Origin of the sequence: Brasilonema octagenarum UFV-OR1, assembly GCF_963888615.1 — a bacterium.
In the GTDB taxonomy this organism is placed as follows: Bacteria; Cyanobacteriota; Cyanobacteriia; order Cyanobacteriales; family Nostocaceae; genus Brasilonema; species Brasilonema sennae.
This window is the reverse complement of the sequence record NZ_CAWPKW010000183.1, coordinates 1-57,671: the sequence shown is the minus strand read 5'-3', so window position 1 is coordinate 57,671 and position 57,671 is coordinate 1. Positions and strand designations below refer to the sequence as shown.

Here is a 57,671-nt window from a genome sequence, read left to right as displayed (position 1 = left end):
TTACAGACGACTTTTGAGTTGTCGAGGGTTTTGTAGACAAAACTGGTTTTGCGTTTGATGACGCTTTTGGCTGTGAAGAAATCTCTACAAATTCTACTGGGATAGGATTTGACGAATTTCGTTGCGATAAGAGATTATACGAATACGAGCGCAGTAGCCAAAACAGCAACAAGTGGAGGGTAAAAGAAATAGTGGCTACAGCAATCCACAAACCAGGTGGATCGCTGTGTCGCCTCCATGATTTTTCTGGAATAGGAGTTTTGTCAGTAACCGATTGTGTCATATCAACTTATGTGTTCTTAATCCTGAGCCAGTCTAACACTGCGTTATTACTTGTTGCGATTTGTTCAATAAGAGTTTGTTTACTCTCACTCAGCATGTTAAGTTTTTTTGCGTTTGCCTAAAGGACGGCTCCCGAAGCGAGCATCGCACTCGCTTTAAGATTAGCAACTAAGTTGTTTTTGGTGGCAATCATGGTAAAGTTTGCGATATGGCAACAATTAAGATTAAATAGCAAAGTATACTATTCAACAAATACATACCTCCAATTTAGGAATCGGGATCATCACAAAGCTATGCTGAATTACTTGCTCACAGTAAACGGCTTATCGTGTTGAGGGTTCACAAAGTTTTCCTATAAGTTTGATGATGTTTTACGAGATTTGAGAATATTTATATTGGATAAAATCAAAATTGAACTAGCTTTGAAACCCTTGTTTTTTCACTCATTTCCTCAAGAACCAGTCTTAGCCGCAGCGTTTCCAGCTTCTTGCCAATTTAAAATGCGTGCGGCTACACCTGCTGATTTGATTGGTGTTGCCCAAATAATTGCCGAAAGCTTTCATAGCCAAAGTGGTGTATTAAAGTGGGTTTTTCCATTATTGCGTTTGGGTATATACGAAGACTTAAGGCATCGTTTCGCATCTCCTGCACCTCATCATCTGTGTTTGGTTGCTATTGACATGACTGCCGATACTGCAAGCAACATCGTTGGGACTGTAGAATTGGGTGTGCGTTTTAGCGATTCTTGGATGCAAGCAGGTAAGAGTTTTCCGTACTTGTCTAATTTAGCTATAGATCCAAAATACCGTAGGCAAGGTGCTGCTTCTGGGTTACTGACAGCTTGTGAAAAGGTTTGCCTCTCTTGGGGGTTTCAAGATTTATACCTCCATGTTTTGGAAAATAACTATCAGGCACGGCAGCTCTATTTCAAGTTGGGATATCAGGAGCAAAAAGTTGAATCCCATTTGAATATATTCTTTTTGAGACGCTCACGCCAGATTCTCTTGCGTAAGCGCCTAAATGCGACTTAATTGTCTGAATTCTCTGCTCAATGAGTTTTCTGGCGTATGGTATATCGCAACACCACTTGTAGGATTAACAGATCAAAACAGTCGTGCTATTCGCCTCCGGTGCACCACTAGACAGCCTCTGTCTCTCCCGTAAATACCTAATACAGACATTTCAAGTTAATACTACTTGATATGATACTCGGACATTGTGTCTGCTTGAGAGTTGATTTCGATGATCTGGAAATCTGTGTTCTGTTTGTGATTTGATATTGAGTTTCTACTAATCATAAGATGCGGATTTTTCCTAATTAACGTTATCCTAAATTTACATAAGCAAATTCAAGATATTTAACAAACGAGAGCATGACGGCTTCTTGACTGACTTTTTACTAGAAGAGAAAAGTTATCATTAAAAAGATTTTTTGAAAATGTTAGAGAATCCTAACTAAATAGACTTGACTAGTTACAATAAATAAATGTAGCAGTCCTAAATCATTTGTGAAAAACAAGATCCCCGACTTCGTGAAAGTTGTCAGGGATCTGTGTCTCTCAATTTATGCGCTACGCGCAGGCACTTTCACAGGAATCAAATAGGATTGCAACACTATCATCATTTTGATTACAGTATTTATTTACAAAAATTTATGAAAAGACAAAAGAAAAGATTTCTGTTTGTAAATCTTACTTAATTTGAAATAACTTCAAGTGTTGAGCCAAAATATATGCGAACAATTTTATTAGCATACGAACAAAGAAAAGTTTAAAAAAATTTCTGTATTAAATTGGCAGATTTGTTAAGAAACAATTGACGATTGAAACAAGAGCGTAAATATTTAATGCTTACTCTTTCAAATAGATTCTTCTTATGACATTAGAGAAATAACGCTAAAAACAATTTAATTCATCACGATAACTTTGTATTCTAGATATCTTTCTTTATATAAACTTTAATAAAAGGCTTCTTTTGTAGAAGACAACTTCCGTTAAATTTCGTAAAATGTGAATACCCAATTACTGATACGCTCTCTTTATTCTTTAAGATAAATAAAGAAGCCAACTGTTAATAGTAAAGAAAGTTTGAAGCTGTGATTGTACTATAAATATATTCATCTACTGATAGTGCAAAAAACAACCAAGTTCATTCAAATTTCGAGAAAAGATGGATAGCGAAAACTACCAGCGCTATCAGACTACTATGGTATCTACTTATTACCCTGACACCAGTTTCCTCGACTATCTTGTCATGCCAGATGGAACTGAGCAATCTTATAGCTCGGACCTCCTAACGATGCTGCTGAGTGGAAAAGTTTTCATCGTCAACAGTCGTAGACGAAATGGTTTAATACTGTTTAAACGTTACCATGCTGAGTTTGCGGGTCCAGGAGCAGCCGTGGGTGGTGATTATGATCGTGATTGTCGAGGTGCATTGCCTATAGGTAACCTGTCGTTGTTAAATACGGAATCTCATGAAGAACGCCAAAAAGCCTACTTAATTAGGCGACAGTGGATTCGGTTAATCAAACAAATTACAGAAAACCAAGTACCAGGACAGCGAATTCAGAAGATACTAGACCAATTTGAACAATACTTTCCAGCAGAAATGGTTGCTCAATTGCCAGATGAGGCTTTTGCCCTTTTAGTGGGTGTAATACCACAAACTGTGGCAATATTACGCCGCATGAGTAGCGAAGAAGAAAGCAATTTTGATGACTGAGTTTTAGCTGTTTTGCTTTTATCAGACACAATTTGAGTAGAAGTGAGTCTTACATCCTATTTCAACAATTATGAATTGAAAGAATGTGCTTTTGTGTTAATGTCACCTCAAAATGAAATTCATTTATTTAAACAAAGTAAAGCAGCTTGTAGTCGATTTCGTGTCCTTTGCATTTTCTTCTGGAGTTCCTACAGTAATTCGCAATCCTCCGTTGATTTCTCGCACAAGGCGCGAATATTTTTGACAGCAGTGTCTTGTGAGTGAGAATTATTTGGTTTTAGGCGTAAATAAATAATGTCTGTCGGGCTTTGCCAAACTTGTAATGCCGAATGTTGAGAGAAAGCTTGAATCTGTTCATCTGAACCTTACCCAACCGAAATGTGGGAAGGTGTGAAGATAGATAGCCGAAAGTGAGCAGATTCATTGACATACTCGGCATCGCGTCCCTTGCGCGTGTCCGGAGGACTCAGCTTGGTTGCCCCAAATCTCCGATTTGGGGAGAGGGGTTTGCTTCAAGAAACCCCTCTGGGCAAAGAAGGGCGATAGCTTCGCTTGCCTCGCGCGCAAAGCGCACGCATTCGCGTTCGGCAGATCGCACCATGAAGTGTTTCATGTCCGCCATCAGCGTAACGGTTCGTCTCAATGAGTTGCTGATATGTCCAAGCTAGTTTTTCTTTTAAGTCTGGTGGCAGATCGTAGGGACTTTCATTCGTGTCTAGGGGGTCAAGGCTTCGACTTCGCTCAGCCTTGACCCCTCGCGGAGCCGAGGGGTCAATTTGGATAGATGCTTGGACGTTTTGAGCAGTATCGCTACTGGGGCGAGGTTTGTAAGCGGTAAATTGCACTAAGTCTAACCTGATGAATGGGAACATAACTAGTTATGGGTCTTAGTCATTAGCAAAAAATAATTAATGACTAAGGATCGTTGATTATACAACTTTATGGAAACTGACAAAAGAGCCGGATTGTCTGCCAAATTTCTGCCATGACATTACCTAAACCGTGATCGCTGTCAAGTTCTATCAACTCCACCCAAGGACGTTTTTGGGCAAAATCATGACTGGCTTGAATAGGAATCACTTCATCATCTCGTCCGTGCAGGATAAGGGTGGGGATAGGACGTTGTAACGTTTCCTCTTTGTATTGACTAGCGTCTGTCACGAAATCGTAACTTAGAGGAAGTTGCTTCTGTTCGCCATAGTGGTAAACCATCAGATATCTTTCTTTTTGCCAGCGCTGTATCGCCTCATCTCCTAACTTGGGTAACCAATGGCATAAAAACCCAAAAGCAGGCGCTAAAAGGACGAGGCGTTGCACTTGTGGATATTGCTGTCCCAGATGGGCGGCGCTCAAACCACCCAAACTGGAACCAATAAGCGTGACTGGTGTAGAATCATGATTGAATTCGGACGCAATTTGAGAAAGCTGGCGAGTTATTGTCAGGTGAGAAAAATCGCCAGTATTCAAATCAGGGATTTTTAACTTGATATTGGCTTGTGCAAAGCAAGTACGTATGTACTTTGCTTTTGCAGAATCAGGACTGGATGCAAAGCCGTGAAGATAAATAAATTCACCAGACATGAAGTTTGACCAAGCCCCAAAGGGGCGGGTGTAGCTGACTTGTTCAGCGCATGGTGACGAATTCTTCTGCTGATGTGGGATGGATACCAACAGTAGCATCAAAGTCTTTTTTGGTTGCGCCCATTTTCACGGCGATCGCCACACCTTGAATAATTTCACCTGCGCTTTCACCCACCATATGAGCGCCTAACACTTTATCTGTGTTAGCATCCACTATCAACTTCATCATTGTCTTTTCTGATGAGCCTGTCAAACTGTGGAATAACGGACGGAAGCGAGTGCGATAAATTTTCACTCCGTCGTCACCGAATTTAGAACGTGCATCAGCTTCGGTCATACCAACTGTAGCAGCTTCTGGTGTGGTAAATACGGCTGTGGCGACATCTTCGTGACTGAACACGCGGCGGTTACCACCGTATTCACTGTCTGCAAAAGCACGACCTTCGCCTATCGCTACAGGAGTGAGATTGATTCTGTCGGTAACATCACCTACAGCAAATATATTCGGTTGAGAAGTTTGACTGTATTCGTTGACAGCGATCGCGTTCATGGTGTTATATGCTGGTCCTTCGTCAGAAGTTGCAACAATATCAACTCCAACATTTTCTAAACCTAATCCTTCTACATTAGGTGAGCGACCTGTTGCTACTAAAAACACATCAGCAGTCAGTGGTTCAGTATGTTCTCCTGATAACGTCAGTTTTAAACCTTCTGGGACTTGTTCTACAGCTTTTACTACAGTATTCTTGATGATTTTTATTCCGTGATTGATCATTCCTTCTTGTATTTCAAGCTGGATGTCTTGATCAAAACCTCTCAAAATCAAATCTTTGCGGATAATTTGCGTTACCTGGGAGCCTAATCCGCGCATGATAGAGGCGAATTCTGAGCCGATATAGCCTGAACCAATAATGACGATATGTTTTGGTTGTTCTTTGAGGTGAAAGATTTCGTTGGAAGTTATGGCATGTTCCATTCCTGATACATCAGGTTTGATCGGACGTCCTCCCACAGCAATCAAAATTTTGTCTGCTGTAACTTTACGTCCGTCCACTTCTACTGTGTGCGGGTCTATCAGGCTAGCACGACCTTGTAAAAGTTGGACTCCTGCTTTGTCTAAAAAGTTAATGTGCAGTTGTGAGAGTCGGCGAACTTCCTTATCTATTGTTGTGATAAAACGTTCCCAGTCTAGTTGTGCTTCACCCACCTTCCAGCCATAACCAGCCGCATCATGAAACAAAGCGGGAAAGTGGGATGCGTACACCATCAGTTTTTTGGGAACACAGCCACGAATCACACAGGTTCCACCCACTAAGTCATTTTCGGCAATGGCTACTTTTGCCCCGTAGCTTGCGGCGCGTTTGGAAGCAGCCAAACCCCCAGAACCAGCGCCAATGACAAATAGGTCGTAATCATATGTCATAGTTTTTAGCTTCCGTTAATTAAGTCCTTAAGAATCATTAAAAAAACTTGATACCACTCCACCAATGAAAGTTAATATCCTGTAGGTGAGATGGTATCTTTTTAAGAAAAGTTTTGAGGCACAACGAAATGATTTCCTAATGGCACTCAGATAACCCTCACTCAATTCGTTGTGCCATAAATTCCCATTCTTTGCTGTACAATTTTATTCTGGCAAAGTTCAGGTATGTTTTGTTGACACCATTGAGTGATTTCCTTACAGGGAATGAAAAAGAAACTCCTCACCTGTTGTGGGATGAATGCCAATTGTCTCATCTATGTCTTGCTTGGTAATACCCTTGCGAATAGCAACAGCAAGACTTTGAATGATCTCTGCGGCATGTTCACCAACCATGTGAGCGCCCAAAACGCGTTCAGATTCACCATTCACTACTATTTTTATCGTAGCTTGTTCGTCCTTTTCTGTCATTTGAAATAGCATTGGTTGAAAGTGAACGCTGTAACATTTTACAACTTCACCAAATTTTTCCCGTGCTTTTGCTTCGGTCATACCAATAGCTGCGGGTTCTGGACGGGCAAAAACAGCAGAGGGGGCTTGTTCATAATCAACTTTTTGGGGTTTTTTGCCAAAAACTGTATTGGCAAAAGCACGACCTTCTGCTTTGGCAACTGGGCTTAATTGCAGGCGATTAGTGCAATCACCCACGGCAAAAATGTTTTCTACAGTTGTGCGGTTGTAGTCATCGACTTTGATTGCGCCTTTTTCCTCAAGTTCTACTCCAGCGTTTTCCAAACCGAGATTTTTGGTATTTGGAGTACGACCTGTGGCAATCAATATAGTATCCGCCGCAATTGTTTTTCGGGAGTCGCCAGTTATGGTTAACACCAATTTTTCTTCTGAGTATTTGATTTGTTTGACGCTGCTGTTGCCAATAAAGCGAATTCCCCTTTTGTTCAAACCTTCTTGAACACCCAAGCGAATGTCCTCATCAAATCCTGATAAAATCATCTCATCATGCTCAATCAGCGTGACATCGCACCCAAAAGCGTTCATCATGCTGGAAAATTCCACACCAATATAGCCGCCGCCAATAATTGCTAAGCGTTTGGGTAAGTAGGGTAAATCAAATATCTGGCGGGAAGTAATAGCGTATTCAATGCCTGGAATGTTTGGCTTATTAGCGCCCCCACCTACAGCAATTAAAATCTTATCAGCCGTATATTTGCGTTCGTTAATTTCGACAGTGTGAGAATCGACGAAAGTCGCATGACCTCGAATCAATTCAATGCCAGCTTGTTGCAACTGTTCAAAATACGAATGGTGAATGCTTTCGATCTGCTGGTATACAGACTTGATGAATTGTGTCCAGTCAAAGCGGCTTTGGCTGTCACTCCAACCGTAGCTATGTGCTATCTGGTTTTGCAAGGCGAAATCAGCAGCGTAGACAATCAATTTTTTCGGTACGCAGCCGCGATTAACACAAGTACCACCGACGGCTCCTTGTTCGGCAATAGCGGCACGGATGCCATAGCTTGCTGCTGCCTTAGCTGCTGCCAGTCCTCCTGGACCAGCACCAATCACAAACAGGTCGTAATCGAATGTCATGACTTTCGGGAGAATCAAAAGCAAAGTACTGATTTTTGCTTCTATTTTCAACTAATTTTAGTTACAGCTGCATCTATCTTGACTTTGATTTTGGATTCTGCTGTCTGCAATTAAAATAATTAAATCTCTTGTTTTGTCAAGTTTTCTGGGGATGATTTTTTGACAACCTCTCTAGCTTTACTTAAATTGTCTTGATAACCTTGTGGTTCACCTAGTAGTACAACAGAACACTGAATCTGCCGTACGATTTCAGTCGTCACATCACTGAGAGCAACTTCACCAATGTTGAGCCGGCGACGGCGCGATCGCAGTACCACCAAATCACAGGATTTCGACGCCTTGAGAATAGCATTGACTAAATTATCAGACGCAAGAACTTTGATATTCGTATGGCTTTGGGGGAAGTATTTGGAAACCAGGAGATTCAATTGCGACTCCATCCAGGCAACGCGGGCGGGGGAAGTACGGCGAGCGCACACATGCAACAGCGTGACTTCTGCCTGATTCGCTTGTGCAAAAATCTCCACAAATCGCACAACTCGCACTGCTTCTTGGGTCAGATTTTCAATAGGTACCAAAATGCTGCGGATATTGCTCGGTGAATCTAGCAGGCGAGTAACAGCCACGGGACAGTGAGATGCCCAAAGCACACTATCAATTACATTACCAAACAGGCGGGCACGTATTCCAGTCGTACTACCCCAGCCCATGACAATCAAGTTAGCATCTTGCTCGCGGCTGGCATGGTTAATGCCATGAACTATTCCCTGGTCAATACGTACCAGTGGTTCCACTTCTACCCCAAATTCCCGACCAAGTTCTACTGCTTTAGACAGAAGAATCTTACTTTGCTGTATGTCGTTCTCCAACTCTGGTGAGTCCATGTGAATGTGAGCAGGTGTAACCGCTAGGGGGACGACTCTACCAGATTCCCGACGGATTAATAGTGCCGCCATTTCAATCAAATTTCTCTCTGTTTCCGGGTTGCGAACAGGTACAACCACTGTCAACGCTTGAGATGGGTCATTTTTCCAGACAAGTGTTGATTCAGAAGCTTCGGAAGTTGTATCCGTTGTAATTAACCCAGGAGCACTTCGGGCAGTAATAAGTGGTCCTAATGTAGCCGTCACCATCATCAGAACAATCACACCATTGAGTATACCTTCCGTTAATAAGCCTGCCCGATAACCCACCAAAGTTGCCGCTAGTGTAGCTGCTACTTGAGGCAGAGACAAGGACCACATCGTAATCATTTCTTGCCAGTTGTAGCGGTAAACAACTTTTGCCAGGAGTGCTGCTGCTCCCTTACTGCCAATTAAACCCACTAAAATTGCCAGAGTCAGCCATACAGAACTAATGCTTTTTATAAATCCCGGAATATCAATCAACAAGCCTAGGTCAACAAAGAAAATTGGGATGAACAGGACATTACCAACAAAGACTACCTTTTCTTTTACAGGTCCAGAACCGATAACCTCATTGACTGCTAACCCTGCCAGAAATGCCCCAACAATTTTTTCTACCCCAATCACTTCTGCTCCCAGCGCCGAGATAAAAACAACCATGAGGATAAATAAAAATTGGTTTCCTTGTTCGTCTCTGGTTCGTCGAAAAAACTCATGTCCCAACCACTTGAAGCCAAATAAGATAACAGCAGAGTAGATAACCAGCCCGAGCAGTAGCTTCATTAAGCTAAATGTAGAGAATGCTCCTTGATGGATAGCGACACACACCGCTAAGACCAGCAGTGAGCCGATATCTGTAAAGATGGTAGCGCCTATGGTAACAGTTACAGCTTCATTTTTGATGACTCCCAATCGACTGATAATTGGGTATGCCAGCAGAGTGTGGGAAGCAAACAAAGAGCCAATCAAAACGGAAGCATTCCAACCAAAACCAAACATCCGCCCCACAATGGTTCCTGTAATTAAGGGCAGTAGGAAAGTGAATGTACCAAAGCCAATGGAACGATGCTTGGTTTGCTCAAACTGTTCCATATCAATTCCCAGCCCAGCCACAAACATCAGGTACACCAGCCCAATGTCAGAAAGTAGCTTGAGGGTTTCCGACTCGGTATTGAGGAGATGCAATCCATGCGGTCCCAAAGCTACGCCTGCGATGAGTAAACCTATCAATCCTGGCAGCTTGAATCGTTCAAACAATAAAGGGACTATTAAGATAACCGTCAGCAGAATAGCGAAAGAAACAATTGGTTCTAGATGCATTAATAACTCCTCAAATGAGCTGCGGTTGATTGCTCAGTTAAGTAATTATTATCATCAAAGTTAAAAATTTTTATCTTCTGTCCTGGGACTGTATTAAAACGTTTACAAAAGTAGATATTTTCCTTGTTTCTCTGTAAAGTTTTAAGTATGAAAAGCATCGAAGTTACAAGAACTCACCTCCAAATGCGATCGCCCGATGAGCATAACCCAGTAAAGATCGTAGGCGACGATAGCGAAGCGCTGCTGCTTTCAGCAGATCGCGCACACGTTACTCAGGTTTTTGATTGTCCTGCATCCTTTTACCGTTACCTATATTGTGAAGTTGGACATGAGTATCATTGGGTGTATCGTCGCAATTGGACAGATGAGCAGATTCAAACACACCTGAGTCAACCAAGCATTTCATTGTGGGTGCTTTATTACACAGGAGCACCTAGCGGTTACTTTGAGTTAGAGCAATACGAAGATGGCTCAGTTGAAATTGCCTACTTTGGACTACTCAAGGAGTATACAGGACGTGGATTAGGTAAGTATCTGTTGACAATAGCAATTGAGCAGGCCTGGAAAAAGGCAACTCATCGCATTTGGGTACACACCTGCACGTTAGACCATCCAGCGGCACTTAGCAATTATCTTAAGCGGGGATTTAAACCCTTTGAGCAGGAAACTTATATCGAAACAATTTATACTTAAAAGAATATAAATGCATAACCAGAAAATAATTGCTCTCTTTAATTCTTCTTACTTGAGATAAAAATTAAAGACATGTTTTTCTGATTCATCTGCCACATTTCTATATTGTGAAGTTGATAGAGGAGGAAAAAAGTAGGATTGAAAAGGATTTAAGCTTTCACAAGTTTCTAAGGGAAAAGGTTTCTTTTCTGGAACGTCATCCCACCCTACAACAAGGACACCACCCTGACGTAAAGATTGGTAGCATCCCAAAAATGCATCTTCCACGTCTTTCCTCTCATTCAATCCCCAGCCGAAAACACCATTACAAAGAATTAAATCTAAAGAGTTATCTTTAAAATAAAGATTTAAATCACTCATAGAGCCAGTAATATGCTTATTGGCACCATAAATCTTTTTCATTGGGTTAATATCAATTGTCCAGTATTCTTTTTTTTCAAACCATTTTTCGTAGTGCTTTGTATAAGAGCCACATCCGACAAATAAGACTTTAGCAAATTCCTTTTTATCAATAAAAAAAGGAATTATTGTTTGTTCAAGTATATAGCGATCATGATATTGAAGCGACATTTCCCACCCCATCATTGTATAAGTAACTACTTTGAAACCTCTCAAAATCATTTTCGGGTTACTCACGTTACTTAATATATTCATATGTACTCTCCAAACTTCGTGATTCTTGTAATTTTTAACGACTACAGCGTTGCGGAAATAAAGCTCGCAGAAAACAAACCACAAGTTTTGTGGTATAAATCTTTGAATTTTAGACTTCTGCGCAGCCGTACTACAAATGTATTAAATAGGACGATCTTAAAGATGGTGTAAAAATCAAGTTAATATTGGGTTAATTAAAATAAATACTTTTGGGGAGGGAGTGAAGTGTTTCTTTCATTAGTGACGGGTTGCAATGGCTATTACCCAACAGCAAAATCCGTAAACTGTCGCATATGAGGCGTGTGGAAGCCCAAGACAATATCCTGCTTTGGCACACCCATCTCCACTAATTCAGCAGCAATGTCATCTTCTGTACCATTCCACTGAATCCAAATCTTGCCATCCTTGATATCCAAATGCATCACAGGTCCATAAATCCGCCGCCGATTGTGCCAACCTACATATATCAGCTGATAATGATCGTGCTTTGTGTCAAAAATTATCTGTGCTTCTACACCATCTTCACCAGAATCACGCTCTGCATATTTTCTGAGTAATTGCTGAATATACTCTTGGTATTTTTCTAGCTTTGCCATTGCACAACCTCCTCTTTTTCGTCATCGTAAACGAGTAAATTTACTTGACTACGTTGAATCACTGACTGAACAAATGGCTGTGTAAAAAAATCATTATAGGTAATTAAGGGTATTGCTAAATATAGAGTGTGCTTATAACCAAAATCCACTAAAGCGTAGCGGTAGTTGATATATTGTCCAATTGCTGTATGGAATTCTGCCATTGTAGAAGCAGCCAAAAAACTTTTGATTTCAACGGCAATTTTTTGTCCATCGCGGTCAGCTGCAATAATTTTCTCTGCGCCCAAGTCGATGTACAGTTTTGTTGTAGAACTGATACGAATACGTAGTGGATCATCTGTAATCAACCACCCATCTTTCTGAAGCGCTATTTTTACTGTATCGTGAAATCTATCCTTGGCTGACATATCTTGCCACTTGCAGGTTCTGTGGATATTTTAACAATGGTGTGTAGACTCATAGTAGCTTGTCTTCAGATATCGCACTTTACCCCAAAAAAACAAAAGCCCCCATGTTGTGGAGGCAATAAATGGACAGATATCTCTATCACAATTCACCCGTAGCCAGCATCTGAATAATACGAGGCGTTCCTGGATCGAAGCCGCCCAAATCCCAAGACAGGGGATCATTCGGATCTACCAAAGTAATCTGGTAAGGTGCAAGTGTGATGTACACTGCTTTGATATTGGGATTTACCTTGTTGCGGTACTCAGCCAATGCTTGACTTGGATGCTTGTCACCTGCCCACGATTCATTATCTGTCCAAAAGCAGATGACATCTGCCTTATACTTTTTCCTAATCATCCATTCGTAAGCAACAGATGCATCTGTTCCACCAAAGTTTTTGTCACTCGCTTTGTCCACCGCTGAACGAAAAGTATCTTTGGCGGTGATACCCAAGCCGTAAAATTGACTAGAAAAACCACGAATCATATAGCTTTTCTCTGCTTTTGCTGTGACTAGTGCCATTGTTGCGGCGACTTCACAACAAGTTAGTCCCATATCCGCAATTGGAAAACCCATAGAACCAGACACGTCAACAGCGTGCATGAACACTTTGCCTGTGGGTTGCACGACATCAAAAGATAGTTCCACTGCTTTTTCTAAAATGTCCACAATTTTGTGAACTGGGTTCCAAGTCTTTTTGCTGCGTCCCAATTTCCCACCAGACTCATATGTTTTGAGTGCTTTTAAAACATCAATTGGATGAATGCGACCTTTACGTAAATGTTCTTTGTTGTTGAGAACCGCTTCAACTCGCTGCAAGTTGACAGATTCATCAGATGTTAAAACTCCTATTTCAGTGAGTGAACCTAAGTTACGCAACAATGCACCAATTGGCATTTCGTTAAACAGCAACTGCCAAGCAGATTTATCCATCTTGCCCACGGGTGCAGCCATTTCATGGGTTAGGTGTCCTTGGACAATAGCTTCGTGAGTCTGATCTGGATTGCGCTTGAGCCACTCATACCACCAAATCTGTGCTAACGCCCCAGATGGGATTTCTGTTGGCAAAACTTCCCATCCTTTGACTACCCACTCAAATAGTTGTTGATGGTCTTGTGTAGGTGGTTTGACATGGAACAGCCGCAAAGCATCTCGGTTGGAGAAGTCATAACGTTGCTGGTACTTCAGCAACTGGTAAGCCAAACCCTTAACATCTTCCCGTAAGAACCAATTTTTTCCAGCTTCGCGTACAACCTTACCAAATCCCCGCAAAGACTTAGTGTAGTTCAGCCATTCATAAAAATGACTCCCCGTGCGGACAACTTGCGGGAAGATTTCACCAAATGCTTTTTTGGCTTCTGGCGACTCACCCATCGACAGTAAAACCAGCGCAAGAATAGGCGCACTGTTGTTAATGGCGCGTCCATCGCTGGCGTAAAGGATTTCTTGTGCGACTCGCTGAGGATCTTTGGCGATCGCCTGTCTCGTCACCTCAACAAAATCTTCTGTCAATTCATTTTTGCCCGCATAATAAGTGCTTTCTGCCGTGCCAATCAGCAAACAACGCTGCAGCATCTTCCAAAGACCTGCATCGAACATCCAACCACCAGAACGTCCTTGGATCATCTGGGCTTCTTGTCCAGGAATAGGCTGAGTCTGCGGTGTTCCTGTCTTTTTTTGAGTAAAGAATTTGTAATTCACGGCTTTCTCTCCCAGCCAATGCATGCAAAAATGGAAGGTGGCGGGGCAGGACTTGAACCTGCGACCTCCCGTTCCTCAAACGATAACCCTCATTCTTCGTCCTTTTCAGGCAAGAGTTGAATAAGGATATTGGCGCTCTACCAACTGAGCTACCCGCCACAAGTAAAATTCAAAATTCAAAATTCAAAATTCAAAGTTCAAAGTTCAAAGTATGCCCTGCGGGCACACTACGCGTATCTCCTGCCCAGACGCTGCGCGTTCGCTCTTAGCGTGCGCTTTGCGCATACAAAGTTCAAAATAAGAAGAAACGTTTTTAATTTTTTGTAACGCATTCTCCAGGGCTGAAAATTGAATTTTTTCAAAGCATGTGCTTGTCCTTTGAATGTAGTATATGTAATATACTATGTCAAGGGCTGGGGTAAAAAATTTTCTCATAACTTTTATCTCTCCACACATCAAACAAAGCGCTTGGCGAGGAGGACTTTATAGCTCAATACGCTTGGGTTAAGGATTCATCCTCCCTAGCCCACGCCAGTCGCTACAACGGAGGGAACTGAGCAAACTTTTTAACGGGCGTTGGGGGATCTTAATAAAACTAAACACCATTAACTAAACCGTATTGCTTTATAGCTTCTATTCGGTTTTGCCGAAATCTTTTTTGGCAAACTGACGAATAACACAAATAATGTTCCCAATTTTTGCCAAGATATATTATTATTTCCACACACAGTCACTTGGCAGTTATCGGCATGAGTGAAAAAACTATAGAAAGTGACGGCAAGGGTTTTCTAGTTCTACTTTTGCCCATCTCGTTTTTAATTATTTTCGTAGTTGCTACTTGGCGAATTTGGCTGGCACTAATCCTACTTGTGTTGGCTTTTAATGTCTGGCAACTTTACACATGGCAAAAGTGGTGCCAGAAGGTAAATCCGATTTTCCATCAACTGATTCGGGAAAACCAAGGCAAGATTACGCCAATGGATTTGGCAATCAAGGGCAATTTTCCTGGGGAAAGAGCAAAACGCTACCTAGATACGAAAGCATCGGAATTTGCTGCTAGCACGGTTAACTCCGAAGATGGAAGCAAAGTCTATCAATTTATCACCGCGAGTACTCTAGGCAGCATACTTGACAGTAGCGAACCACCCAAACAACTTGAAAGTCAACCAGTTGTTACCCAGCAAGCGCTACCGTTTCTAGTACCACCAACGCCCCAGCCAGTTTTACAAGAACTAGAAACCGAACCACTACCTCAACCAATCCAAGAGGAAGCAAAAAAACCGCTGGAAAAACAATTGATGTTTGGTTCTTTGATTCAATCTGAACTTGCCAAGCGTCTCAATGTTTATTCCAGCACAGTTTATAAGCGGCGGGACGATCCCGATTTTCCAGAGTGGAGTCGCACCAAGGATCCAGATGGAGTTGCTTGGAAATACTCCCGAAAAACGAAAGAGTTTTTCCCGGCTGACGAAGGCAAAAGTTAAAAAAGTTATTCTGTTACCAGTTACCAGTTACCAGTTATTCACTGTACTAGTACAAGGACTCGTGACGTCAGTCGTCAGAAGTCAGGAGAAAAAATACATACATAAACTAGGTTTTACCCTGTTTATAACTGTCTGGTTATTTCTGTCGCGCTGTACTAGTAACTATTCACTGATAGAAGAAACTTCTTTTTACTTTTCCATTTTTCCTTGTAAACCGACAGCTTCGCAGATGCTATTCAATCCGCTTTGTTCTAGCTTATATAGCAACCCTTGGAGAACGTGGCGTATCATGGCTGGTCCTTCGTAAATCCAGCCTGTGTAAACCTGAATAAGGCAAGCACCAGCTGTGATTTTCTCCCAAGCATCTTCTGGAGTAAATATACCGCCAACACCAATAATCGGTAATTGACCTGCTGTTTGCTGCCAAATAAAACGAATAACTTCGGTGGAACGTTCTTTTACTGGAGCACCGCTGATACCACCAGCTTCTTCTTGAGGTGATTTGCCAGTTTGGTCAATCACCTTTGTTTTTAGTCCATCCCTACGGATAGTGGTGTTGGTGGCAATAATTCCAGCTAATTGATAGGTTTTTGCTAGGGAAATAATATCGGCGATCGCCTCCCATTCCAAATCCGGAGCTATCTTGACAAAAATCGGCTTATATGCATTATTTTCATGTTGTAAAGCATCCAAGATAGAACTAAGCATCGGGGCATCTTGGAGCGATCGCAACCCCGGCGTATTGGGTGAAGAGACATTGACGACAAAATAGTCTCCAAAATTCTTCAGTAAGCGAAAACTATCGAGATAATCCTTCGCGGCTTCTTCTAGAGGAGTTATCTTAGATTTTCCCAGATTAATACCTATAGGTACAGATAGATTTAACTCTTGCTTACGTTGTGCTAACCGCGCCAGCATTGCTGCAGCACCTTGATTGTTAAAGCCCATACGGTTGAGGGCGGCTTTGTCTAAGGGTAAGCGAAACAAGCGAGGACGGGGATTTCCTGGCTGTGCATGAAAAGTCACAGTTCCCACTTCTGCAAAGCCAAAACCAAGTTTTGACCATATAGGAACTGCAACGCCATCCTTATCAAATCCAGCTGCTAAACCTAAAGGGTTAGGAAAGTGCAGCCCAAAGAGATTTTGTTCTAGGCGTGCATCTGACAAACAAAACGACTGTACCAGACGTTGGTTGATCCAACTCGCAGGTGCTTGGTGGTCAGTTTTTCCCAACCAGCTTAAACTGCGAATCGTTGAGGAGTGCATCCACTCTGGATCTGCTTTGAGCAGAGTGAACAAGAGGGGACGAAGTGCATTTTTATAAATATCCACAATCTAAAATTCAAATCGCTGCGTCTGGGTACTGTTGTTAGCGTCTCATATAGTAGCAATTTACGTTGAGTGATCATCAGGAGTGGAAAAAGCTCTTCACTCTTGCGACAGTCCTTGATTTCTCTCTGAAGATGCATGACAATCAATACCCGACAATAAGTCACAAAATTTACTATTGTGTTGTACGAAAGTAGCTATAATTAATTTCCAAATCTCAGAAATCTAGCTCTAAGCTGCTGATTAATAATATGGGACGTGCTCGTTCTAAATCTGACTTGCCCACAAAAATTTGTCCGGTATGTCAGCGCCCTTTTACTTGGCGCAAAAAATGGGCAGATTGCTGGGATGACGTAAAATATTGCTCCGAACGTTGCCGTCGTCACCGTTCTCAAGCTACAAATGAAGCAAATCAATGACCGTAAAGGTACGGGTAAATAAACAAACAGATGGAGATCAAGGTACAACCTAAGTTAATTATTCATGGAGGCGCTGGTACTTCTCTAAAGGCAAAAGGAGGAATTGAGGCGGTACGCCGTTCTCTCTACCAAATTATAGAGGAAGTCTATTCTCTTCTAGAGTCGGGAGCATCTGCAAATGAGGCTGTTGTGCGCGGTTGTCAAATGTTGGAAGACGACCCCCGTTTTAATGCTGGTACAGGTTCTGTGCTGCAATCGGATGGTCAAATCCGCATGAGTGCTTCTTTGATGGATGGAACATCCCAAAGCTTTAGTGGGGTGATTAATGTCTCGCGAGTCAAAAATCCTATTGACTTGGCGATCGCTTTACAAACCTCTCCTGACCGCGTACTCTCAGATTACGGTGCAGCAGAACTGGCGAGGGAGTTGCAAATACCCAGCTACAATGGCTTAACCGAGTTACGCTTGCAAGAGTGGATACGGGAGCGTCAGGACAATTTTCAAAGAACGATGGCTGGGGTCGTAGCAGACGCAGAACTGGTGGAAGCCAGCAATGCCCGACGCGGTACGATTGGCGTTGTTGCATTAGATACTCAAGGAAAGATATCTGTAGGCACTTCTACTGGTGGTAAGGGATTTGAGCGAATTGGACGCGTGAGCGATTCTGCAATGCCAGCAGGGAATTATGCGACAAAATATGCAGCAGTTAGTTGTACTGGTATTGGGGAAGACATAATGGATGAGTGTTTAGCAGCACGAGTAGTGGTACGTGTCACTGATGGTCTGTCCCTCAAAGAAGCAATGCAGCGCTCATTTGCAGAAGCACAAGAACACAAAAGAAATTTTGGAGCGATCGCCCTAGATGCTAATGGGGCGATCGCTTGGGGTAAAACTAGCGATGCTCTCCTTGCGGCTTACCACAACGGAGAGAAAATTGGCGATACCTTAGAACTACCCGTTGGGACAGAAGTTGGCTGTATATTCAGTTCTGACGGCTAAGTGACAAGTTTTGAGTATTTTCACTCAGGACTCTTAAGAGGCTCTGTACTCTTGTTGCGCCACCCTGGTTTGACAACTTGACGGGCACGAGCAATTACCAAAGAATCATCAGGGACATCTTCTGTAACAGTGGAACCAGCAGCTATGTAGACGTCATTTCCTAGCGTCACAGGAGCAACTAAAACGCTGTTGGCACCAGTTTTGGTGCGATCGCCTATATTGGTAGGATGTTTTTTCACACCGTCATAATTGGCGGTAATTGTTCCTGCGCCAATATTGACCTTGGTACCGGCGGTGGTGTCACCCAAATACGACAAGTGGGCAACGTTAGTGCGATCGCCCAACTTGGTATTTTTCAATTCCACGAAATTTCCTACCCGACAACCAGCGCCCACTTGTACTTGACCACGAAAATGGGTATACGGTCCTACACAGGTTTTTGTTTGTATAATACTATTTATCACCACTGAATACAGCACCGTGACATTTTCGCCTATCTGGCTATTTTCAATTAAGCTTCCGGGTCCAATGCGACTTCCTGTCTGAATAACTGTATAACCTCGCAGATGAGTTTGGGGTTCGATAATCACATCTGGCTCTATTTCTACGGTGTCGTCAATTGTAATACTGGCAGGGTCAATAAGGGTAACACCTGCGCTCATCCATTTTTCCTTGACTCGCTTTTGCAAAATCTCGTATGCTGTTGCCAGTTGTAAGCGGTCGTTAATGCCCAGAATTTCCTGCTCATCTTCCAAATCTACTGCCATAACTGGTTTGAGCAAGCTGACAGCATCCGTCAGATAGTATTCTTTTTGAGAATTGTTCGTTTGTAAATGAGGCAGAACTTTTGCTAAATCCTGCCAACGGAAGCAGTAAATACCAGCATTAATACGGTTATTTTGTTTTTGATTCGGTGTGCAATCTCGGTCTTCAACGATTTGTTGGACAATATTTTCACCATTACAAAAAACGCGTCCGTAGCCTTTGGGATTATCCAAGTATGCTGTGAGGATGGTGGCAGCGTTTTGGTTTTCTTGGTGAGTTTGCAACAGATTTTTGAGAGTTTCTGTGCGAAGCAAAGGGACATCACCAGACAACACGAGCAAATCGCCTCTGTAGCCTTCCAGATGGGGAAGTAATTGCTGGATGGCATGACCTGTTCCCAGTTGCACACTCTGTTCAACAAACTCCAGATCTGGTGTTGACTGGATAGCTGCTTTGACTTCAGCCGCTTGATACCCAACAATCACCATCTGCTGACTGGGCGAAAGCGGTTTGACACTGTCGATAACTCGTTCGATGAGCGATCGCCCACCCAAAGAATGTAAAACTTTGGGCAGGTTTGATTTCATGCGTGTTCCACGTCCCGCCGCCAGAATTGCTACAACTACCATAATTTAGCTATCAGTGAATTGCTTTGAATGCGTGTGTTAATTTGAGTTTAGGCTCAATTTACAAGAAAACCGCAAGGTCGTCTAAGTTAACTAGACTCCTACTAGAGCCAAGAATATCTTGACTAGAAGTCAAGATAGTGTCAAACTAACCAATCATTCCACTGATGTACTGTAATAGTTTAAAACCTAGCTAGCACATAACTGCCAATCTTTGAAAGAACAAATAAACTCTGTAAACTGCTGTATGAGTTTTGGATTACGCCATCCCTTTGCTGTTTCCTCCGCCATAATAGCAAGGGCTTCTTCTAATGTGAAAGCTTTTTTATATGGTCTTTCACTAGTCAGAGCATCAAAAATATCTATTACCTGAAATACTTGGGCGAGATTTGGAATGTCATCTGCTACAAGTCCATCAGGATAGCCTGAGCCATCCCAACGTTCGTGGTGACTGCGGATAATGGGAATTACACCCCCCATACTGCGTAATGGCTGGCAAATTTTTTCCCCAATTAAAACGTGTTGCTTCATAATATCCCACTCTTCGGCAGTCAATTTGCCTTTTTTGAGCAGCACTGCGTCGGGAATGCCCACTTTACCGATGTCATGAAGATATCCTCCCCACATTAAATCCCGAATTTGGTTGCGTGTGAGATTGAGATGTTCTCCAAAATTTTTTCCCATATGCGTCAGACGTTCACAGTGATCACCAGTATTAGGATCACGACTTTCAACTGCCCTTGCAATGGAAAACAGCACCTGTTCGGCGTGTTCTAAGTCTTCATTCAAACGCTTTTGTCTGATCAGCGATTTTACTCGCGCCACTAACTCTACATGATCAAAGGGTTTGGTGATGAAATCATCTCCCCCAGTTTCAATTCCTCGAATGCGCGCTCGCCTGTCATTCAAAGCAGTAATGAAAATGATTGGAATGAGTCTGGTATGTTCATTTTGCTTAAGCAACTCGCACACCTGAAATCCATCCATTTCTGGCATCATCACATCCAACAGAATCAAGTCTGGTTGTTTCTGCATTACCAGTTTGAGCGCCGTAAAACCACTGTCTGCTTCTATAACTTCATAACCTTCTATTCCCAATAGGGCAGCAGCAGTCATCCGATTCATAGGATGATCATCTACTACTAAAATTCTCGGCGCATCTGAATCAAAGGTATTCACTGTTGATTTTTGAGTTTGTATCGTCTGGGAGACGAATAAATCATGAGTATCAGTAACAAGAATGTTCATTAATCAAGGCTTTTTTTATTTTTTTTACATCATTTACCTTGACTCAAGCAAAGCTTTTTTTCTGCTTTCTTGCATCCAAAGGTATTTTATAATCATTTTTTTTATTATCCTGTCTTTTCTAGTTTTTTTTTCAACTATAAGGTAACTCCAGCTTATAAAAAATTAACACTCATTTTTATAGATTTTTTGGTGTTTTATTTTGCAAAAAAACTTAATATAAGAAGCTTTCAGCAAATATAAACTTTGATTTTTTATTCGACAGTAGAAGATTATTATCTACTTGTATAATTGAGATTTTGACTTGATTCTTTTTATTTCTATTTTTTCAGTATAAGCAATTTAGAAAAATATATAAATTCGGGTTTTCACTGATTTTTCTTCATCTAATCTTCAAATAAGATGATTAACGGATGCAACCTCTATCAAAACAAGGTCTATTGGGTTTAAAGTTGTGGTTTTAAGATACTGGCTTGCGTATTATTGCTGTTTTTTCAATGTCAATTATATAATTATAATTACATCTGCGTGTCAGTGATGCCTTACTTTTTACATTGGTGATTTTGATCACAAAAATGCCTGTATAAGATTGTCAGAGCAGTAAAGCTATAAATATTACATATCATTAAGTAGATTTTTTGAGAACCATCTTTTACGCCAACCAGAGGTAGACTCTAGAGAGGAAGTTTGTTGTTCTTGTTGCCGTCGTCTCAAAATCACATCAGCAGCATCGCACAGCTGTGGATCGCGATAAGGAATAGCAGCACGAGTGAGTAAATGTTCTTGTTCTGCTAGAGAAAGTGGGAGAAAGAAGGATGAGGACGATAGAACGGTGGTGGTTTGTAGTTCATGATGGCTAGTTACTTGTTGATGTCCGGCTACTGTACCAGGTGTCTTTCTTCCCACTGGTGAGGTAGAACTTATTTGTAGTCCAGCTGCCAAAAGTGCCGTTCGTACAGCAGCCGCGCAGGAATAAGTCGCGAGTAAGCCATCTATGTCTAAACAAACAGATAGTTGTTTGATAAATTCAACAGTCCATAACTGAGGACAATGAGGTGGTGAAAACGGATCGAGAAAAATTGCATCAGCTTGAAAACCCGACTGGTTGACAAGTTTGATTGAATTTCTGGCATCACCAATGAGTAAAGTCGCTTTGAGACGATTTTGCAGTACTTGATGCTCAAAGGCTAACTGAGTCAAAATTTGGGTATATTTATATTCCCAGTTATCGAATAAGTGATGGGCGATCGCAGCTTGTGGTACAGCGCTATTGAGTTCTAAAGCAATGACTTCTATATAACAGTTGGGATTGACTGCCCAAATCGTTTCTATAGCAGCTGCACTGTTGTATCCTAGACCATAACAAACATCAAGCAACCGCACTGTTGGTTTGTGTGCTTTCAGTGATAGTTGAGTTGGGGCGACAAACTTAAAAAAACTCTCCTGACGCGCTCCGTAATGGCTGTGAAACGACTCGCTAAACTCATCAGAAAAAAAAGTGAACGAGCCATCTGCTGTGAGTTTGGGTGTAAAATTGTCTGAGTCTGACATAGTCATAAGTAGTGGTTAGTTGTTAGTAATCAGTGGTTCGTAAAGAACAGCACAACTAACAATTAATAATAAACAATTGACCGACAAACCTGAATTTATGATCGATAACCCTTGCGTTGTTTCTTGTGAATGGCTACTTCAACATCTTGATGATTCCCAAGTTGTTATCGTGGATTGTCGCTTTTCTCTGGCCCAGCCACAACTGGGAAGACAGCAATACCAAGAAAGTCACATCCCTGGAGCATATTACCTCGACTTGAATCAGGATCTTTCCAGTCCAGTGGGAGAACACGGAGGAAGACATCCTTTACCTAACTCTATTGAATTAGCTCAAAAATTATCAGCTATAGGAATCAATTCTCAAAAAACTTTTGTAGTCGCGTATGATGACTCTCGCCTTGCCTTTGCATCTCGTTTGTGGTGGCTGTTGCGCTATTTTGGACATGAGCGAGTGGCAGTACTGAATGGAGGGTTTTCTGCTTGGGAAAAAGCTGGATATCCTGTTACAGATGTGATTCCTGAACCTCGAATAGCGACTTTTGTCCCTAATCTACAGCCACAGATGGTTGTGGATTTTTTGGGAGTGAAAAACCGCAAAGATTCACAAGAGGTGGTGTTAGTTGATTCACGAGAACAAGATCGTTTTCTCGGTATTAGAGAACCAACTGATAAAATTGCGGGTCATATTTCTGGTGCGGTTAACTATTTTTGGCAGGAAGTAACTGACTCTGCAGGTTTTTTACTTCCGCAACAAGAGCAACGTCAACGCTGGTTAGAATTGGAAGATGCAAAGGACATTTTTGTCTATTGCTGTTCTGGCGTTACTGCTTGTGTGAATTTACTCTCCCTGGAACTGGCTGGAATTCCTACAGCTAAACTTTATCCCGGCAGCTGGAGTGATTGGATTAGTTATTAGGAATCAGGTTTGATTTATGAATTTACTCGTGAAGACTCTTAACAAGGAACACTTAATATCAAATGTATCTAGCTGAGCAAAAATCGAAAATGAGTCCTACAGATATTTCTCACTTATGACAAGTCAAGATAAAAGACAACACTCAAAAACGACCTAATTCCAGATTGTAATTAATACTGAAAAACCAGCCATCAACATTTATATATCTATCAGTTGAACCACCTAGGGTCAAACCTCCTTGTAAACTTAGATTTGTGTAGTTGGATATTCCGTAAGTTAAATGACCGTATAACCGATGGTATACGTCCTCTCTATCGCGTTGGGTAAAATCTGACAAACCAAATTGGTAATCAAGACCAATTTGGAGAGATCGTTCTAAGTAGTAGTTCAAAGAAACCCACACGGTATGAATGATTCGATCGCGGTTGTCTTGTTTACTGGGAGGATCAGTCAAGCTGAAACGCAATTCGTAAAAGCTATCTAACATCAATTTAGATGTGAGGGAGTCTCGCCGTCCTAAAGACAGGTGGAAAGAATCTTCATTCAAAAAGAGATCGCCAGCCGCAAAATTAGTACCATTTCTTGCATAAAACAACTTTTGATTGTTCCACCCAATTTCCCCATACATTTGGGGCGATAACTGCTGGAAAATACTAACGTTGAATCTCACCTGGTTGTAATTGTATTTTGATTGATCAATGTAACGCATTAAACTGCCATCAATTGATCCATTCAAAAAGGTTTTGTTTCCTAAGGGTATAGGCATAGAAGCTAGTGTTAATCCAGAGTAAATCAAGCCATCTTCTATGGGATTTACTTTTGAGGAAAAAATGTTATCTGTTTGGAAATAGCCAACGTGAGCCTGTAAATAGCCTATAGATCTCGGCTGAGCCTGAGGACGCTTTGGGGGTTGTTGCGGTTGTGATGGTTTTATTATTGGTTGTACCTTTAATATTCCTAGTTCAGGATCGCGAACTTGGGTAGACGCTTGCTTTTTCTCCTGTAACAATTGCCTTAGCTTCTGCAATCTTTGTGCGTAATCAATTTCAGGTGATTGCAACCGTTGTTCTATAGCTGGTGAGGAAGGTTGAGGAAGATCAGCGGGTTGACTTTCTAGCTGTGGAGGCTTCTCCGGTGTAGAGGATGCAGGACGTGGTGGTGGAGTGGGTGCTGGAGTGGGTGCTGCTGGTGGTGCTGGAGTGGGTGCTGGAGTGGGTGCTGGAGTGGGTGCTGCTGGTGGTGCTGCTGGTGGTGCTGCTGGTGGTGGTGTTTGATTTCCTTGAGATGCTGGTGGGGGTGGGGGTGTCTGATCTGGTGGTGTCTGGGAATAGAAATTTGAGACTCCATCATAAGTATTTGCTGTAGGTTGGCTTGTAAAGTCAAAAGAATTGAAAGACATGCCAACTTTATCCTGACATCCCGTTTCATCTGAACCCGACAAGAGTGGACAACCCTTTTGGTTAGTCGTGTTCGCGTCACGATTATTCGTGAAGTGGCAAAAACGAACGGGGTTTATTCTCAATAATTCGTTGTCAGTCTCAGTGATCCCGCTCGTTTTTGCACGGGTTGTCCACTTTTGTTCACGTTTTAACCCACACCCAACTTTTTTACCAAAATTTATTTTTTTTACTTCTTTACAAGATATTTGCCTACACTCTTGGCTCAATTGAGCGGGTATCCATGCGACCCCTAAAGATGTTATTCTTTGTATTAGATCATCTTCAGTCATTGATAGGTCTATATTGGCAGCGTGCGCCGCATCTACCTTCTTGATGTAAAACAAGATTGCACTACTATAAGCTAATACAATCCAAAAGAACAAATTTATCCAGCCCTTGGGTTGCATATTTAATTTTTCATTTTGGCAACAGTAGACTTACTCACTGTGCTAAAGGTTCCATGAGAAAAAATTACTATTTCAAGGGACTTTAGCGACAGTATTTGGTAAATGTACCCATTTTTATATCAAAAACGCAAATAAACTGTTACTGACTCCGCCTTGAAGGGTCGGGACTTGAAAACAGAGGTAATGTCTACTTCTTAATTCAAGTTAAACCAGTGTTTAGCTGTTTAAATGGTTACGAGGTCTGTATGAAGCTTACACCATAGTTTTTCAAAAAAAGAAACTCCAATAACCAGTTAACAGTATAATCCTGCATTAAATAAAATAAAATCATCAATAAAAAACAAGCAATTTTACGTAAGTAATGCCAGAACAAATAAGTAGGCTTAAACTGTGAACATCAGAACCTGTCTTCAACTGATTTGGTATCAATAAAATTATTTGAGGCTCCAAACTATGTTTCGTAAGTTTTTTTTACTCATAATAATTAGTTTCTGGGGAGTTGTTGTCCTCCCTGTAACAAAACAAGCAGATGCTACAACTCCTTTGACTGCTGCGGTCATTCAAGACCTCCGCAATTTGGTGCAACTCATACCGTACAAGAATTCTAAGCGTCCGGCACGCAAATCGGATCCTATGACTCCGGGAGATAGGCTGTCCACAGGGCGATCTGCCTTGGCAGACTTACGTTTTAACGACGGTTCTTTGGCTAGGATCGGAGAACAGGCAGTTTTTCAATTCTTGCCACAAAGAAGAAACTTCAGGCTGGACGATGGGACAGTGGTACTGCTGATTCCACCAGGTAGGGGACAAACACGTATAAGCACGCCAAATGCCGCAGCAGCAATTCGCGGTTCAGCATTATTTGTACGTTATGATCCGCAAACGGAAACCACGATTGTTGGTGCACTGACAAACAGTGGTATTCAAGTTTCTAATAAAGACGCTTCTCGAAAACAAGAGCTAAAAGCAGGACAACTGATAGTTTTAGTTAAAGGGGAATTGAAAGGTTTATACGATTTCGATCTAAGAACTTTTTATCAAACGAGTACCCTGGTTCGGGATTTAAATCTGACTTTAAAAAATGGTATACCAAGTTCAGATCTGGCGATCGCCAGCGTTCAAGCTGAGACTGCTGCTGCTGTTGCTGCACAATCGCCCCTTACTGGTCAGGATGTTGTTGTAAACCCACCTTTTATAAAGCCAACGACTCCCCCCGATTTACCCAGTAACAACATTACTAAAAATAATTCTCCAGCTAACAACATTATAGAAACAGGAGAAGTTGTGACAAATGCCGTTTCATCTCCCACACCCAAGCCTAGTAGGTCTACACCTACCGATCCGGTGACGCAGCCAACCAACCCACCCACTACTACCACATCACCAATAGTTACACCTCCTGTAACGGTCACTCAACCTCCAGTACCAGTAACACAACCGACAACAGTAATACCAGTAACTCAACCTACAGTACCAGTAGTCACACCAGTAACTCAACCTACAGTACCAGTAGTCACACCAGTCGCTCAGCCTTCTATACCAGTAGTAACACCAGTAACTCAACCTACAGTACCAGTAGTAACACCAGTAACTCAACCTTCTATACCAGTAGTAACACCAGTCACTCAACCTTCTGTACCAGTAACACAACCGACACAAACAGTACCACAACCAGCAAGCCCATCTTCAGTACCAACACCAACGACTCCAACAGTACCACAACCGGCAAGCCCATCTTCAGTACCAACACCAACGACTCCAACAGTACCTTCAACAACTCCGGTAAGACCAAGTACATAAAATCTATTTGGTCATCGCTATGGAATGAAAGAAGGTGCGTTACACTTCGTTACGCATTCTAGCCTCTAAGCCACGCTCAGCATAAAGTAAGTGGATAGGTACACGCTTCTCAAGGAATTGATGATGTGGCAGCGGTTGGAATTGTCATAGTTTCTCACAGTCGCCAGCTAGCAGAAGGAGTTCGGGAACTGGCTGTGCAAATGGTTCAGGGCAAAGTCTCCCTGGCTGTTGCAGCAGGAATTGACGACCCAAAAAACCCTCTAGGTACAGATGCTATACAAGTTTATGAGGCGATCGCCTCAATTTACAATGATCAAGGTGTCCTTGTCTTAATGGATTTAGGCAGCGCTTTGATGAGTGCAGAAATGGCACTTGAGTTTCTCTCCCAAGAACAACGCGAAAAAGTCCATCTGTGTGAAGCACCACTTGTTGAAGGTGCAATTGCAGCTGCTGTTGCTGCAGCTTCTGGTTGCAACATTCAACAAGTGATCGCCCAAGCAAGGGGAGCATTAGTTGCTAAAGCCACTCAATTGGGTGTAAACGTGAGCCATATCCTTGGGCAAACCACAGACGTATCTACCTCGTCATTTGTCGTTGAAGGACAAATTGCAAAACAAATACGTCTTACAGTCCGTAACCCCTTGGGATTACACGCTCGTCCTGCGGCGAAATTTGTGGCAACAGCAGCAGGTTTCCAATCCCAAATAAAAGTACAGAATATTACTAAGGGTACTGAAGCAGTACGCGCTGACAGTATCAACCAAGTCTCTATTTTGGCTGTGCGTCAAGGACACGAATTGCTTATTACTGCTACTGGTTCTGATGCGGATGAGGCGCTGGCAGCATTGCAAACATTAGTCGAAAATAACTTTGGCGAAGAAGATGCCACTTTAGCTCCTCTTACTACTAGTCCAGCAAACCACATTGTTTCGTCTGTTGATGACTTTCTCCAAGGTATTCCTGCTTCTAATGGAGTGGCGATCGCACCCGTTTTTCTCTATCACCCCACTCCGATTCTTATTCAGCAATACCACGTAGAAAATCGAGAAGAAGAGTGGCAACGTTTACAAGTTGCCGTACAAGCGGCTCACGAAGAAATTCAAGCTATATTCTCACAAGCATCTATCCAAATTGGAGACGCAGAAGCTGCCATTTTTGATGCTCATCTGCTCTTTCTAGAAGATCCTGTGGTACTTGAGGCAGTCCAGCAACGTATTTTTGAACAACACTTAAATGCGGAAGCAGCTTGGCAAGCAGTGGTCAATGAGTTGGCAAATGACTATCGTAGAATTGAGGACTCTTATTTACAAGAGCGAGTTGCTGATATTGTAGACGTGGGACAGCGAGTCTTACGACTGCTAAGTAGATTTGAATCCCATTTGAGAAATTCTGAGGACAAACTTACTCATTTGAATCTATCTGAGCCAGTTATTTTAATTGCAACTGATATAAGTCCTTCTGATGCAGCTAGGCTAGATCCAACTAAAATCCTGGGAATCTGTACAACATCTGGCAGTGCGATTTCACACAGTGCCATAATAGCTCGCAGATTAGGTATTCCTGCTATTTTTGGTTTACCACCAGAAATTATGCAAGTCGCAAATAATACTATAGTAGCACTGGATGGAGAGATTGGCAGAGTTTGGATAGAACCAGAACCAGATATCCAAACTGCACTTGAAGCAAAGCGAAATCTACAGGAACTTGCTCATCAGCAAGCAATCACAACGGCGGCGAATCCAGCAGTGACTCGTGACAAGACGAGGGAAATCAAAGTATACGCTAATATTGGGGGTATCTCTGATACTGAAGAAGGTTTGAGCTTGGGTGCAGAAGGCGTGGGACTATTCCGCACTGAGTTTCTTTATTTGGAAAGAACAACACCGCCAACAGAAGAAGAACAAATAGCAGTTTATCAAAGAATCGCCCAACTTCTTGATCATCGTCCGTTGATTATTCGTACACTTGATGTGGGAGGCGACAAGCCAATTCCTTACCTGGATTTACCACAAGAAAGTAATCCTTTTTTGGGTTGGCGCGGAATTCGTTTTTGTCTGGATCATCCTGATATTTTGAAAACCCAGTTGCGGGCAATTTTAAAAGCGAGTCTCGGACATCAAATTAAGATTATGTTTCCGATGATTGCTACTGTGCAAGAAATACAAGCAGCCAAGGCAATATTAGCCCAAGTACGAGCAGAACTACGTCAAGCAGGTGTGCTTTTTGATGAAAAGATGGAAGTGGGGATAATGGTGGAGATACCTTCGGCAGTTATTCTTGCTGAACAGTTAGCGGCTGAAGTGGACTTTTTTAGTATCGGAACGAATGACCTTAGCCAGTATGTCATGGCGGCAGATCGCACGCATCCCTTAGTTGCAAGTTTGGTTGATGCAATGCATCCAGCTGTGTTGCGGATGATTCAGCAAACTGTCCAAGCTGCACATAAAGCAGGCCTTTGGGTGGGGTTATGTGGAGAACTCGCAGCCAATCCTCTAGCAGCGCCGATTTTACTAGGGTTGGGATTGGATGAAGTGAGTTTGAATCCGCAAGGTATTCCAGCATTTAAGCAGGCGATCGCCCAGTTGACAATGGCGGAATCAGAGGCGATCGCTGCATCAGCCATGCAGCAAAACTCTGCAACTGACGTCAGAGAAGTCGTCTCAGCCTTTCTAAACCGTCAACTTAACGATCACTAAAATCAAACTGGCATAAACTATTTTATGGCGTTAAGCTAGCTGCGCCTCCGGCAATTGTGCTGAGAAATTTGAGTGTGGCTTTTTGTGCTTCGGTTAAATCTTTCACTTATAACAAGAGCGCTAAGTGGAGTACCACTATAGCGTGGGGCTTACGGCGAAGAAGCTAAATTCCAGCAACAAAGTCGTGAAGTCCTAAAGATCCAAATTTAGAATTGTTGGCAAGATAGACTTTTCTATATGCTTATCTGAGGAAAAGATGAATTTTTCAATCTTTACAAAGTTTAGTAGAATGACATTATTAACAGATAAGTATTTTTGCTCATTTGAATTATGATAGCGGATCGATTTCCCTGGCTGACCGCGATTATCCTCCTCCCCTTCATTGCTTCCCTAATCATTCCCTTATTGCCTGATAAAGACGGCAAGGTTGTGCGATGGTATGCCCTAGGTATAGGATTTGCGGACTTTGTCTTGATGTGCTACGCCTTTTTGACCCATTACGATGCAACCAGCGCGACTTTTCAACTCGCGGAAAAATATGCCTGGGTGCCTCAATTAGGTTTTAGCTGGGCAGTTTCGGTCGATGGACTATCTGTACCGCTTGTGCTTCTGGCAGGACTGGTGACGACACTTTCGATATTTGCAGCGTGGCAAGTTAATATTAAGCCTCGCTTGTTCTATTTTCTGATGCTGGTACTGTATTCCGCACAGATAGGGGTATTCGTCGCGCAAGACTTGCTGCTGTTTTTCATTATGTGGGAACTGGAACTGGTTCCCGTCTACCTACTCGTCTCGATTTGGGGTGGACAAAAGCGTCGCTACGCAGCAATGAAATTCTTACTGTATACCGCAGCAGCTTCTATCTTCATTCTGGTAGCGGCGCTGGCAATGGCACTCTACGACGATAATATGACCTTTGATATAGTAGAGCTTGCCATGAAGAATTACCCGCTGACGCTAGAACTGCCCCTTTACGCAGGATTGCTGATTGCATTTGGTGTCAAATTGGCTGTTTTCCCATTGCACACTTGGCTACCTGACGCACATGGTGAAGCTTCTGCTCCCGTGTCAATGATTTTGGCGGGTGTACTCCTGAAAATGGGTGGATACGGACTGATTCGCCTAAATTTGGAGCTTCTATCTGATGCACACATTTACTTTGCACCGATTATAGCCATTTTGGGCGTCGTCAACATTATTTATGGCGCGTTGAACTCCTTTGCCCAATCCAACATGAAGCGTCGCCTAGCGTATTCGTCGGTTTCCCACATGGGGTTCGTATTGCTGGGTATTGCGTCCTTTACCGACTTGGGAGTCAGCGGTGCGATGTTGCAGATGATCTCACACGGTTTAATCGCAGCTGTGCTGTTCTTCCTGTCAGGCGTGACCTACGATCGCACTCATACAATGGTAATGGAAAAGATGGGTGGTATGGGTCAGCCAATGCCCAAAGTGTTTGCCCTGTTTACGGCTGGAGCAATGGCGTCGCTGGCTCTCCCTGGTATGAGCGGCTTTGCCAGTGAGCTTTCAGTCTTCGTTGGCGTAACGACCAGCGACATCTACAGTTCAACTTTCTGCACAGTGACAGTCTTCTTAGCAGCAGTGGGAGTTATCCTCACGCCGATCTATTTGCTCTCAATGCTGCGACAAGTATTTTACGGTTCTGGTGCAGCACTCTCATGCGAAATTGGCAATGCTGACTCGGAGAATCAGGATGATGAAGGCGCAGTTTGCTTCGGTACTGACTGCCTCCTGCCTAACCAAGCAGTCTATGAAGATGCCAGACCGCGTGAGTTGTTCATCGCTGCCTGTTTTCTCTTACCGATTATCGGCATCGGATTTTATCCCAAGATAGCTACGCAGATGTACGATGTAAAGACTGTCGCGGTGAACACTCAAGTCCGCCAATCATATACTCAAATCGCGCAAGCGAATCCTCATATATATGCCAAGGGTTTCTTGGCTCCTAAAATCGCAGAATCTGAAGTTCCAACCGTTTTGGGAATTATCAAGTAACCTTGGCAACCTTCCGACACGCTGCACGAACGTGTTAAACCCGCGCCCCACCGCATAAACGGTCGAATTCACGTTAAGCTGGGAGCATCTTTCTCCCACTAGCGTCTTGCAAAATTAAGATGCTCCTGATCGCTTCTACATTTTGGGTTTTACTGTGAGTCGCATGGACTTTCTCCTGGTACTACTACGCTTGACTTCATCTCTGAATTTTTCTTTACTAGAAACGGATAAATGAACAGATAAACACCGCTGACTGCCAGTGTTGACTTAAAAAACAAAAAGGACATTTCAATCAGATTGTGAATCCAGGGAGCAAACCATCCTAGCAATCCTCGATACTCCAAAAAATCGGTGCTATTGAAACCATATTTCAACAACTTGCCGTTATGAGCATCAAGATACCACTCAAACAGACGTTTTTTATTTTCAAATCGATAAACGCCTAAAGTTGGTAGATAGGCAATTTCATCAATGTCTTGTAGCGTATTAATTCCCTCTGGCTGCAGAGAGATTAATGCATGTGTTGCCTGTTCTAGAGAAAGTAAAGACCTGGTATTTTCTGCAACAGTTTGAGTGGGTGGTTTGCCGTCAACTGTAGGTAAGCCAGAACTGAAAGCAGATGGAAGGGCAATTATTTCTATTAGGTAAATTGCAATGACCACAGCAAAGTAAAGCCCAACCCATCGGTGAATTGTTCTTGACCATCTTGATAGAAACTGTTTAATTTTCATCATGCCTCCTGACTTTCACTGAAAATTCTGTTCCGTCCTTTAAATTTAAAGTTGATGACCGATAACCATTAGCGGGGTTCTGCAAAAAATCAACATAATCTTTGAGCGGCTCCTTAAAGGTATTGACATTATCAGAGACAACAATTCCGCCTGGTCGGATAAATGGGTCTATAATTTTTAATACATCCAAAGCTAATTCTGGCCAGCCATCAATCAATACTAAATCAACTGTTTTATTTAAAGTTGTTAGTGTTTTTAAACCATCACCTTCTCGAATATCCACATAGGTTTCTAGTCCTGCTTCAGCAATATTTTTTCTGGCTTGCACGACTTTCTCATGTACCATTTCGGTGCCAATAACAATGCCGCCACCATTGTCTCTCACGGCAGTCGCTAAATAAATTGTAGAAATTCCAAAAGAAGTACCAAACTCAATAATAGTTTTGGCATTAATTGCACGGGCTATTAAATACAGGAATTCTCCTTGGTCTGGTTCAATGGGAATGTATTTATCGTTATAATATTCAGTTTTTGTCTGATCCCACTTAATGCCCTTACCCAAAAATAAGCCAGGAAGCTTTGGCAAGTAGTGGAGAATTAATCTAGGTAATTGCCTATCAGCTTCTGCGTGCAGTCGATTTAAAACAGTTTTAACTTTCGCGTCGTTGAGTGCGCTTGGTTTAGAAAGTTTGCTCATGGTTATCAATAATTGATCAGGCTATTTCACTGAAGAAAGTAGTTTTAGCGGATGGTGGACTATCTTGAAACTTCTTTTAACTACCCTCCTCAATTCCTTCTTAGAAAGGTAGGAAGGAATCTGTCTGCTTTCCTCCCTAAGCCATCAGCGAGGGTTAGGGTGGGGTTAAAACTGCAGCGAAACCGAGCCAATCACGGTCAATGGTTCGCCAAAAATGTTACCTCCACCTCGCAGATTCGATACACTTTCGATGTATTTGACATCACCAATATTTTTGAAGTTAAGCCCAAATCGCCAATTATTGCGCCGATAAAAAACTGCTGCATTGGTGATGAAATAACCATCTGCCTGATAGCTGTTAGCTAAATCCCCCTGTCTTTCACCCACATAATTAAATCCAACTCCCACCCCTAAACCCTGCAAATTACCGCGCTGAATTTCATAAGTTGTCCACAGACTGGCACTATGTTCGGGAACACCATATAACCTATTGCCAACCAATTCGGGATTGGTATCAGCGCTGACTTCACCATTGATGTAAGCGTAGGAAGCGATGATCTTCCATCCCGGCAATATTTCTCCCGCGACATCGAACTCAACCCCACGACTGCGCTGTTCTCCAGATGCGATTGATGCAAGGGGGAAGTTGGGATCGGTAACCGCCACATTTTGTTTGGTAATGTCAAAATATGCCAACGTGGCAAACAGTTTACCATTTAGCAACTCTGTTTTTACGCCAAACTCATAACCTTTGCCCCGTTGCGGTTCAAAAGGTTCACCCGTTGCTGTATTTGTCGTATTGGGAGTGAAGGATTCTGAGTAACTGGCGTACAAGGATACAGCTTTGCTCGGTTGGTAAAGAATCCCCACACGCGGAGTAAAAGCATCATCATTTTGAGTAGTCTCACCCGGTTGTGTCACCTGCCCCGGCACGTTGACTGTTTTTGATTCTATGGTGTCGTAGCGGATACCTGCTAACAGCTTCAGATTCTGGAATAATGAAATCTGATCTTGCAGATAGAATCCCCAGCGATTGGATGTTCCATCAGTGCCGCCATAAGGCGGTAATGTATTCTCACTGGGTTTAGCCACCCCGTAAACCGGATTGAAAAGATTCAACGGTAGAGGAGTAGTAAAATCAAACACTGTGAAAAAGTTTGTTGCACTATGAATGTAGTCTGCACCGAATAAAAGAGTGTGATTGATAGGACCCGTAGCAAACTCACCCACGACGTTAGCTTGCAAACTATAATTCTCATCGTGTCCTTCTTGGGAGGCAAAAAAGCGACTGACTGTACCCGTTGCTTCGTCAAAAGAAAGGGGAAGCGCAACAACATTGAAATCGTAGTCATAGGAGGAATAGCGAAAGGCATTGCGTAATTTCCAATTCCGACTAAACCGATGCTCGAAGTTATAACCAACATTTAGATATTGATTTGTCACCGCGTCAGTAGGTTCGGAGTCAATGTGATCCCGTGGAACATCAGCAATTTTTTTGCCAATAGCTGGGATACCAAAATCAGCAGGGCGATTATTGTCGAGTTATTCCAGCGAAATTCCTAAATCGGTGCGATCGCCTATTTTCCAGGTAAGTGTCGGGGCAATAAAGATATGCGAATCTTCTTGGTCAAAGTTGCGAAAGCTGTCCAATCTCTGGTACAAGCCATTCAGGCGGTAGAGTACTTTACCATCAGCGCTTAAAGGACCAGAAAAGTCAAAGCGGGGTCGGACTAAACCCCGGCTTCCCACTTGTAATTCTGTTTCGTAAAACGGCTCGGACAAGGGCTGCTTGGACACCGCGTTAATCAATCCTCCGGGTTCAATCGCACCATACAAAATGGATGCCGGACCCTTGAGTACTTCAATCCGCTCTAAATTGGCTACTTCTAAAGGCGCTTGAACAACGCCATACCGTCTAAATCCATCGCGCAGAATCGGGGCATCAGTAAACCCTCGAATGCTGAAATCCGCACCAGACCTGTTGTTTGAACTTCCTTGGTAAGTGACACCACTAACATTGCGCAGCGCTTCTTCTGTGCGTGTGACTTGCTGATCCCGAATTATCTCTTGAGGAACTACCTGAATTGCAAAGGGAGTCTCAATAATCGGGGTATCGGTGCCGGTGGCAGTGGAAGCATTAGGTGCTGTATACTGGTTTTGCTGACCCGTCACCACTAACTCAATTGGCTCATCACTTTGGGAGTCGGGCGGTTTTTGGGACTGAGTTTCACTAGTAGGCTGTTGTGTTTGAGGCTGCTGCCCTTGCTGCACAGAAGATGCAACAGCAAAGATCAGACCTTCATTACCATCAAATAACTCAACAAGTGGTAACTTCGCCTCACCCGTCACCGTGACTCGAATTGTCTTTGCATCTTGATTTGTTACTTTTATCTCAGTAATACCCGCTATTGGTTTTTCCGAGCGGAATATGAATGCCTCGCCACTGGGTAGGCGCAGTTGAGCATTTGGAATATCGACAATAAAATTGTTACCAGCACTGCGATTGGTGAGTTGTAATTGTTCCCCCTTGGTAGTCTGTAATATTATTTCCACACCTTTAGCTGTGGAATTTGCCTTGACTGCTGTCACTTGCACCACTTGCAAAATTTCTGAGGAGGGCGCTGGTTGTGGTGTTGACGATTGAGAAAGCAACCCACTAGCATTAGTGACGGGGAGCTCAATCTCGCTTAATCGCCGAATCTTATTAGTTGTTGTAGTTGTTGACTTTCCATGCTCGGTTTCAACCTCTGCCAAAGCAGATTGAATGACTACACAATTAAAAATGTATCCTATCAAACAGACTACTAGCCACAAATGCATTTTGGGCAGAGATATCCAACCTTTCATTGCTTCTCACACTCCAGCTACAAAACTTATTGCATATCTTTATTAATTGCAATTGAGTTCAGTCTAGAGAAACACCAGTGATGAAGTCTATCCGGAAACGGTGTTATTAGTCCCGAAACGGCATTACGATCCACAAAGGGATTTTCCACCCCACAAACAATCGCTGGGTGTGATCCCAAATTTGCGCTTGAAGGCTGCAGCAAAGTGTCCTAAATGGCAATAACCAACCAAGTTGGCAACCTCGGCAACAGTTAGTTTCCCTTCGCGTAGAAGTTGCTCTGCTTGCTCCATGCGTTTATCGGTAAGATAGGTAAACACTGTTGTACCAAATAATTCCCGAAATCCATAACGGAGAGTGCGATCACTTACCCCCACCTGTTGTCCCAATTCTACTAATGAAGGTGGATTCTCTAGACGAGAGAGCAAAATTTCTCTGGCATGATGAATACGGGCGATCGTTCTTTTCTTAAGTCGCGGCGATTTTTGCACTCCACCCTCACCCGCTAACAGAGGAGTCAATTGCAACGACATCAACTCCACCACCTTCGCCTGTAAATACATCCGCTTCATTACTCCTTGGTAAGGACAGTTGACAATTTGCCGTGCTACTTCTTCGATGGCGATCGTAGTTCTTGGGTAGAGTAATGTTTGCCAGTCATTATCCTTCACTAATAAATCCAACTCTGGAAGAATTTTTCCATCATTTGTAGGGAAAAAAGTTCTCAACAAATCAGAGGACATCTCAATGTCAACACCTACAACTCGCTGGAATTCTCGAATAGTCATTTTTCGTTGAATACCACTACCAGAAATGAGTGTATATCCCTCGCCAACCTGTCTGCCGTGTTCATCTATGATTTTTCCTGACAGATGAACACGAAATTGCAGAGGGTGCTCGTAATCAGGGATTTTAGTGACTACGTCATCAGGGTACTCATAGTCAAAAATCGCCAGCTTGAGAGTAGGATATAGTTCGATTACTTCCATACATCCTTCGCCTAATTGCTTGGGTATTTCACCAAATATTTCATAAGGCTCTGAGGATAAGTTTTTGGTAGTATTCTCAAAAGCTTCATTCCAAAGTTCGCTGTGCTCTTTCATTGTCAGAGTGATGGTCATAGGTGGCGACGGGTAGATAGTTATAATTGATAATATTTATTCTCAATAATCTTACCGCAATCTATCAACCACTTTTGACCTGATCAGAACTCCTGTTGGACGCTAGCTCAATGCAGTCAAAAGCCTACACGCCAAATTTTGATTGTTTTGTCAGAACTACCACTAGCAATAAAACGACCATCTGAACTAATAGCAACAGAGTTTATCACCTGTGAATGTCCTATAAGGGTTTGCAGCAATTCTCCCGTCTGCGAATGCCACATCTTGATGGTTTTATCAGCACTACCGCTATAAAGAGTTTTTCCATCAGGACTAACAGCTATTGATGTCACTTCATCTGAATGTCCAGTCAGCGTATGTAATACTTTACCAGTACAAAGATGCCAAATTTTGATAGTTTTATCTGTACTACCGCTGAGCAAGAATTGACCATCAGGAGAAATAGCTATTGCTTTCACCTCACCTGAATGCCCGCCCAGAGTACTTAATAGTTCTCCTGTGATTGGATTCCATAGTCTAATCTTATGATCACTGCTACCACTGGCAAGAATTGCACTATCTGGACTAATCGCAGCAGCATAAACTGCGGATGAATGCCAAAGAGTGGAAATGCGTTCGCCCAAAGGGCGGCTAAGAGCTGGAGGATCGCCTGTATGCAAGTTCCAAATTTTAATTTTGTTACTAGCGCTGGCAAGAATTAGTCCATCTGGACTAATTACTACACAGTTAATAGGTTTTTGATGCCCTAAAAGAGTATGCAATAATTTACCAGTTGCAAGATGCCATACTTTAACATTATTTCTAGGGTGTTCGCAGCTACCAACAACTAGCAAATTTCCATCAGGACTAATAGCCACTGATGAAACTTCTCCAATTTTTTCAGTTAAAGTGCGGACAACTTTTCCTGTACTAAGATTCCAAATTTTTACGGTTTTATCTGCACACCCACTGACTAAAATTTGTCCATCTGGGCTTATGGCTACAGATGTGACTTTATCAGAGTGTCAATCAGGGTGTGACTAAGATAAACAGATTCGTGTTGACGTTTGTCTTTCTCTTGAGCAATAGCATTCAATAATTCCTCAGCATAGGTGACACTTTGACTATCACCAACTGCTGTAAAATATTCTTTTAATTTTTCAATATATCCTTCATCTTCTATCTTTATAGCTGATTGCATTGCTCGTAAAGGATGGATTTCTCTGTGTTGTGAAACTTGGCGTAGTTGCAACCATGTGTTAACTGAGTAATCCACCTGTTCCTTTGCCCATACCTCATCAAGTAAATGCGATAAAGTCTGCGCCAATTTCAATGCTAAATCAGGAATCCAGTGATGTCGCTCTACTTCCAAGGCTTGGTAAAGTTGTTTATATCCTGCAGCGTACATGTAAAGTGGGTTGTCGTCAGACATCGCTTGCAGCAATTTTGAATTAATAGTGTTTGTCAGAAAACTAGGTAGTAATTCAGGTAGTAGTGGAGGAACATCATTATGAACCAAGTGATATGCATCTGCTACCCAACTTGCAGCAAGGGTATGACACGTAATCAAAACCTGGCAGAGTTTTTCAATATCTTGGCGATTCACTTGGTATTGTAAGCCCAATTGACTAATATCAATTCCTTTTTCTTTCCATTTTTCTGCTTTTTCCAAAGTTGCCAAGTTGCTCACATTTTCTCCGCCAATCTGATTAATTTCCTCTAAGCTTTCTCCCAGTGCAATCAGTTCATCTCTTATTATTTTCCACTTCTTAGCACGACTTATTGCTGACTCATCAACAATTTCCTTGTATGGTAAGCGAGAAATCGTTTTATAATAATAATTCTCTTGTCCAATTCCCCAATAACCAATACGAAAATTTAGATAATCTCCATCAGCTTCTGACTCTAAAATTAAAACAGGCTCTGTTTTTAATGTTCCAAACAGAGCCTTAATACTTGATTCACTATGAAAACGCTTACTATCCCAAGCCCCTGCTAAAAACTCTGTCGGTCTAACTGGATTGTGTAGAGAATAATGCTGATTAAGAAATTCTCGTAAACCTTCAGCTAACATGAACTCGATATCTGAAATATCTTCTCCTCGATTATCAAATTTATCAAACTTTATTTTAGGAGGAGCAAGAAAAATTTTTAGTGGAGTGCGTTGATTCTTGGTATGAGACTCTAAAATTTGTGAAGGCAATAATCGTAAAGGCCAATTTTCAAAAATTTTCTGTGCTTCTGGTAATTTGAGCGCTGTTTCTTGCTGTTGTGTTGCTATCTTTAGTTGTGTTTTTTGAACATCAAATGCTAATTGCTGTTGCTGAATTTTTTCTTGCTCCAGTTTTCCCGAATGACTGATACTGTGACTAACACTGCTAACAGATTGAATAAATTCTTTAATCTCTTGGGAAGCTAAGTATTTTGCGAGTGTCGGACGTTCTTCATTTCTTTTTTGTATTAAAGCTGCAATGACAGGTGTCAACTCTAATACTATTTGAAACAGTAATCTTACTCCTATATCCATAAAAATATATCTGCCAGATCAATACAGTTAATACTGTTTAATGCTTGATAATAGCCATATTTTGCGTTAATTCCTGCTATCTACACCGAAAGATAGATATAGCATATCCTACTACTAACTGGCGTTTGATTCTTTATTCAAAAAGAAATAATATGCCATAAATAATCAAAAAACAAGTTCCACAAATATTTCGTTTACGGAGAAGAATTATAAATAGCTGATAATTATAAAAATTGATATTACAACCTAATCAATGGCTTTTCTGTTTACTCAATTATTATATAGCAGTCCTATTTCATTTGTGAGAAAAAAAAGTACATTTGTACATTCTTCTTCCCTGTTAAGCGTTAAGCGTTAAGCGTTCCCTACCTCAACGAGTAATTTCACAACTCCTGCACGGATTGCTATATAACAATTTTAAATGAGTTGTCAGATAATGCTTTTGGCTTCATCTCTCATAAATTGTGTTTTTTACATCTTAGTAGTTCATTTGAGAGATCAATCACGTGAGAAGTAGAAAAAACATCAATTAGCTTTAAAAAAGGAGATTAATCATCTATCTTGCTGATTGGGAAAATGTTGAGGTAAGGTACGTGGAACCCTATATTTCACATACCTTGGAAAAAGACGTATAGAGACAAAAATTAAAACCTGATTCCGAGTTGACCGTTGATTCCTCGAACAGAGTTGTAACCAACACCAACGAAAACTTTATCGGTAGCGCTTACCTGAACCCCACCCGAAAAAGCAACACCCTTATCTGCTGAATAGTATCCCAGCCCTACATAAGGTGAAATCACAGGCAAGCTGATAAATTTTAATATATCTACACCTGTAGAACCGTCAGGACCAAATCCTAACTCTGCTCCCAAATTCAAAGCCCTTGCGCCTACAGAATAGGTAACATCACCATCTTGGCTACCAACTGATACCCAAGGTTGCGGTACGATTTGAGCATGAGCACTTTGTGGGGCAAATAAAGTTAACAAACTGAGTGATGCGAACAGTGTTTTTGTCATTAACGCTTTTTTCACGTTCCACTCCTTCACGACCTGTGACAATGTAATCTTTTTCATAGAAAAACTACTGAGAAAAACTCTGTACCATAGACTAATTGCAACAAACTTGACTGCTGCTAAATTCCCAATGAACATCTGCAGCAGTTGACTTGTCTGGTGCTTACTACTGTTAATTAAAGTTTGTCTAGTATAACTGATGGTGACGAAATGACCCTTACTTAAGTGCCCACTTTAGCACTGGGTTGAGTCGATTTTCCAAAAAATTGATACGAAATCGTGATTGGTCTTAATGTTTCTTTCTTTGTAACACAGCACCAAAATGATTTATGAATTACACAGAAGAACTCAAAAGCTATCTTGATGAACAGGGACGTATCAAAGAGTGGCCCTCCAAGCGCAATAAGGGAAAGTTTCAAAAGTTGGTGTTGGAGTATTTAGCGTCAAAATTTGAGGTTGGTATTGTTTATACAGAAAAAGAGGTGAATGCACTGCTTAATGGGCACCACACCTTTGGCGACCCCGCGATGTTGAGACGAGAGTTATTTGAAAGCGGGTTAATTGACAGAAAGCGGGATGGTTCCGCTTACTGGCGCAATCTTCAAAATTGACGCGACCAATCCTTAGGCCAACGTTCCACGACGACTTTGGTTTGAGTAAAAAATTCTACAGCATGATTGCTTTGACCGTGTAAATCACCAAAAAAGCTTTCTTTCCAACCACTGAACGGGAAAAACGCCATTGGTGCGGCAACTCCTATGTTAATACCAATATTACCAGCTTCTGCTTCATAACGGAACTTACGGGCAGCTGCGCCACTGGTGGTGAAAAGACAAGCCATGTTGCCATATTGACCGCTGTTGATCAGGGCGATCGCCTGTTCAATAGTCTCCAAATGTATCAAACTCAGCACCGGACCAAAAATTTCCGTCCGGGCTATTTCACCTGCTGGGTCAACGTTTTGCAGAATCGTGGGACGTATAAAATTACCATTTTCATAACCAGATATATTCGGATCTCGTCCATCCACTAACACCGTCGCCCCTTCATCTGCCCCCTTTTGAATCAAATCCTCAATTCGCGTCTTACTTTGGGTTGTAATCACTGGTCCCATTTCTACGCCTGATTCTAAACCATTACCGACAACTCGTTTTTTAGCAGTCTCGGCTATTGCTTCTGTAAACGTGTGACGCGTTTGTCCCACAGTCACTGCTATTGAAGCAGCAAGACAACGTTGTCCTGCACAACCAAAAGCACTGTCAGCAGCAATGCGTGTTGTCATCTCTAAATCTGCATCTGGTAAAACAATCAGGGGATTTTTTGCACCACCTTGGCATTGGACACGTTTGCCATTTGCCGCCGCCCTACTATATATATATTTAGCGACAGGTGTAGAACCAACAAAGCTTATTGCTCGAATTTTCGGATGATCCAAAATTGCATCTACAGCTTCTTTGGCACCATTTACCAAGTTGACGATACCTTTGGGCAATCCTGTTTTTTCTAACAACTGGAAGATTTTTTGCATTGTTAGCGGTACCTTCTCCGATGGCTTGACAATGTAGGTGTTACCGCAGGCTAGGGCATAAGGCATGAACCAAAAGGGAATCATCCCCGGAAAATTAAATGGGGCAATGACTGCAGCAACTCCCAAAGGTTGGCGAATCATCATTTCATCGATACCTCTGGCAATGTCTTCTAGGTTCGTACCCTGCATCATCATAGGGATACCACAAGCAACTTCTACATTTTCAATAGCACGCTGCATCTCGCCTTGGGACTCTGCCAACGTTTTACCGCATTCTAATGTAATTGTACGAGCCAAGTCTTCTAAATTCTCTTCTAGCAGATTCTTAAGTTTAAATAAGTACTGCACTCGTTCCGTGGGTGGAGTGCGTCGCCAACTCACAAAAGCCTCTGCTGCTGCTTCTACCGCTTCGTTTACCTCACAAGCAGGTGACAAAGGCACTTTAACCAGTATCTCTGCTGTTGCTGGGTTGAGGACATCCAAGTATTCCATAGTACTAGATGTACACCACTGACCATTAATGTAGTTGGGTAATGTCATCACTTTTTCCATCAGTTAATTATTAAATCTGCACAGTTCAAATCTTGCACTTCACCCATAGTACGCCTTGTAACTTTAGTTCAGGGATGAAATACGACACGGCGAATTTATTCGCTATCAATTAATGAACGAATAAACTCTCTAACAACGTCTGACTGGGTACGCTTTTTCTTCTTGCAATATCTGAGAAATTTTTCATACTCTTCCTCAGAAATTCTAATGTGTAATTGTTTTTCTGGCATTTTGTAGACCAATGTGGTATACACATTATATGCCTAAATCGCGAAAGGCACGCTCGGTAACCACGCAGAAAAAGTCTCGCAGTAGGCAAGTATTGGAGATTGATACGCAAACCGTGGTTAACCCTTCGACTACGCGAGCGGGTTAATAGGGGCGTCCGGGAATTGTCAAGGGAAGTAGAAGCAATATCGAACGGTCAAAGCTGAGCGGCTTGCCCTGAGCGTAGCCGTTCGCGTAGCGTGCCCGCAGGGCATAGGGAGCCGAAGCTTTGATATTGAGCGAAGTCGTCCTTGAGGTTCAAGGACTAGTGTTGTAAACCTGAACAGGAACCAACCGCTAGTTTCGTGAGCGCACTACAAATCTACGTTCTAGAAGTTTGTGGCGAAAGCTTCCGGCTTCTAGCCGGAGGTAAACTTACAAGATAATTTTGTTTGGAACTGTGGTGTCTCCCATTTAAAATCGCCACCAGACGCATTATACTTGGAAATTGGCGGAAATTGACGCTCAAGTTAAAGCGTTTCTAAATAACTCAACAAATCTGCCATTTCTTGAGGCTTGGGTTGAAATTTCGGCATGGGTGGGGTTTCACCACTAGTGACTTGATGAATCAAACCATATGGGGATTTGCGGTTTGAGACTCCTTGTAAACTAGGACCTACGCGCCCATCTGCTTCCCAGCCATGACAGCCAGCACAGTTGATTTGAAAGATGGCGTGTCCAAGTGCTAGGTCCCCTTTGAGCGATAGAACGCTTTTGACGTATGGATCGGCAGTTCTCATAATCCGAACGGCAAAAATGCTCACAAGGACTACTAGCAGAATCGCCAGCGCCGTTAATATGATTCGCCAAATCAAAGTTTCAGTTTTGGTAATCTGGTTATCCAAATGTTTACTTTTTAAGTCAAAGTGTACAAAAAGTTTTCATTTCATACACATAGCTTAAAAGTTCTTGATGGTGTCTGCAAGCACAAATGTTTTTTTGCTAACTCAGCAGGGGGATGAACGAGGGAAGGAAGGAGAAAACAAGCGGCTATTTGCTGCCTTCGGTGAGTTGTGGCAAAGCTGCTTTGACGGCATTTCCAGTTCTACCTGGAAACGATATTTGAAAAGGGTTTTGGCTTAAGTTGACGTGTGCACCACGCCTGAGTTCTTCTTTGGAAGAAGCAATTCTGCCAAATTTGGTAGAATCAATGATGGGAAGAAAATATTGAACAGTAGCACAAAAGGAGATTTAACGTGGTTGAACCCTTGCTTGACGGCATTGTACTGGGTCTAATCTTTGTAACCTTGGCTGGGTTGTTTTACAAAGCTTACGAGCAATACAAGCGTGGCAATCAACTCGGTCTGTAAAGTCATCGGAACCGAGGACACAGGGATATAGCACCTTCTGTTGGAGGTAGGGGAGATCATAAGAAATTCTGAATTCTTAATTTTGAATTTTGAATTTTGAATTTTGAATTTTGAATTGTTATCTCCTTGTCCCCTCAATCCACTACCCTGTAAAAGGTCAAAGCCGTATTTCCGTAAACTTTTTCACGGCAAATTTCCCAATTCGGAATGACTAAAGGATTCCAATCTTGAGGATTATGTTCGATCGCTATTTCACCATTAGCATCTAGAAGCCCAGACTGAGCGATCGCCTCTATCACTGGCTGGTATAACTCACTTGCATACGGCGGATCGAAGTAAATTCTGTCAAATTGCTGTCCTGATAATTTTGGCAAAAGCTGTACAACGTCTCCCCGCATTACCTGAAATTTCTGTTCAGCACTCGCTAAGTCTTGCCAATTCTGTTGGATTATAGCACAAGCACGATGGGATTTATCAATTCCTACAACTCGGCTGGCTCCTCTACACAAAGCCTCCGCGCCCATTGAACCAGTTCCAGCACACACATCCAGCCAACGACAACCTTCTATTTTTCCCTGCCAAATATTAAAAACGGCTTCGCGTACCCGCGCACTGGTGGGTCTGGTTTCTTTTCCTGGTAAAGTTTTTAATGGTCGGTTTCCGTAAATTCTTAAACTCATTAGTTATTAGTCATTAGTCATTAGTCATTAGTTAGCAACCTTTTTTATAGGGTAAGCATTACCCACCAGTCACTTATCGCGGTAGGCAATGCCCATCGTGTATTCAAGTTACAAATTTTAACAATCAATTCTTAACAAACCTTTTGACTACGAACAAGAAACAATGGACTATAAACTCAACCACAATTGTATTTAGGCAGCAACTTGTGTCCAAACTTGGGAGACAAAATTAGACAGAATTTGCAGCCCAATATTGGAAGATTTTTCCGGGTGAAACTGAACAGCCATTAAGTTATCGCGGGCGATCGCAGCTGTTACCGTTTGATGTCCGTGGGTGATTGTTGCTGCACAGACTTGCGGCTCTTGTGGTTCAACAAAATAGGAATGAACAAAATATACCCAAGGTAAAGAGGGTAGATACTCCCACAAATGACTTTTTGGTTGAGTCAGTTCGAGTTGATTCCAACCCATATGAGGAATCGCAATTCCTGGTTCTGGACGAAATCGCCTGACTCTTCCTTTAATAATTCCGAGTCCTGATTCTGTCCCTTCTGTGCTTGATTCAAAAAGAACTTGCATTCCTAAACAAATTCCTAAAAAGGGTTTACCGGATGCGATAGCTTCTTTTATTGGTTTTTCTAAACCACGCGATCGCAGCTGTTGCACTGCTGGATCGAACGCACCAACTCCTGGCAAAACTATCGCATCAGCCTTTTCTAATTCTTTTGGAGAATCAGTAATCTTGTGAGTTGCCCCAGCTTTTTCTAGTCCTTTACAGACAGAGTGCAAATTTCCCATGTCGTAATCTACAACTGCAATCAACGTCATTTACTCGCTCCCTGTTAACTATATTATGGAGAGTATCTCTATTTTAAATAATATTTCTTATGAAGAAAAGCATTCTATTAACATCTTTTGACACTTGGCTAAGCGAACAAAAATCAAATTCTTCTGATGATTTGTTGGTAGAAGTTTCCCGACTTAACTCGTTACCTTATGATTTAACCTTCTTGCGACAGTTGAGGGTGGATGTGCAGCTTGCCAGTTTTCGGGTTATAGAAAAAATCCACCAACTGCAACCAGACGCCATCATTTGCTGTGGGATGGCTCGAAAACGAACATTATTAAGTGTGGAAGTTGGTGCTAGTTGTGGGGAAATTGTGTTGCAGACAACAGTTGATTTAGAAAAGTTAGTCGCGGGAGCAAAGGCAGTTGAGATTAGTCACGACTGCGGTAAATTTGTTTGTGAAGGACTTTACTATTCTGTTTTAGATGAACTGCGCCAACGCCAACTCACAACCCCTTGCATTTTTGTCCACGTTCCTATTTTGACTGAAGAAAATCTCCCCTTAATTCTTGATGATTTTTTATTGATTATTCACAGGCTGGCACTTTGGTAAATTTACTTGCGTCTGTTTGAACAGAAAAATATGTACACAGATGTTTCCATTCTTACTAATTTTTCCGCTCGCTCAAATCACTCCTTCTGCACCACCGCCGCCTGAAGAAATTGTCCAACAGCAACAAGTACGCCCTTTACTTGGGACTGTGGATAGCATCCCAGTGTTTAACAGCAATAGTCCTGAAAAAGTTCTCAAGGAAGGGATTTTGCTTTCCACCTTTCCAGCCTCAGGCAAAAAAGTCCCAACCGCACACTTGAATTTTCCTTTTAAAGGACGATTTGATATTTTTGCTCACCATGTTGCCCAAGCACCCACACCAGAAGACTTGCGGACGCTTTATCTTGGGATAATCCTGCATAACCCAGGAAAACAACCAGTGACAGTGAATATCTTGCAGGCGGCGAGTTATTTAAGTCAACCAGATGCACCGTTTGCAGAGTTGCCATCTAGGAGTGAGAATATTTTAGGTACAGTTTTTGCAGGACCAGGCGATCGCGTGGTTAATGATATTCTGCGAGGACAACGACAAGATACGTTTCCTCCTCAAGTTATCATTCCACCAGGTGAAAGCCGGATGTTGTTGAATGCACCGATTCCTGTCAGTGGACTGACACCACCTTTAAATGGTCGGTCTACACTCATGCGACTGTGGAGTAATGACACAGTGTATACAGCCAGTCTAGCAATGTTTGCACCAAAAAATCCTGATGATACTGAGCGTGCGCCTACTTTAGAAGACTGGCAAAATTTGCTCAATAATGGTGATTTATCCGGACCACGCGATAAAACACCAACCCCTCTCGAACAGACTAACAAACCAATCATATATGGTCGCGTTGCCGGAGTCACACAGGGGTCTGAATGGAAAGCCTTACTCATAGATGATCCAAAAGCTCAGCATTTAACCATACCCACTTCCGGACAAGCCTTTTCCTACCCTCTGGGTGCCCTAGATCGCGGTACCTTAGGAACGAGTCAAATACAAAGTGCACCGATGATGGTGCGCTATCCTGACACAGCATATCGTGCTCATGGAAACTACACTTTACAATACAGTTTAACGCTACCATTGTATAACAATACACAAAACTTGCAAACAGTTATTGTGTCAATGCAGACACCAATAAAAGAAGACCAGTTAACCAAATCCGGATTGCGCTTTTTAAATCCACCAGCACAGCAAGTATTTTTCCGGGGTTCTGTCAGAGTACGTTACAAAGATGATCAGGGTTTACCCCAAACCCAGTACTTGCATTTAGTGCAAAAACGAGGACAACAAGGAGAACCATTAGTAGTACTCAACATGAAACCAGGCGAAAAAAGACTTGTAGAAGTAGATTTCCTCTATCCGCCAGACGCCACCCCGCCACAGGTTCTGACAGTGCAAACTTTGAATAACGCTAGTTCAACGAGCTCTGTGAAATAGTAAAGTTATGAACAAACGGCGAGATAATGTCCCCTTTGATCCTTACTACTTCGAGAAACAAGCATCCCTAGATGTGACCTTTTCACTCAGCAACACGTTCCGCCACATCTACCAAACTAATCATTGGCGTGGATCCGATTCAGTTTCAGGGGAAGGCGCGAGTAGCAGCCAAACACAACAGATAGAAGCTAAACTTCCAGCACTACTTAAGACATTACAGGTAGATGTACTCCTCGATCTACCGTGCGGAGACTTCAGTTGGATGCAGTTGATTGACTTACCTGTTTCACGTTATATCGGCGCAGATATTGTGTCCGAACTTATCCTAGAGAATCAGAAGCGGTACGGAAGCCAAAATCATCAGTTTCTGACACTGGATTTGACAAGCGAACCTCTACCAACAGCAGATCTCTTGTTATGCCGAGACTGCTTTGTGCATCTTTCGTTTGGAGACATTTTCTCTGCTCTCAATAACATGAAAAGGAGCCAGATTACTTACCTACTGACGACTACTTTCCCTAATTGTGAGGAGAATGAAGATATTACCACAGGTGACTGGCGTTTACTAAATTTAGAAAAACCCCCTTTTTCTTTTCCGACACCACTACAGCTGATCAACGAGCAATGTAGTGAGGGAGGTGGTATTTTTCGAGATAAGAGTTTAGGATTATGGCTTTTACAAGATATTCATTTAGTGAAGGAACTCTAAAACTCGCCCCGACTTGAAAATTTCTCTTTTAGTTCTGAGTTCTGAGTTCTGAGTTCTATTTTCAAGTCAGCTTTACTCGTGAAGAAAAAATCCTACGCTTTCTAAGCGTGGGATTATCAGTCTGACCTTTCGTTTACTACAACTCGGACCTTGACAACAACATCATCATTCACTTTGACATAGACCTTTACCACTAATCCAAATGTGGAGTTGACTTTGACTAAAACATTAACCTTGACCACAATTAGTAAGGAACCCCGGTAGTTAACCGGGGAAAAAGGGGTTTTGTCGTGTACTTTGAGTCTTTTGTGCAAGACCGCATTAATTAATAAGATAAGCTTGTTTCAACCTCATTAGTTGCCAAATTGCCAAATGAATTAGGTAACAATAGACAAAATAAAACCCCAGGTTTATAACCTGGGGGACGGTGTTTCAACCACGATGTGCATGACGGCTTATTGCCCTAATCTATCTTTTCATGCTTTAGAAAAGTAGCCAAAATGCCAATAAAAGTTAATACTGATCGCTACTAAGTTCAAAATAATGACTTCAGCTTTTAGTCCATTTTAATGGACTTGGTTTATGAGCCTGGGACTTAAAGTCCTAGGCGGATGAGAACGGAGTCAAATAACATGTAATAAGTTTGACATTTGTTTTCCCAGGTGCAAGATGTAAGCAAAGGGAGCCGCTACGCGATCGCCCTAGGCAAATGAGCGATTGCGCTGCGCGCAGACGCCAAGGGCGTATCGCTCCTACTTGAGGTGAAAGTGCGTAAGCATTACTCCTTTGATAGAACGTTCTTATGGTCAAACATGGCTGTTGATTTGGCTAAACTGTTTCGTAAGACGGGAGTTAAACCATGAATATTTACGAGATTTTGCAAGCAAAACGAGAAGAAATCCTCCGAAGTGCTGCTAAATATGGAGCATACAACGTACGTATTTTTGGTTCTGTGGGTAGCATTACTTGTAAAATAGTCAAGTAGGCGATAAATTTACCCGCCACTAGAACCTTACCAAGAAGGTAGTTTACAAGTTTCCGCTCTTCACACCATTCATTTGACATCCTGACAATATGGAAGATAATTACCCTCAGCGTAAAATGTCTGAAGAAGAACGTTTTCAATCAGACAGTTATTCCTACTTGGAACAGCCGGAAAATGCTACTCGCTATACACTACCAATTCATTTTCTAGAGGATGCTTTTAAAGAAAGGTCGTTCTCTTTGTTGGATCTGGGGTGTGGGAATGGAGCTTTGCTCAAATATCTGCCTTCTCAATGCGACTACGTTGGGGTAGATCACAGTGAATATGCCATTCAATACTGTTCAAACCTATACCCCAACCGAACCTTTGTGTGCGAAGATTTATGGGTATTTCTGCGTAAACTTGCTACAGAAAATAAAAAGTTTGATGCAGTGGTACTATGCGGAATGATATATCACACAGTTGATAAGGAAAGCCAACAACGCAAAAATGAGCAGGAAATCATTCAATTTTGTCTGGACAAGATAATAAGCGACAAAGGATATCTGATCATAATTATAGGACTTAATTATGGCAACCATCCAAATCATAGTCTGTTTGTTCGAGCGGAATGGCTACAAAAGTTAGTAGAACAAATGCTGGAAACTGCGAAGGCAAACATTGTTTACGAGAATCTGTGCCTACAGATCGGCTTGGAAAAAAAAATTGCACAGCAAAAAGTTATTCCTGAGTGGTTTGTTCAGGATGCCTCTACTGACTATTCAAGTAAGTTCGTTGGAACATATTGGGCAAGTTGGACATTTATAGCCTCTCCCGCATGTGTGACAGGTTAAGAAAATTGCTCGCATAAATTATGGTTAACTAGTCAAAAACTCGCTTTGCTTAACCAGGTTTTTTGTATACAACTTGTTCTCTGGAAATTTATCGCCTGAAGGAATGAGCAATAATCCTTGAAATGAAACTCCAGAGATCAGAAAAGTCTAAAAAATATGCAAAGGTTGACTGTTATCCGTTGGCTAGTTCTTGGTTTAAGCTGTCTATTTCTGCTTTGCGGTTGTAGTTTCACGAACGGTTCCACTGCTGGTAAAACACTTACTGTTGCCACAGAACCAACGTATCCGCCTTTCGAGTTTCAATCTGCAACTGGTGAGTTGCAGGGTTTTGACATTGACTTGATGAATGCGATCGCGCAATCTGCTGGATTTCAAGTTAAATATAAAAATATACCTTTTGATGGTATGATTCCAGCGTTGCAGGTGCAAACTGTAGATGCGGCAGTTGCGGCGATGGCAATTACTGCCCAACGAGTCAAGACAATTTCCTTCTCGCGCCCTTACTTCAAATCGGGCTTAGCGATCGCCACCCGCACAGACAATCAAAACATTACCAATTTAGACAGTCTTAAGAACAAGATTATTGGCGTGCAAATCGGGACGACTGGCGCACTCAAGGCTAAAAGTCTTCCTGGATCTGAAGTTCGCACTTTTAATGATTCACCTTTAACCCTTCAGGCATTACTCAATGGCAGTGTCGATGCCGTTCTTAATGATCGCGTCGTTATTTTATATGGTATAAAAAGCGGCAATCTTAAGGGACTCAAAGTGGTCGGCAGTCTGCTTACAGAAGAATTTTATGGCATTCCTACACCTAAAGGATCGCCCAACCTAGACCTGATTAACCAAGGTTTGGCAACGGTGCTGAAAAATGGCAGTTATACTAAAATTTATCAAAAGTGGTTTGGTACTCAACCGCCACAACTACCAGAAAAATCACCTATTGAAAACCAGACTAACGAAAAAGGCGTATCCCAGCTATTTACCTCACTAAGCATTATCTTGAAGTCACTACCCGTTCTGCTGCGTGGGGCTTTGGTGACACTTGAACTCACAGCACTCTCGGTATTGCTGGGTATGATCGGGGGTTCACTAATTGGGATTGTTCGCCTACAAGCATCTGTTCCTTTGCGCTGGATTGCTAGGGCGTATGTAGATTTTTTCCGGGGGACGCCGTTGCTGGTGCAGATTTTTATGATTTACTTTGGGTTGCCTGCTGTAGCTCAGAATTTTGGTTTCACCTTCAACTTAAATCGTCTGGCGGCAGCAGTGATCGCATTGAGTCTCAATAGCGCTGCCTACATTGCTGAAATTGTCCGCGCAGGCATCCAATCAATTGAGCCGGGGCAAGCAGAAGCCGCCCAATCACTGGGCTTGAGTTCAGTGCAAACGATGCGCTATGTGATCTTTCCTCAAGCCCAAAGGCGGATCTTGCCACCTCTGGGCAATCAGTTCATTAGCCTGCTAAAAGACACCAGTTTAGTCGCTGTCATCGGGTTTGAAGAGTTGTTCCGCAAGGGGCAGCTGATTGTAGCGGAAAACTATCGCTCGTTTGAGATTTACGCCACTGTCGCCCTGGTTTATTTATTCCTAACGCTGCTTTCTTCCCAAGCATTTAGTCGCTGGGAGCGATCGCTTAATCCCGTTAAGAAAAAAAGAAATTAATGCTTCTTGACTGGATAATGCTATTGCCAGCAGAATTAGCCACAATTTCCCTAGCAGTAAAATACTCTTGAAACGTCAGATGTGAAAAGGAATAAATCCCCTTTGCCCGTTCCACCAGTAGCCCATGCTGTCCTTCAATCGACTTCAAAACAGCTTCGCTGTCTAGTTCTAGTTCCTTTGGCTCAGTACGAGCATCGCGTAAGTTACGAATGAAATCAGCAATGTATGCCTCAACAGTTTTTTGCTTAAAAAAATAGTCCTTCTGCTCAAATGTAGTCAGGGCAATTTGACTCAGCAAGTCTTCCTTGCGGTGTAAAGACAGGTTTTTATAAACCTGATCCCGCTCAATGTTGCGTTTGGCATCCCATTTTTTCAGCAACACATCCAACCCTTCCTTATAAAGTTCTGAACGATTTACCGGAAAATTTCCAGCTTCGCCAAATACCAAACAAAGAAGAGTCAGCAGCAAGGGATTAGTTGCTAGTTCTTGAATTGGTTTATTCTCCTTGAGTTTTTGAATGAAGCTTTTACCTTTCACTGGATCACTCAACCGAAACCAGTTTTGAGCAAAGGTAGCGATTTGTTCCTCATCAAAATCTGCCACTTCCACTTCGGTGAACCGTTCAAAGGTATATTCTTTGGAAGCAATACGACAGGTGATGACAAACTGATTGGTGTGAAACTGATCGGAAATCTCTAAAATTTGCTTTAATACTCGCTTTGTATCTTCTTCCCGGACTTCATCCAAGCCATCTAGCAATATCAATGCTTTACCTTGTCTCAAAAGTTTCTCTGCTTTCAGGTTGGTGTCACTCACCCCGCAAACCGACAACTGTTGAGCAATATATTCCAGAACATCTGGCTGTTTGGATGCTTCTGCAAAATCCTTGAGGGTGATAAACAACGGAACTCGATTTGCCTGAAACTGTCCCTGAATGCACTGCATCGCCAAATACTTCAAAAACGTGGTTTTTCCTGCCCCTGGTTTCCCCAACACCATTAGTTTGCTGTAACGTTGTACCGCTTCCAGTCCTGGTACTCGCTTCTCAGTCACGGGATTGAGTCCAAAACGGTCAAAGTTTTCCACGTCACAATTTTGCAGCAGTTCTGCAATTTCTTGTCGCCTGCGTCCCGTGATTTTCTCCAAAATGTTGACGCTGGTGTAAATACCCCGTTCTCCAGTCAACTTGATAGGTTGAGTCATGTCCAGCACGCGCATGGTTCCACAGCGTTGTTTTACGTTGGGTTTTACTTGTTTGCGGATTTCTTGAACTAGGGTATCAATATCATTGTCTGAAACATCAGTAGCTAAGCGACCAGAGGGTTGCTGCTGCGCGTATCTTTTGCTCAAGTACTCCCGCAGGCGGTTTTCTTTAATAGGACCACTGCCACTAATGCTGAACTTCTTGTATATTCCTGTTAGGCAGCTACCAAGATTGCTATCGGAGATGTTAAGCGCTTGAGTGACTTGGACTCGACTTTTACCACGAGCAAATATTTCCAGAAAAACTTCCTTTTCTCGTTGCGACAGTTCACTATATTGCTCCAATTGTGTCAGGAAGCCTTCTGGTAACGACATATACCTTGCCTGAAATCACTTAAAGTTCAGTTTAGCCAAAGTTTTCTGAAAATTTTTTTGCAAATCAAGCAAGTAGGGTGGGCAGTGCTCTGTGAACCCTTTAGAAACAAGACCTCAGTGGTGGCACTGCCCACCCTACACAGGATGTAACATGCTAAGTAGCATCTGGAAATTTCTTGCAAATCAGGATATATCCGGACAAGTCAACCTAAGTCACCGCAAGTCAAGTAAATAACTACGAATGAAAATTGCGACAGTGAACTCAGTCAAGCAACTGAGGCTACCGCAATGCTGGAAATAATTATTAACAAATCTGTTGAAATTCTTTTTGGTCTGTTACTAGAAAAGTTTGGGGAATGGCTGCTAAATGAGCGCAACCTCAAACTCCTTAACCACTTGCTGAAAAAGCAGATTCTCTTACTCTACCTGCATTGGCTTTTACTCAAAACACCGCAAGAATCTTTACCTAAGCAACCACAACAACATGATATCTAAATAAGTGAGTAGTATTGGTAAAGGGGAAAATAGCAAAGGCTGAAGTTATTTTTCTTTCTTGTGGAATGAGCGTTTCTTCTGTGCTGTATGTCTAAATCTTCTAAGTCTGACAAGATTTTGGTTGTAGATGATTCTGCTGACAATGTATTTTTGGTGAAAACCATTTTGCAGGAAGAAGGCTACACGGTTAGCACGGCTGTGAATGGTGCTTCAGCATTGGCACAACTTGAAATATCGACTTGTGATTTAGTGTTGCTGGATCTTATGATGCCGGGAATGGATGGTTATGAAGTCACTAAGCGTATTCGGCAAAATATGACATTGCCATTTATCCCAATTTTGCTGATTACCGCACATGACTCACCTAATGTTGCTCATGGACTAGATTTGGGTGCAGATGATTTTATCCGCAAGCCTGTGACTGTGGATGAATTATTGGCACGGGTGCGATCGCTCCTTCGTCTCAAACACAGTATAGATGAACGCGATGAAATTGCCCGTCTACGTCAAGATTTGGCCTCTCGCCTCACCCACGACTTACGCACACCCTTGGTAGCAGCAGATCGAATGCTGTTGCTGTTTGCTGAGGGCGCTTTGGGACAACTGTCACCGCAAATGCACGAAGTGATAGAGATCATGGCTCGCAGTAACAGCAATTTGCTCGCTATGGTAAACACCTTACTGGAAGTTTATCGTTTTGAAGCAGGTCGCAAAACTCTGGCGTTTCAACAAGTGAATCTCAGCCAGTTACTACAAGAAGTTTCACAAGAATTGAGTTCTTTAGCCAATCAAAAGCACCTTACAGTTAATTTAGATTTAGGTGATGACTCAGGGACTAGTATGGTGATGGGCGATCGCCTAGAACTCCACAGACTATTCACCAACCTAATAGGTAACGCTATCAAATTTACTGACACCGGCGAAATAACCATCCGTATCACTCCAGCGACTCCTTCAGATAATTGCATAACAGTTGAAATCGCAGATACAGGTAGAGGTATTTCTTCTGAAGAACAACTCACTTTATTTGAACGATTTCGCCAAGGAAGTCATAATCATTCTGGTAGTGGCTTAGGACTGTACCTTTCTCGCCGAATTGTCGAAGCACATCAAGGCACGATTCTCGTGAATTCAGAAGTCGGCAAAGGGAGTGTATTCACGGTACGTTTGCCCATTAAACAATAATCATAGAAAGTATGAGTTATTTTAACCTTTATCCCCTCTCCTTTATAAGGAGAGGGGTGCCCGATAGCGTAGCGTGCCGTTAGGCATAGGGCGGGGTGAGGTGAGACGTATGAATGCAACGCGCGTATCAAGAATTTAGTCTTACTTTAAAATAGAAAAAAGCTTTCTTATGACTTGGAACCGCTGAACGATTTATTCAACTTAGCTAACGAGCACAAAAACAATGATTTCTCAAGAAGTGTCAATTGCCGATATCATCCACAAACAACGTGCCTATTTCAATACTGGTAAGACAAAAGACATTAATTTTCGACTTGAACAACTAAAAACTTTAAAACAAGCAGTCACTCAGCAAAAAGACGCAATTATCAATGCACTAAAAGCAGACTTAAACAAACCAGAATTTGAGAGTTATGCAACAGAAATTGGAGTCATCCAAGAAATTAGCTATGCTATCAAGCATATCAAAACTTGGGCTAAACCTCAGAAAGCACCAGTTTCTCCACAATTTTTTCCTGCATCCGCACGCATTTATCCAGAACCGCTAGGAGTGGTTTTAATTATTAGTCCTTGGAACTATCCATTTCAATTAATCATCTCACCATTAGTTGGCGCTATTGCAGCAGGAAATTGTGCAATTCTTAAACCTTCAGAACTCACACCAAACACGTCTCGTCTTCTCAATGAGATGATCAAACAATATTTCGATCCAGCTTATATTACAGTAGTCGAAGGAGGTGTGCAAACAAGTCAACAATTACTAGCAGAAAAATTTGACCATATCTTTTTCACTGGTGGGACGGCTGTAGGAAAAATAGTTATGGAAGCAGCCGCTAAAAACCTGACACCTGTCACCTTAGAATTGGGTGGAAAGAGTCCTTGTATCGTAGATTCTGACATTAACATCGAACACACTGCAAGACGCATTACTTGGGGCAAGTTTCTCAACTGCGGACAAACTTGTATTGCACCAGACTATCTTTTAGTGAATAAAAGCATCAAAGAAAATTTCTTAAATGAACTTCAGAAATGCTTGCAAGAATTTTATGGAGACAATCCTGCAAGGAGTTCTGATTATGGAAGGATTGTCAGTAAAAAACATTTTGAGAGATTGGCTCATTTCCTGAAAGAGGGCAAAGTTCGCATTGGCGGAGAAACCAACCCTTCAGAACTTTATATTGCCCCAACAGTGCTTGAGGATGTCTCCTTAACAGACTCCGTCATGGAAGAAGAAATTTTTGGCCCGATTCTTCCAGTGATAGAATACACGGACATAACAGAAGCGATTGACTTAATTAATTCTAAATCAAAACCCTTGGCTTTATATTTATTTTCTAATAACAAAAATCTGCAACAACAAGTCTTGCAGCAAACCTCATCCGGTGGAGTTTGTATCAACGACACAGTCATACAGGTTGCAGTTTCATCTTTACCATTTGGCGGTGTAGGTGATAGTGGAATTGGCAAGTACCACGGGAAATCTAGTTTTGACACCTTTTCCCATTACAAAAGTGTCTTGCACAATCCCTTCTGGCTGGATTTAAAATGGCGATATGCTCCCTACAAAGACAAGTTATCTACACTGAAGCGACTTATTGGGTAGCTATTTTAGCTGTTAAAGTAGGATTGTCCTTTTAACGTCCAGCGATGGGCGTTTCTTTGTAAGAGAACAAGTACTTCATAATGAGCAATAACTACATCACACAGCAAAAACAAATTATCCGACAGGTAAAAGATAGTATTCACCAACGGCAAAGTAAATTGAGCATTGTTGAGATGCGAAATGATTATGAGAACGATGATGCAATTTGTCTGGCATCATTAACTTTTCCGTCAAAAGACATTGCCCAAACAATATCAAAAGAAATCATTACTCCGTTACAAAGCTTAGATTCTCGGCATTTCTATTATTCAAGTGAAGAATTACTGCATATAACTATTAAAAATGTCCGAACTGTACACAATCCTCCGCTTTTTAAAAACGAAGATGTGGAGAAAGTTCATGAATTATTTACTCAAATCGTTCCAAATTTCCAATCTTTCACTTTTCGTTTGGAGGGTTTAATTTTATTCCCAACGAGTGTTTCTTTAACAGGGTATTGCAATGAGACGCTGAGAAAGTTAGTTCAAGCGTTAGATGTGGGCTTAAGAGAAATAGGTGTACCAGATAATAAAAAATATATCTCTGATACAGTTTTTTTTGGAAATATGACCTTATGTAGATTTACAGATGAGCCTAGCGCATCATTTCAAAATAAAGTCAAAGAACTGCAAAATCTTTATATTGGAGAAATGCGGGTGACTGAAATTAGCCTCGTCATATGCAACGCCGTTTGTCATCCCAAAACAAAAAAAGTTATAGGTACTTATAAGTTAAGTCAGTAAGCTGGGTAATATTTGCCCACGATCAGTGATAAAATTACCCAAAATTCTAGGAAAACCTCACCCTGTCCTTACGGACATCCCTCACGCCAGGTGCTACAACGGGGCGGCACGTTATGTTCCTCCGCTTCCC

General features: G+C 42.1%; 48 protein-coding genes, 1 tRNA gene and 3 pseudogenes (1 of these 52 running past the window's edge). 23 read left to right on the top strand and 29 right to left on the bottom strand.

All coding sequences use genetic code 11. From position 1 onward, the window contains the following. Nucleotides 1-283, bottom strand: partial view of a hypothetical protein gene (locus AC5590_RS12790; RefSeq protein ID WP_169264076.1) — the 5' end (the start) only. It extends 956 nt beyond the left edge of the window; only the first 283 of its 1,239 coding nucleotides appear in the window; the start codon lies at nt 281-283; its stop codon lies beyond the left edge, outside the window. A gap of 394 nt (nt 284-677) precedes the next feature. Between AC5590_RS12790 and AC5590_RS12785 the strand changes: the two genes are divergently transcribed. Beyond that, nucleotides 678-1,313, top strand: a complete 636-nt coding sequence (locus AC5590_RS12785; RefSeq protein WP_246162928.1) for a GNAT family N-acetyltransferase — start codon at nt 678-680, stop codon at nt 1,311-1,313. 1,138 nt (nt 1,314-2,451) lie between these two features. Then, nucleotides 2,452-3,006: a hypothetical protein gene (locus AC5590_RS12780; protein ID WP_169264075.1), complete on the top strand. Its 555-nt coding sequence runs from the start codon at nt 2,452-2,454 to the stop codon at nt 3,004-3,006. Between the two features lie 590 nt (nt 3,007-3,596). Here AC5590_RS12780 and AC5590_RS12775 read toward each other — a convergent pair. The 5 genes and pseudogenes from AC5590_RS12775 to AC5590_RS12755 form a co-directional block, all read right to left on the bottom strand. Next, nucleotides 3,597-3,878 (bottom strand): annotated as a pseudogene (locus AC5590_RS12775) (hypothetical protein); the annotation flags it as partial. 67 nt (nt 3,879-3,945) lie between these two features. Beyond that, nucleotides 3,946-4,587 carry a YqiA/YcfP family alpha/beta fold hydrolase gene (locus AC5590_RS12770; RefSeq protein ID WP_169264074.1) on the bottom strand — a complete coding sequence of 214 codons (642 nt, stop codon included), beginning with the start codon at nt 4,585-4,587 and terminating at the stop codon, nt 3,946-3,948. A gap of 43 nt (nt 4,588-4,630) precedes the next feature. Beyond that, nucleotides 4,631-6,010 (bottom strand): glutathione-disulfide reductase, encoded by a 1,380-nt coding sequence (gene gor, locus AC5590_RS12765; RefSeq protein ID WP_169264073.1) that lies wholly within the window; start codon nt 6,008-6,010, stop codon nt 4,631-4,633. A 255-nt stretch (nt 6,011-6,265) separates the two neighbouring features. Continuing rightward, nucleotides 6,266-7,615, bottom strand: coding sequence for a glutathione-disulfide reductase (gene gorA, locus AC5590_RS12760; protein ID WP_169264072.1), 1,350 nt, complete (start codon nt 7,613-7,615; stop codon nt 6,266-6,268). A gap of 119 nt (nt 7,616-7,734) precedes the next feature. Beyond that, complete coding sequence (locus AC5590_RS12755) at nt 7,735-9,840, bottom strand: cation:proton antiporter domain-containing protein (protein WP_169264071.1); 2,106 nt, start codon at nt 9,838-9,840, stop codon at nt 7,735-7,737. A 147-nt stretch (nt 9,841-9,987) separates the two neighbouring features. Here AC5590_RS12755 and AC5590_RS12750 point away from each other — a divergent pair, with 147 nt between their 5' ends. Continuing rightward, nucleotides 9,988-10,533: a GNAT family N-acetyltransferase gene (locus tag AC5590_RS12750; protein ID WP_169264070.1), complete on the top strand. Its 546-nt coding sequence runs from the start codon at nt 9,988-9,990 to the stop codon at nt 10,531-10,533. A gap of 48 nt (nt 10,534-10,581) precedes the next feature. Here the strand turns inward: AC5590_RS12750 and AC5590_RS12745 are convergent, their stop codons facing one another. The 5 genes from AC5590_RS12745 to AC5590_RS12725 all read right to left on the bottom strand — a co-directional run bounded on the left by AC5590_RS12745 (nt 10,582) and on the right by AC5590_RS12725 (nt 14,090). Continuing rightward, the gene (locus tag AC5590_RS12745; RefSeq protein ID WP_169264069.1) at nt 10,582-11,187 is read right to left on the bottom strand and encodes a methyltransferase domain-containing protein; all 606 of its coding nucleotides are present in this window, start codon (nt 11,185-11,187) and stop codon (nt 10,582-10,584) included. 260 nt (nt 11,188-11,447) lie between these two features. Beyond that, nucleotides 11,448-11,783: a XisI protein gene (locus AC5590_RS12740; protein ID WP_169264068.1), complete on the bottom strand. Its 336-nt coding sequence runs from the start codon at nt 11,781-11,783 to the stop codon at nt 11,448-11,450. Next, nucleotides 11,771-12,190, bottom strand: a complete 420-nt coding sequence (locus AC5590_RS12735) for a XisH family protein (RefSeq protein WP_169264067.1) — start codon at nt 12,188-12,190, stop codon at nt 11,771-11,773. The genes AC5590_RS12740 and AC5590_RS12735 overlap by 13 nt, the downstream gene beginning before the upstream one ends. Before the next feature lie 139 nt (nt 12,191-12,329). Further along, nucleotides 12,330-13,931 carry a TROVE domain-containing protein gene (locus AC5590_RS12730; protein WP_169264066.1) on the bottom strand — a complete coding sequence of 534 codons (1,602 nt, stop codon included), beginning with the start codon at nt 13,929-13,931 and terminating at the stop codon, nt 12,330-12,332. Between the two features lie 37 nt (nt 13,932-13,968). Next, nucleotides 13,969-14,090, bottom strand: a tRNA-OTHER gene (locus AC5590_RS12725). 590 nt (nt 14,091-14,680) lie between these two features. Here AC5590_RS12725 and AC5590_RS12720 point away from each other — a divergent pair. Beyond that, nucleotides 14,681-15,415 (top strand): hypothetical protein, encoded by a 735-nt coding sequence (locus AC5590_RS12720; RefSeq protein ID WP_169264065.1) that lies wholly within the window; start codon nt 14,681-14,683, stop codon nt 15,413-15,415. Nucleotides 15,416-15,604: 189 nt separating this feature from the next. On the opposite strand, the gene AC5590_RS12715 is transcribed toward AC5590_RS12720, so the two are convergent. Beyond that, nucleotides 15,605-16,747, bottom strand: coding sequence for a quinone-dependent dihydroorotate dehydrogenase (locus tag AC5590_RS12715; RefSeq protein ID WP_169264064.1), 1,143 nt, complete (start codon nt 16,745-16,747; stop codon nt 15,605-15,607). Between the two features lie 248 nt (nt 16,748-16,995). Between AC5590_RS12715 and AC5590_RS12710 the strand changes: the two genes are divergently transcribed. Together AC5590_RS12710 and AC5590_RS12705 are read left to right on the top strand one after the other, a co-directional pair. Beyond that, nucleotides 16,996-17,163: a DUF2256 domain-containing protein gene (locus tag AC5590_RS12710; RefSeq protein ID WP_169264063.1), complete on the top strand. Its 168-nt coding sequence runs from the start codon at nt 16,996-16,998 to the stop codon at nt 17,161-17,163. A 30-nt stretch (nt 17,164-17,193) separates the two neighbouring features. Beyond that, entirely contained in the window at nt 17,194-18,162 is a 969-nt protein-coding gene (locus AC5590_RS12705; RefSeq protein ID WP_169264062.1) for an isoaspartyl peptidase/L-asparaginase, read from the top strand. A 20-nt stretch (nt 18,163-18,182) separates the two neighbouring features. Here AC5590_RS12705 and glmU read toward each other — a convergent pair whose 3' ends face one another. From glmU to AC5590_RS12690, 3 genes are all read right to left on the bottom strand, one after another. Beyond that, nucleotides 18,183-19,556 carry a bifunctional UDP-N-acetylglucosamine diphosphorylase/glucosamine-1-phosphate N-acetyltransferase GlmU gene (gene glmU / locus AC5590_RS12700; protein ID WP_169264061.1) on the bottom strand — a complete coding sequence of 458 codons (1,374 nt, stop codon included), beginning with the start codon at nt 19,554-19,556 and terminating at the stop codon, nt 18,183-18,185. Nucleotides 19,557-19,742: 186 nt separating this feature from the next. Next, complete coding sequence (locus AC5590_RS12695; RefSeq protein ID WP_248277183.1) at nt 19,743-20,801, bottom strand: response regulator; 1,059 nt, start codon at nt 20,799-20,801, stop codon at nt 19,743-19,745. A 612-nt stretch (nt 20,802-21,413) separates the two neighbouring features. Continuing rightward, on the bottom strand, nt 21,414-22,349 hold the full coding sequence (locus AC5590_RS12690) for a tRNA (5-methylaminomethyl-2-thiouridine)(34)-methyltransferase MnmD (protein ID WP_169264090.1): 936 nt from the start codon (nt 22,347-22,349) through the stop codon (nt 21,414-21,416). A gap of 97 nt (nt 22,350-22,446) precedes the next feature. Between AC5590_RS12690 and AC5590_RS12685 the strand changes: the two genes are divergently transcribed. Beyond that, entirely contained in the window at nt 22,447-23,265 is an 819-nt protein-coding gene (locus AC5590_RS12685) for a sulfurtransferase (protein ID WP_169264060.1), read from the top strand. A 142-nt stretch (nt 23,266-23,407) separates the two neighbouring features. Here the strand turns inward: AC5590_RS12685 and AC5590_RS12680 are convergent, their stop codons facing one another. Beyond that, complete coding sequence (locus tag AC5590_RS12680; protein ID WP_211178343.1) at nt 23,408-24,664, bottom strand: hypothetical protein; 1,257 nt, start codon at nt 24,662-24,664, stop codon at nt 23,408-23,410. Between the two features lie 900 nt (nt 24,665-25,564). Here AC5590_RS12680 and AC5590_RS12675 point away from each other — a divergent pair. Then, complete coding sequence (locus tag AC5590_RS12675) at nt 25,565-26,911, top strand: FecR domain-containing protein (protein WP_169264059.1); 1,347 nt, start codon at nt 25,565-25,567, stop codon at nt 26,909-26,911. Between the two features lie 125 nt (nt 26,912-27,036). Further along, nucleotides 27,037-29,607, top strand: coding sequence for a phosphoenolpyruvate--protein phosphotransferase (ptsP, locus tag AC5590_RS12670; RefSeq protein WP_169264058.1), 2,571 nt, complete (start codon nt 27,037-27,039; stop codon nt 29,605-29,607). Nucleotides 29,608-29,629: 22 nt separating this feature from the next. Here ptsP and AC5590_RS12665 read toward each other — a convergent pair whose 3' ends face one another. Then, nucleotides 29,630-29,713, bottom strand: coding sequence for a VENN motif pre-toxin domain-containing protein (locus AC5590_RS12665; RefSeq protein WP_169264089.1), 84 nt, complete (start codon nt 29,711-29,713; stop codon nt 29,630-29,632). A gap of 224 nt (nt 29,714-29,937) precedes the next feature. Between AC5590_RS12665 and AC5590_RS12660 the strand changes: the two genes are divergently transcribed. Beyond that, nucleotides 29,938-31,623, top strand: a complete 1,686-nt coding sequence (locus AC5590_RS12660) for an NAD(P)H-quinone oxidoreductase subunit 4 (RefSeq protein WP_169264057.1) — start codon at nt 29,938-29,940, stop codon at nt 31,621-31,623. A gap of 149 nt (nt 31,624-31,772) precedes the next feature. On the opposite strand, the gene AC5590_RS12655 is transcribed toward AC5590_RS12660, so the two are convergent. The 7 genes and pseudogenes from AC5590_RS12655 to AC5590_RS12625 all read right to left on the bottom strand — a co-directional run bounded on the left by AC5590_RS12655 (nt 31,773) and on the right by AC5590_RS12625 (nt 40,599). Next, nucleotides 31,773-32,357: a PepSY domain-containing protein gene (locus AC5590_RS12655; protein ID WP_248277182.1), complete on the bottom strand. Its 585-nt coding sequence runs from the start codon at nt 32,355-32,357 to the stop codon at nt 31,773-31,775. Continuing rightward, on the bottom strand, nt 32,344-33,051 hold the full coding sequence (locus AC5590_RS12650; RefSeq protein WP_169264056.1) for an O-methyltransferase: 708 nt from the start codon (nt 33,049-33,051) through the stop codon (nt 32,344-32,346). Before AC5590_RS12650 ends, AC5590_RS12655 begins: the two co-directional genes overlap by 14 nt. 165 nt (nt 33,052-33,216) lie before the next feature. Continuing rightward, a pseudogene (locus AC5590_RS12645) lies at nt 33,217-34,572 on the bottom strand (TonB-dependent siderophore receptor); the annotation flags it as partial. Nucleotides 34,573-34,593: 21 nt separating this feature from the next. After that, on the bottom strand, nt 34,594-35,898 hold the full coding sequence (locus tag AC5590_RS12640; protein WP_248277181.1) for a TonB-dependent receptor plug domain-containing protein: 1,305 nt from the start codon (nt 35,896-35,898) through the stop codon (nt 34,594-34,596). Between the two features lie 123 nt (nt 35,899-36,021). Beyond that, the gene (locus AC5590_RS12635) at nt 36,022-36,999 is read right to left on the bottom strand and encodes a helix-turn-helix transcriptional regulator (RefSeq protein WP_348982694.1); all 978 of its coding nucleotides are present in this window, start codon (nt 36,997-36,999) and stop codon (nt 36,022-36,024) included. A gap of 134 nt (nt 37,000-37,133) precedes the next feature. After that, nucleotides 37,134-39,523: pseudogene (locus AC5590_RS12630) on the bottom strand (WD40 repeat domain-containing protein). Between the two features lie 644 nt (nt 39,524-40,167). Continuing rightward, the gene (locus AC5590_RS12625) at nt 40,168-40,599 is read right to left on the bottom strand and encodes a hypothetical protein (RefSeq protein ID WP_211178342.1); all 432 of its coding nucleotides are present in this window, start codon (nt 40,597-40,599) and stop codon (nt 40,168-40,170) included. A gap of 269 nt (nt 40,600-40,868) precedes the next feature. Between AC5590_RS12625 and AC5590_RS12620 the strand changes: the two genes are divergently transcribed. Continuing rightward, nucleotides 40,869-41,150, top strand: coding sequence for a DUF2087 domain-containing protein (locus tag AC5590_RS12620; RefSeq protein ID WP_169264054.1), 282 nt, complete (start codon nt 40,869-40,871; stop codon nt 41,148-41,150). On the opposite strand, the gene AC5590_RS12615 is transcribed toward AC5590_RS12620, so the two are convergent. Together AC5590_RS12615 and AC5590_RS12610 are read right to left on the bottom strand one after the other, a co-directional pair. Continuing rightward, nucleotides 41,141-42,619: a CoA-acylating methylmalonate-semialdehyde dehydrogenase gene (locus tag AC5590_RS12615; RefSeq protein WP_169264053.1), complete on the bottom strand. Its 1,479-nt coding sequence runs from the start codon at nt 42,617-42,619 to the stop codon at nt 41,141-41,143. The genes AC5590_RS12620 and AC5590_RS12615 overlap by 10 nt on opposite strands. Nucleotides 42,620-43,356: 737 nt before the next feature. Next, a complete protein-coding gene (locus tag AC5590_RS12610) occupies nt 43,357-43,731 on the bottom strand; it encodes a c-type cytochrome (RefSeq protein ID WP_169264052.1) in 375 nt (124 codons plus the stop codon). A gap of 94 nt (nt 43,732-43,825) precedes the next feature. Between AC5590_RS12610 and AC5590_RS12605 the strand changes: the two genes are divergently transcribed. Both AC5590_RS12605 and petG read left to right on the top strand, forming a co-directional pair. Continuing rightward, on the top strand, nt 43,826-43,969 hold the full coding sequence (locus tag AC5590_RS12605) for a hypothetical protein (RefSeq protein WP_169264051.1): 144 nt from the start codon (nt 43,826-43,828) through the stop codon (nt 43,967-43,969). Between the two features lie 113 nt (nt 43,970-44,082). Then, complete coding sequence (gene petG, locus AC5590_RS12600; protein ID WP_048871568.1) at nt 44,083-44,196, top strand: cytochrome b6-f complex subunit V; 114 nt, start codon at nt 44,083-44,085, stop codon at nt 44,194-44,196. 134 nt (nt 44,197-44,330) lie between these two features. Here petG and rsmD read toward each other — a convergent pair whose 3' ends face one another. Beyond that, nucleotides 44,331-44,876: a 16S rRNA (guanine(966)-N(2))-methyltransferase RsmD gene (rsmD, locus tag AC5590_RS12595; protein WP_169264050.1), complete on the bottom strand. Its 546-nt coding sequence runs from the start codon at nt 44,874-44,876 to the stop codon at nt 44,331-44,333. A gap of 192 nt (nt 44,877-45,068) precedes the next feature. Beyond that, entirely contained in the window at nt 45,069-45,704 is a 636-nt protein-coding gene (gene hisH, locus AC5590_RS12590) for an imidazole glycerol phosphate synthase subunit HisH (RefSeq protein WP_169264049.1), read from the bottom strand. A gap of 59 nt (nt 45,705-45,763) precedes the next feature. Here hisH and AC5590_RS12585 point away from each other — a divergent pair, with 59 nt between their 5' ends. The 6 genes from AC5590_RS12585 (at nt 45,764) to AC5590_RS12560 (ending at nt 51,897) form a co-directional block, all read left to right on the top strand. After that, nucleotides 45,764-46,276: a C15 family peptidase gene (locus AC5590_RS12585; RefSeq protein ID WP_169264048.1), complete on the top strand. Its 513-nt coding sequence runs from the start codon at nt 45,764-45,766 to the stop codon at nt 46,274-46,276. Nucleotides 46,277-46,316: 40 nt separating this feature from the next. After that, nucleotides 46,317-47,705 carry a DUF3370 domain-containing protein gene (locus tag AC5590_RS12580; RefSeq protein WP_169264047.1) on the top strand — a complete coding sequence of 463 codons (1,389 nt, stop codon included), beginning with the start codon at nt 46,317-46,319 and terminating at the stop codon, nt 47,703-47,705. A gap of 7 nt (nt 47,706-47,712) precedes the next feature. After that, entirely contained in the window at nt 47,713-48,414 is a 702-nt protein-coding gene (locus AC5590_RS12575; RefSeq protein WP_169264046.1) for a class I SAM-dependent methyltransferase, read from the top strand. An 859-nt stretch (nt 48,415-49,273) separates the two neighbouring features. Beyond that, on the top strand, nt 49,274-49,399 hold the full coding sequence (locus AC5590_RS12570; RefSeq protein ID WP_282453049.1) for a hypothetical protein: 126 nt from the start codon (nt 49,274-49,276) through the stop codon (nt 49,397-49,399). An 89-nt stretch (nt 49,400-49,488) separates the two neighbouring features. Beyond that, nucleotides 49,489-50,232 carry a class I SAM-dependent methyltransferase gene (locus tag AC5590_RS12565; RefSeq protein ID WP_169264045.1) on the top strand — a complete coding sequence of 248 codons (744 nt, stop codon included), beginning with the start codon at nt 49,489-49,491 and terminating at the stop codon, nt 50,230-50,232. A 156-nt stretch (nt 50,233-50,388) separates the two neighbouring features. Continuing rightward, nucleotides 50,389-51,897, top strand: coding sequence for an ABC transporter permease subunit (locus tag AC5590_RS12560; protein WP_169264044.1), 1,509 nt, complete (start codon nt 50,389-50,391; stop codon nt 51,895-51,897). Here the strand turns inward: AC5590_RS12560 and AC5590_RS12555 are convergent. Then, the gene (locus AC5590_RS12555; RefSeq protein WP_169264043.1) at nt 51,878-53,476 is read right to left on the bottom strand and encodes an NACHT domain-containing protein; all 1,599 of its coding nucleotides are present in this window, start codon (nt 53,474-53,476) and stop codon (nt 51,878-51,880) included. The two genes, AC5590_RS12560 and AC5590_RS12555, sit on opposite strands and share 20 nt — an antisense overlap. A 288-nt stretch (nt 53,477-53,764) precedes the next feature. Between AC5590_RS12555 and AC5590_RS12550 the strand changes: the two genes are divergently transcribed. The 4 genes from AC5590_RS12550 to AC5590_RS12535 all read left to right on the top strand — a co-directional run bounded on the left by AC5590_RS12550 (nt 53,765) and on the right by AC5590_RS12535 (nt 57,541). Further along, nucleotides 53,765-53,971, top strand: coding sequence for a hypothetical protein (locus AC5590_RS12550; RefSeq protein WP_169264042.1), 207 nt, complete (start codon nt 53,765-53,767; stop codon nt 53,969-53,971). Between the two features lie 87 nt (nt 53,972-54,058). Continuing rightward, entirely contained in the window at nt 54,059-55,156 is a 1,098-nt protein-coding gene (locus AC5590_RS12545; protein ID WP_169264041.1) for an ATP-binding response regulator, read from the top strand. Nucleotides 55,157-55,379: 223 nt separating this feature from the next. Continuing rightward, on the top strand, nt 55,380-56,759 hold the full coding sequence (locus AC5590_RS12540) for an aldehyde dehydrogenase (protein ID WP_169264040.1): 1,380 nt from the start codon (nt 55,380-55,382) through the stop codon (nt 56,757-56,759). Between the two features lie 80 nt (nt 56,760-56,839). Then, on the top strand, nt 56,840-57,541 hold the full coding sequence (locus AC5590_RS12535; RefSeq protein WP_169264039.1) for a 2'-5' RNA ligase family protein: 702 nt from the start codon (nt 56,840-56,842) through the stop codon (nt 57,539-57,541). Nucleotides 57,542-57,671 lie beyond the last annotated feature (130 nt).

Excerpts from the sequence above, each read along its gene's own strand:
- AC5590_RS12750 (WP_169264070.1), top strand. The coding sequence starts at position 9,988 with ATGAAAAGCATCGAAGTTACAAGAACTCACCTCCAAATGCGATCGCCC.
- AC5590_RS12695 (WP_248277183.1), bottom strand. The coding sequence starts at position 20,801 with ATGAACATTCTTGTTACTGATACTCATGATTTATTCGTCTCCCAGACG.
- AC5590_RS12550 (WP_169264042.1), top strand. The coding sequence starts at position 53,765 with ATGCTGGAAATAATTATTAACAAATCTGTTGAAATTCTTTTTGGTCTG.
- AC5590_RS12710 (WP_169264063.1), top strand. The coding sequence starts at position 16,996 with ATGGGACGTGCTCGTTCTAAATCTGACTTGCCCACAAAAATTTGTCCG.
- AC5590_RS12650 (WP_169264056.1), bottom strand. The coding sequence starts at position 33,051 with ATGAGCAAACTTTCTAAACCAAGCGCACTCAACGACGCGAAAGTTAAA.
- AC5590_RS12575 (WP_169264046.1), top strand. The coding sequence starts at position 47,713 with ATGAACAAACGGCGAGATAATGTCCCCTTTGATCCTTACTACTTCGAG.
- AC5590_RS12555 (WP_169264043.1), bottom strand. The coding sequence starts at position 53,476 with ATGTCGTTACCAGAAGGCTTCCTGACACAATTGGAGCAATATAGTGAA.
- hisH (WP_169264049.1), bottom strand. The coding sequence starts at position 45,704 with ATGACGTTGATTGCAGTTGTAGATTACGACATGGGAAATTTGCACTCT.
- AC5590_RS12545 (WP_169264041.1), top strand. The coding sequence starts at position 54,059 with ATGTCTAAATCTTCTAAGTCTGACAAGATTTTGGTTGTAGATGATTCT.
- AC5590_RS12560 (WP_169264044.1), top strand. The coding sequence starts at position 50,389 with ATGCAAAGGTTGACTGTTATCCGTTGGCTAGTTCTTGGTTTAAGCTGT.
- AC5590_RS12565 (WP_169264045.1), top strand. The coding sequence starts at position 49,489 with ATGGAAGATAATTACCCTCAGCGTAAAATGTCTGAAGAAGAACGTTTT.
- glmU (WP_169264061.1), bottom strand. The coding sequence starts at position 19,556 with ATGGTAGTTGTAGCAATTCTGGCGGCGGGACGTGGAACACGCATGAAA.
- AC5590_RS12745 (WP_169264069.1), bottom strand. The coding sequence starts at position 11,187 with ATGAATATATTAAGTAACGTGAGTAACCCGAAAATGATTTTGAGAGGT.
- AC5590_RS12540 (WP_169264040.1), top strand. The coding sequence starts at position 55,380 with ATGATTTCTCAAGAAGTGTCAATTGCCGATATCATCCACAAACAACGT.
- AC5590_RS12635 (WP_348982694.1), bottom strand. The coding sequence starts at position 36,999 with ATGAAAGAGCACAGCGAACTTTGGAATGAAGCTTTTGAGAATACTACC.
- AC5590_RS12615 (WP_169264053.1), bottom strand. The coding sequence starts at position 42,619 with ATGGAAAAAGTGATGACATTACCCAACTACATTAATGGTCAGTGGTGT.
- gor (WP_169264073.1), bottom strand. The coding sequence starts at position 6,010 with ATGACATATGATTACGACCTATTTGTCATTGGCGCTGGTTCTGGGGGT.
- AC5590_RS12620 (WP_169264054.1), top strand. The coding sequence starts at position 40,869 with ATGAATTACACAGAAGAACTCAAAAGCTATCTTGATGAACAGGGACGT.
- AC5590_RS12780 (WP_169264075.1), top strand. The coding sequence starts at position 2,452 with ATGGATAGCGAAAACTACCAGCGCTATCAGACTACTATGGTATCTACT.
- AC5590_RS12570 (WP_282453049.1), top strand. The coding sequence starts at position 49,274 with ATGAATATTTACGAGATTTTGCAAGCAAAACGAGAAGAAATCCTCCGA.
- AC5590_RS12580 (WP_169264047.1), top strand. The coding sequence starts at position 46,317 with ATGTTTCCATTCTTACTAATTTTTCCGCTCGCTCAAATCACTCCTTCT.
- AC5590_RS12735 (WP_169264067.1), bottom strand. The coding sequence starts at position 12,190 with ATGTCAGCCAAGGATAGATTTCACGATACAGTAAAAATAGCGCTTCAG.
- AC5590_RS12640 (WP_248277181.1), bottom strand. The coding sequence starts at position 35,898 with ATGAAAGGTTGGATATCTCTGCCCAAAATGCATTTGTGGCTAGTAGTC.
- gorA (WP_169264072.1), bottom strand. The coding sequence starts at position 7,615 with ATGACATTCGATTACGACCTGTTTGTGATTGGTGCTGGTCCAGGAGGA.
- AC5590_RS12690 (WP_169264090.1), bottom strand. The coding sequence starts at position 22,349 with ATGTCAGACTCAGACAATTTTACACCCAAACTCACAGCAGATGGCTCG.
- AC5590_RS12625 (WP_211178342.1), bottom strand. The coding sequence starts at position 40,599 with ATGAAAAAGATTACATTGTCACAGGTCGTGAAGGAGTGGAACGTGAAA.
- AC5590_RS12770 (WP_169264074.1), bottom strand. The coding sequence starts at position 4,587 with ATGTCTGGTGAATTTATTTATCTTCACGGCTTTGCATCCAGTCCTGAT.
- rsmD (WP_169264050.1), bottom strand. The coding sequence starts at position 44,876 with ATGAGTTTAAGAATTTACGGAAACCGACCATTAAAAACTTTACCAGGA.
- AC5590_RS12660 (WP_169264057.1), top strand. The coding sequence starts at position 29,938 with ATGATAGCGGATCGATTTCCCTGGCTGACCGCGATTATCCTCCTCCCC.
- AC5590_RS12585 (WP_169264048.1), top strand. The coding sequence starts at position 45,764 with ATGAAGAAAAGCATTCTATTAACATCTTTTGACACTTGGCTAAGCGAA.
- AC5590_RS12535 (WP_169264039.1), top strand. The coding sequence starts at position 56,840 with ATGAGCAATAACTACATCACACAGCAAAAACAAATTATCCGACAGGTA.
- AC5590_RS12720 (WP_169264065.1), top strand. The coding sequence starts at position 14,681 with ATGAGTGAAAAAACTATAGAAAGTGACGGCAAGGGTTTTCTAGTTCTA.
- AC5590_RS12655 (WP_248277182.1), bottom strand. The coding sequence starts at position 32,357 with ATGATGAAAATTAAACAGTTTCTATCAAGATGGTCAAGAACAATTCAC.
- AC5590_RS12685 (WP_169264060.1), top strand. The coding sequence starts at position 22,447 with ATGATCGATAACCCTTGCGTTGTTTCTTGTGAATGGCTACTTCAACAT.
- AC5590_RS12740 (WP_169264068.1), bottom strand. The coding sequence starts at position 11,783 with ATGGCAAAGCTAGAAAAATACCAAGAGTATATTCAGCAATTACTCAGA.
- AC5590_RS12680 (WP_211178343.1), bottom strand. The coding sequence starts at position 24,664 with ATGTCTTTCAATTCTTTTGACTTTACAAGCCAACCTACAGCAAATACT.
- AC5590_RS12705 (WP_169264062.1), top strand. The coding sequence starts at position 17,194 with ATGGAGATCAAGGTACAACCTAAGTTAATTATTCATGGAGGCGCTGGT.
- AC5590_RS12675 (WP_169264059.1), top strand. The coding sequence starts at position 25,565 with ATGTTTCGTAAGTTTTTTTTACTCATAATAATTAGTTTCTGGGGAGTT.
- AC5590_RS12755 (WP_169264071.1), bottom strand. The coding sequence starts at position 9,840 with ATGCATCTAGAACCAATTGTTTCTTTCGCTATTCTGCTGACGGTTATC.